At 54.8% G+C, this 57,671-nt stretch carries 55 protein-coding genes and 1 other RNA gene (2 of these 56 only partly in view); 23 read left to right on the top strand and 33 right to left on the bottom strand.

Annotated elements, in window-relative coordinates:
* The 5 genes in view from mfd to IPM31_10790 are tightly spaced (at most 24 nt apart) and all read right to left on the bottom strand, a layout consistent with a single transcriptional unit that may run on beyond the window.
* A protein-coding gene (gene mfd, locus IPM31_10810) for a transcription-repair coupling factor (protein ID MBK9007471.1) crosses the window boundary here: on the bottom strand, window positions 1-1,675 show its 5' portion. It extends 245 nt beyond the left edge of the window; the window shows 1,675 of its 1,920 coding nt (coding positions 1-1,675); its start codon is at window positions 1,673-1,675; its stop codon lies beyond the left edge, outside the window.
* A 20-nt stretch (window positions 1,676-1,695) separates the two neighbouring features.
* Complete coding sequence (locus IPM31_10805) at window positions 1,696-2,175, bottom strand: hypothetical protein (protein ID MBK9007470.1); 480 nt, start codon at window positions 2,173-2,175, stop codon at window positions 1,696-1,698.
* Entirely contained in the window at window positions 2,165-3,313 is a 1,149-nt protein-coding gene (locus tag IPM31_10800) for a hypothetical protein (GenBank protein ID MBK9007469.1), read from the bottom strand. The genes IPM31_10805 and IPM31_10800 overlap by 11 nt, the downstream gene beginning before the upstream one ends.
* Window positions 3,314-3,328: 15 nt before the next feature.
* Entirely contained in the window at window positions 3,329-3,910 is a 582-nt protein-coding gene (locus tag IPM31_10795) for an aminoacyl-tRNA hydrolase (GenBank protein MBK9007468.1), read from the bottom strand.
* 24 nt (window positions 3,911-3,934) lie between these two features.
* Window positions 3,935-4,552: a hypothetical protein gene (locus IPM31_10790; GenBank protein MBK9007467.1), complete on the bottom strand. Its 618-nt coding sequence runs from the start codon at window positions 4,550-4,552 to the stop codon at window positions 3,935-3,937.
* Window positions 4,553-4,725: 173 nt separating this feature from the next.
* Here IPM31_10790 and IPM31_10785 point away from each other — a divergent pair, with 173 nt between their 5' ends.
* Complete coding sequence (locus IPM31_10785; protein MBK9007466.1) at window positions 4,726-5,100, top strand: roadblock/LC7 domain-containing protein; 375 nt, start codon at window positions 4,726-4,728, stop codon at window positions 5,098-5,100.
* A gap of 166 nt (window positions 5,101-5,266) precedes the next feature.
* The gene (locus tag IPM31_10780) at window positions 5,267-6,874 is read left to right on the top strand and encodes a CTP synthase (GenBank protein ID MBK9007465.1); all 1,608 of its coding nucleotides are present in this window, start codon (window positions 5,267-5,269) and stop codon (window positions 6,872-6,874) included.
* Between the two features lie 90 nt (window positions 6,875-6,964).
* On the opposite strand, the gene IPM31_10775 is transcribed toward IPM31_10780, so the two are convergent.
* Window positions 6,965-7,795: a TerC family protein gene (locus IPM31_10775; protein MBK9007464.1), complete on the bottom strand. Its 831-nt coding sequence runs from the start codon at window positions 7,793-7,795 to the stop codon at window positions 6,965-6,967.
* A 324-nt stretch (window positions 7,796-8,119) separates the two neighbouring features.
* Between IPM31_10775 and IPM31_10770 the strand changes: the two genes are divergently transcribed.
* Complete coding sequence (locus IPM31_10770; protein MBK9007463.1) at window positions 8,120-8,644, top strand: zinc ribbon domain-containing protein; 525 nt, start codon at window positions 8,120-8,122, stop codon at window positions 8,642-8,644.
* 252 nt (window positions 8,645-8,896) lie between these two features.
* Here IPM31_10770 and IPM31_10765 read toward each other — a convergent pair whose 3' ends face one another.
* From IPM31_10765 to IPM31_10755, 3 genes are all read right to left on the bottom strand, one after another.
* Window positions 8,897-12,145: a GAF domain-containing protein gene (locus IPM31_10765; GenBank protein ID MBK9007462.1), complete on the bottom strand. Its 3,249-nt coding sequence runs from the start codon at window positions 12,143-12,145 to the stop codon at window positions 8,897-8,899.
* A 3-nt stretch (window positions 12,146-12,148) separates the two neighbouring features.
* Entirely contained in the window at window positions 12,149-12,556 is a 408-nt protein-coding gene (locus tag IPM31_10760) for an ATP-binding protein (GenBank protein ID MBK9007461.1), read from the bottom strand.
* A 93-nt stretch (window positions 12,557-12,649) separates the two neighbouring features.
* Entirely contained in the window at window positions 12,650-12,985 is a 336-nt protein-coding gene (locus IPM31_10755; protein ID MBK9007460.1) for an STAS domain-containing protein, read from the bottom strand.
* A gap of 145 nt (window positions 12,986-13,130) precedes the next feature.
* Between IPM31_10755 and IPM31_10750 the strand changes: the two genes are divergently transcribed.
* From IPM31_10750 to IPM31_10735, 4 genes are all read left to right on the top strand, one after another.
* A complete protein-coding gene (locus IPM31_10750) occupies window positions 13,131-13,589 on the top strand; it encodes a response regulator (protein ID MBK9007459.1) in 459 nt (152 codons plus the stop codon).
* Window positions 13,590-13,696: 107 nt separating this feature from the next.
* Window positions 13,697-13,795: signal recognition particle sRNA small type (ffs, locus tag IPM31_10745), an RNA gene on the top strand.
* Window positions 13,796-13,804: 9 nt separating this feature from the next.
* A complete protein-coding gene (locus IPM31_10740; protein MBK9007458.1) occupies window positions 13,805-14,152 on the top strand; it encodes a hypothetical protein in 348 nt (115 codons plus the stop codon).
* Entirely contained in the window at window positions 14,149-15,012 is an 864-nt protein-coding gene (locus IPM31_10735; protein MBK9007457.1) for a hypothetical protein, read from the top strand. The genes IPM31_10740 and IPM31_10735 overlap by 4 nt, the downstream gene beginning before the upstream one ends.
* A gap of 30 nt (window positions 15,013-15,042) precedes the next feature.
* Here the strand turns inward: IPM31_10735 and IPM31_10730 are convergent, their stop codons facing one another.
* The 7 genes from IPM31_10730 to IPM31_10700 all read right to left on the bottom strand — a co-directional run bounded on the left by IPM31_10730 (window position 15,043) and on the right by IPM31_10700 (window position 23,456).
* A complete protein-coding gene (locus IPM31_10730; protein MBK9007456.1) occupies window positions 15,043-16,467 on the bottom strand; it encodes an LCP family protein in 1,425 nt (474 codons plus the stop codon).
* 23 nt (window positions 16,468-16,490) lie between these two features.
* Entirely contained in the window at window positions 16,491-17,066 is a 576-nt protein-coding gene (locus IPM31_10725) for a HEAT repeat domain-containing protein (protein MBK9007455.1), read from the bottom strand.
* A gap of 1 nt (window position 17,067) precedes the next feature.
* Window positions 17,068-17,286: a Trm112 family protein gene (locus IPM31_10720; GenBank protein ID MBK9007454.1), complete on the bottom strand. Its 219-nt coding sequence runs from the start codon at window positions 17,284-17,286 to the stop codon at window positions 17,068-17,070.
* A 39-nt stretch (window positions 17,287-17,325) separates the two neighbouring features.
* Window positions 17,326-19,212, bottom strand: a complete 1,887-nt coding sequence (locus IPM31_10715) for a VanW family protein (GenBank protein ID MBK9007453.1) — start codon at window positions 19,210-19,212, stop codon at window positions 17,326-17,328.
* A 187-nt stretch (window positions 19,213-19,399) separates the two neighbouring features.
* Window positions 19,400-20,035 carry an isoprenylcysteine carboxylmethyltransferase family protein gene (locus IPM31_10710; protein MBK9007452.1) on the bottom strand — a complete coding sequence of 212 codons (636 nt, stop codon included), beginning with the start codon at window positions 20,033-20,035 and terminating at the stop codon, window positions 19,400-19,402.
* Window positions 20,036-20,050: 15 nt separating this feature from the next.
* On the bottom strand, window positions 20,051-22,582 hold the full coding sequence (locus tag IPM31_10705) for a DUF853 family protein (protein ID MBK9007451.1): 2,532 nt from the start codon (window positions 22,580-22,582) through the stop codon (window positions 20,051-20,053).
* Between the two features lie 226 nt (window positions 22,583-22,808).
* Complete coding sequence (locus IPM31_10700) at window positions 22,809-23,456, bottom strand: FHA domain-containing protein (protein MBK9007450.1); 648 nt, start codon at window positions 23,454-23,456, stop codon at window positions 22,809-22,811.
* Between the two features lie 225 nt (window positions 23,457-23,681).
* Between IPM31_10700 and IPM31_10695 the strand changes: the two genes are divergently transcribed.
* Window positions 23,682-24,680: a serine/threonine protein kinase gene (locus IPM31_10695; GenBank protein MBK9007449.1), complete on the top strand. Its 999-nt coding sequence runs from the start codon at window positions 23,682-23,684 to the stop codon at window positions 24,678-24,680.
* On the opposite strand, the gene IPM31_10690 is transcribed toward IPM31_10695, so the two are convergent.
* From IPM31_10690 to IPM31_10680, 3 genes are all read right to left on the bottom strand, one after another.
* Window positions 24,652-27,402, bottom strand: coding sequence for a hypothetical protein (locus tag IPM31_10690; GenBank protein MBK9007448.1), 2,751 nt, complete (start codon window positions 27,400-27,402; stop codon window positions 24,652-24,654). The two genes, IPM31_10695 and IPM31_10690, sit on opposite strands and share 29 nt — an antisense overlap.
* A 67-nt stretch (window positions 27,403-27,469) precedes the next feature.
* Window positions 27,470-28,219: a glycerophosphodiester phosphodiesterase gene (locus IPM31_10685; protein ID MBK9007447.1), complete on the bottom strand. Its 750-nt coding sequence runs from the start codon at window positions 28,217-28,219 to the stop codon at window positions 27,470-27,472.
* 71 nt (window positions 28,220-28,290) lie between these two features.
* A complete protein-coding gene (locus tag IPM31_10680) occupies window positions 28,291-29,628 on the bottom strand; it encodes an AAA family ATPase (protein ID MBK9007446.1) in 1,338 nt (445 codons plus the stop codon).
* A 143-nt stretch (window positions 29,629-29,771) separates the two neighbouring features.
* On the opposite strand from IPM31_10680, the gene IPM31_10675 reads away from it, so the two are divergent.
* From IPM31_10675 to IPM31_10665, 3 genes are all read left to right on the top strand, one after another.
* Complete coding sequence (locus IPM31_10675; protein MBK9007445.1) at window positions 29,772-30,455, top strand: glycosyltransferase family 2 protein; 684 nt, start codon at window positions 29,772-29,774, stop codon at window positions 30,453-30,455.
* Window positions 30,456-30,550: 95 nt separating this feature from the next.
* Window positions 30,551-30,874, top strand: coding sequence for a hypothetical protein (locus IPM31_10670; GenBank protein MBK9007444.1), 324 nt, complete (start codon window positions 30,551-30,553; stop codon window positions 30,872-30,874).
* 142 nt (window positions 30,875-31,016) lie between these two features.
* On the top strand, window positions 31,017-31,286 hold the full coding sequence (locus IPM31_10665) for a hypothetical protein (GenBank protein ID MBK9007443.1): 270 nt from the start codon (window positions 31,017-31,019) through the stop codon (window positions 31,284-31,286).
* Here the strand turns inward: IPM31_10665 and IPM31_10660 are convergent.
* Window positions 31,283-32,125: a DegV family protein gene (locus IPM31_10660; protein MBK9007442.1), complete on the bottom strand. Its 843-nt coding sequence runs from the start codon at window positions 32,123-32,125 to the stop codon at window positions 31,283-31,285. The two genes, IPM31_10665 and IPM31_10660, sit on opposite strands and share 4 nt — an antisense overlap.
* 3 nt (window positions 32,126-32,128) lie before the next feature.
* Entirely contained in the window at window positions 32,129-32,701 is a 573-nt protein-coding gene (locus tag IPM31_10655) for a sigma-70 family RNA polymerase sigma factor (GenBank protein MBK9007441.1), read from the bottom strand.
* A 198-nt stretch (window positions 32,702-32,899) separates the two neighbouring features.
* Here IPM31_10655 and uvrA point away from each other — a divergent pair, with 198 nt between their 5' ends.
* From uvrA to IPM31_10630, 5 genes are all read left to right on the top strand, one after another.
* On the top strand, window positions 32,900-35,779 hold the full coding sequence (gene uvrA, locus IPM31_10650) for an excinuclease ABC subunit UvrA (protein ID MBK9007440.1): 2,880 nt from the start codon (window positions 32,900-32,902) through the stop codon (window positions 35,777-35,779).
* A gap of 113 nt (window positions 35,780-35,892) precedes the next feature.
* Window positions 35,893-37,122, top strand: a complete 1,230-nt coding sequence (locus IPM31_10645) for a LysM peptidoglycan-binding domain-containing protein (GenBank protein MBK9007439.1) — start codon at window positions 35,893-35,895, stop codon at window positions 37,120-37,122.
* A 224-nt stretch (window positions 37,123-37,346) separates the two neighbouring features.
* Complete coding sequence (rpsT, locus tag IPM31_10640; protein ID MBK9007438.1) at window positions 37,347-37,631, top strand: 30S ribosomal protein S20; 285 nt, start codon at window positions 37,347-37,349, stop codon at window positions 37,629-37,631.
* A gap of 156 nt (window positions 37,632-37,787) precedes the next feature.
* Window positions 37,788-39,635, top strand: a complete 1,848-nt coding sequence (gene argS, locus IPM31_10635; GenBank protein ID MBK9007437.1) for an arginine--tRNA ligase — start codon at window positions 37,788-37,790, stop codon at window positions 39,633-39,635.
* A 100-nt stretch (window positions 39,636-39,735) separates the two neighbouring features.
* Entirely contained in the window at window positions 39,736-40,308 is a 573-nt protein-coding gene (locus tag IPM31_10630; GenBank protein ID MBK9007436.1) for a biotin transporter BioY, read from the top strand.
* 97 nt (window positions 40,309-40,405) lie between these two features.
* On the opposite strand, the gene IPM31_10625 is transcribed toward IPM31_10630, so the two are convergent.
* From IPM31_10625 to IPM31_10610, 4 genes are all read right to left on the bottom strand, one after another.
* On the bottom strand, window positions 40,406-41,914 hold the full coding sequence (locus IPM31_10625; GenBank protein MBK9007435.1) for a radical SAM protein: 1,509 nt from the start codon (window positions 41,912-41,914) through the stop codon (window positions 40,406-40,408).
* 19 nt (window positions 41,915-41,933) lie between these two features.
* On the bottom strand, window positions 41,934-42,365 hold the full coding sequence (locus IPM31_10620; protein MBK9007434.1) for a hypothetical protein: 432 nt from the start codon (window positions 42,363-42,365) through the stop codon (window positions 41,934-41,936).
* 168 nt (window positions 42,366-42,533) lie between these two features.
* Complete coding sequence (locus IPM31_10615) at window positions 42,534-42,869, bottom strand: hypothetical protein (GenBank protein ID MBK9007433.1); 336 nt, start codon at window positions 42,867-42,869, stop codon at window positions 42,534-42,536.
* A 49-nt stretch (window positions 42,870-42,918) separates the two neighbouring features.
* Window positions 42,919-43,689 (bottom strand): prolipoprotein diacylglyceryl transferase, encoded by a 771-nt coding sequence (locus IPM31_10610; GenBank protein MBK9007432.1) that lies wholly within the window; start codon window positions 43,687-43,689, stop codon window positions 42,919-42,921.
* An 89-nt stretch (window positions 43,690-43,778) separates the two neighbouring features.
* Here IPM31_10610 and IPM31_10605 point away from each other — a divergent pair, with 89 nt between their 5' ends.
* Window positions 43,779-44,678 carry a hypothetical protein gene (locus tag IPM31_10605; protein MBK9007431.1) on the top strand — a complete coding sequence of 300 codons (900 nt, stop codon included), beginning with the start codon at window positions 43,779-43,781 and terminating at the stop codon, window positions 44,676-44,678.
* A 95-nt stretch (window positions 44,679-44,773) separates the two neighbouring features.
* Entirely contained in the window at window positions 44,774-46,039 is a 1,266-nt protein-coding gene (gene obgE / locus IPM31_10600; GenBank protein ID MBK9007430.1) for a GTPase ObgE, read from the top strand.
* 279 nt (window positions 46,040-46,318) lie between these two features.
* Here the strand turns inward: obgE and IPM31_10595 are convergent, their stop codons facing one another.
* From IPM31_10595 to IPM31_10560, 8 genes are all read right to left on the bottom strand, one after another.
* On the bottom strand, window positions 46,319-47,455 hold the full coding sequence (locus tag IPM31_10595) for a M48 family metallopeptidase (protein MBK9007429.1): 1,137 nt from the start codon (window positions 47,453-47,455) through the stop codon (window positions 46,319-46,321).
* A gap of 115 nt (window positions 47,456-47,570) precedes the next feature.
* Complete coding sequence (locus IPM31_10590; GenBank protein ID MBK9007428.1) at window positions 47,571-48,134, bottom strand: cysteine hydrolase; 564 nt, start codon at window positions 48,132-48,134, stop codon at window positions 47,571-47,573.
* A 30-nt stretch (window positions 48,135-48,164) separates the two neighbouring features.
* On the bottom strand, window positions 48,165-48,788 hold the full coding sequence (locus IPM31_10585) for a ribonuclease H family protein (protein ID MBK9007427.1): 624 nt from the start codon (window positions 48,786-48,788) through the stop codon (window positions 48,165-48,167).
* 66 nt (window positions 48,789-48,854) lie between these two features.
* Window positions 48,855-49,262: a CBS domain-containing protein gene (locus IPM31_10580; protein ID MBK9007426.1), complete on the bottom strand. Its 408-nt coding sequence runs from the start codon at window positions 49,260-49,262 to the stop codon at window positions 48,855-48,857.
* A gap of 46 nt (window positions 49,263-49,308) precedes the next feature.
* Window positions 49,309-50,223 carry a hypothetical protein gene (locus IPM31_10575; GenBank protein MBK9007425.1) on the bottom strand — a complete coding sequence of 305 codons (915 nt, stop codon included), beginning with the start codon at window positions 50,221-50,223 and terminating at the stop codon, window positions 49,309-49,311.
* The gene (locus tag IPM31_10570; GenBank protein ID MBK9007424.1) at window positions 50,202-51,386 is read right to left on the bottom strand and encodes a hypothetical protein; all 1,185 of its coding nucleotides are present in this window, start codon (window positions 51,384-51,386) and stop codon (window positions 50,202-50,204) included. The genes IPM31_10575 and IPM31_10570 overlap by 22 nt, the downstream gene beginning before the upstream one ends.
* 112 nt (window positions 51,387-51,498) lie before the next feature.
* Complete coding sequence (locus tag IPM31_10565; protein MBK9007423.1) at window positions 51,499-52,707, bottom strand: thiolase family protein; 1,209 nt, start codon at window positions 52,705-52,707, stop codon at window positions 51,499-51,501.
* 132 nt (window positions 52,708-52,839) lie between these two features.
* Window positions 52,840-53,076: a hypothetical protein gene (locus tag IPM31_10560; GenBank protein MBK9007422.1), complete on the bottom strand. Its 237-nt coding sequence runs from the start codon at window positions 53,074-53,076 to the stop codon at window positions 52,840-52,842.
* A 112-nt stretch (window positions 53,077-53,188) separates the two neighbouring features.
* Between IPM31_10560 and sthA the strand changes: the two genes are divergently transcribed.
* The 5 genes from sthA to IPM31_10535 all read left to right on the top strand — a co-directional run.
* Window positions 53,189-54,595, top strand: a complete 1,407-nt coding sequence (gene sthA, locus IPM31_10555; GenBank protein MBK9007421.1) for a Si-specific NAD(P)(+) transhydrogenase — start codon at window positions 53,189-53,191, stop codon at window positions 54,593-54,595.
* Window positions 54,596-54,623: 28 nt separating this feature from the next.
* A complete protein-coding gene (locus tag IPM31_10550; protein ID MBK9007420.1) occupies window positions 54,624-54,902 on the top strand; it encodes a type II toxin-antitoxin system HicB family antitoxin in 279 nt (92 codons plus the stop codon).
* Window positions 54,895-55,116, top strand: a complete 222-nt coding sequence (locus IPM31_10545; protein ID MBK9007419.1) for a type II toxin-antitoxin system HicA family toxin — start codon at window positions 54,895-54,897, stop codon at window positions 55,114-55,116. The genes IPM31_10550 and IPM31_10545 overlap by 8 nt, the downstream gene beginning before the upstream one ends.
* A gap of 90 nt (window positions 55,117-55,206) precedes the next feature.
* On the top strand, window positions 55,207-57,231 hold the full coding sequence (locus tag IPM31_10540; GenBank protein MBK9007418.1) for a cation:proton antiporter: 2,025 nt from the start codon (window positions 55,207-55,209) through the stop codon (window positions 57,229-57,231).
* On the top strand, window positions 57,228-57,671 hold the 5' portion of the coding sequence (locus IPM31_10535; GenBank protein MBK9007417.1) for an aldo/keto reductase. Its footprint extends 372 nt past the window's final position; the window shows 444 of its 816 coding nt (coding positions 1-444); its start codon is at window positions 57,228-57,230; its stop codon lies beyond the right edge, outside the window. Before IPM31_10540 ends, IPM31_10535 begins: the two co-directional genes overlap by 4 nt.

Raw genomic sequence — 57,671 nt, 5'->3', positions numbered from 1 at the left:
GCAATTCGCCGAAGCGATCTTTGAACTCGGATGCCAGCGCGTCGATTTCGGTTTCGTCGCGCAAATCCGCGATGCGACGATACAACCGCAAACGCAAATCCTGATCGGGGATGTACTCGGCAGGGATTCCGACGGCGAGAGGCAGGTCTACGTTAACGGGCATGGACATGGGTTGAAGGTTGAAGGTTTGAAAGTTTGAAGGTTGAGCGGCGGGACTTTCAACTTTCAACATGGAACCTGCAACCCGCAAACGCCTCACCGCATCTGCCAACAGCCTTGTATACAAATGGAATCCCACCGCTTGAATGTGACCCGATTGACGCGTGCCGAGCAGTTCGCCGGCGCCGCGGATTTCAAGGTCGCGCATGGCGATCGAATAGCCCGCGCCGAGTTGCGTGTTTTCGGCGATCACTTCGAGCCGCTGTTGACCGTCCACGGTGGGGGTCAGCTTGTTGTGGCGAAAAAAGTAGGAGTAGGCGCGCGCAGCTCCACGTCCGACACGACCGCGTAGTTGATAGAGTTGAGCCAAGCCGAAGGTGTCGGCGCGGTCCACGATGAGCGTGTTCGCGTTGGGGATGTCCAATCCCGATTCGATGATCGTCGTTGACAACAAAATATCGGTGTCGCCGTTGTTGAAGCGGTGCATCACATCGGAGAGTTGATTCTCTGGCATCTGCCCGTGACCGATATCCACGTTCGCTTCGGGGACGAGTTGATTGAGATGCGCGCGCATCGCGTCGATGGTCTGGACGCGGTTATGCACAAAGAAAATTTGTCCGCCGCGTTCGAGTTCGCGCAGGATCGCCTGCCGCACAAGTTTCGGCGAATACGGACCGACATGCGTGACGATGGGCAGTCGCTCCTCGGGCGGCGTGTTGAGATTCGAAATATCGCGCACGCCCGTGAGCGCCATGTAGAGCGTGCGCGGAATCGGCGTGGCGGTGAGAGTCAACACGTCCACTTCGGTGCGAAGTTTTTTGAGATGCTCCTTGTGCGTGACGCCGAAGCGTTGCTCTTCGTCAATGACGACCAAGCCGAGTTCTTTGAATTGCACATCGCCAGAGATCAAACGATGCGTGCCGATCACGATGTCAATCTCGCCGATGGCGAGCCCATGCAAAATCGTCGTCTGCTCGCGCGGCGTGCGAAAGCGCGAAAGCATTTCCACTTTCAGAGGGAACGCGGCGAGTCGTTGCAAAAATGTTTCGTAATGTTGTTGTGCAAGAACAGTGGTCGGCACAAGAATCGCAACCTGCTTGCCGTCCATCACGGCTTTGAACGCGGCGCGCAACGCCACTTCGGTTTTGCCGTAACCCACGTCGCCGCACAACAGACGATCCATCGGGCGCGACGATTCCATGTCGCGTTTGATGTCGTTCAACGCGCGCAGTTGATCTTCGGTCTCCACATACGGAAACGAATCTTCCAATTCTTTTTGCCACGCGGTATCGGGCTTGAATGAATATCCCAGCGCCACATGACGGCGCGCGTACAAGTCCAACATCTCTTGCGCCACTTCCAACACCGCGGCTTTCACGCGTCCTTTTTTCTCGTGCCACTCCTGCCCGCCCAAACGATCCAACGCGGGCGCCGCGCCCTCCGCGCCCACATAACGCGTCAACCGATCCGCTTGATGCACAGGCACGAACAACTGCCCGCCGCCGTCATATTCCACCGCGAGAAATTCGCGCGTGATTATCCAACTCGCGCTTGCACCAATCCGCCAAAACGCCCGATGCCGTGATCAATGTGCACCACGTAATCGCCGACCTGCAAGTCCGCGTAAATCGATTCTGGAGTCTCGGCGACAGGTCGCTGGCGCGCGCGGGGTTGCGGGCGTTCCCAGCCGAAGATTTCGGAGTCGGTGATTAGGTGGAGTGAGGAAGATTGGGTAATTAGTAGACTTGAGAGTCGAGAATGGAGAATGAGAGATTGGAGATTGAGGACGAATCCTTCTGATAAAGATGACTCAATAAATAGCGGCGGTTCATTCGACGGGTCGGGCTGGTTCGCCTCTCCCCAAAGTTCTTCCAACCTTTTAGCCTGCCGCGACACGACGATGATGGATTCCTTTTTCGACAGCAATCCCGAAACATAGTCAACAAAATTCTTCAGCCTCCCCCCAAACCTCTCGTCGTGACCGAAACATCCACTCAACGACTGTTCACTGCTCACTGATAACTTGCTCTCCCCCCGAATACCCAAACTCCACCAAACCACCCTGCACCCCATCATACAACTCCGACCACGGAACATACGGCAACGGAAAATCAGCGGACAACGTTTCTTCTGCGATACTCTCCTGCCTGAACTTTACCGCCTGCGCCTCCACCTCCTCCGCCATCGATTCGATGATGGACAGATCGTCAATCAACACAATCGCTTTTTGCGGGAGGTAATCAAGCAACGTCGCGGGTTGTGAATGAAGAAGAGGGATGTGAAATTCTGACAACTCAGTTTCATGTTCACCAACCGCAAGATATTCCCGCGCAGGCGTGACGAGGACTGAATCCAATTTTTCAATCGTGCGTTGTGAGGCAGGATCGAATCTGCGAATCGTTTCGATCTCGTCGCCGAAGAAATCCAAACGGACAGGCATCGTCTCCGCAGTCGCCCAGATGTCGAGAATCCCTCCCCTGCTGGAGAATTGTCCAGGCTCAAGCACGGTGTTGACGCGCTGATAGCCGATCTCTGCCCAAGATCGCAACAGCGTATCAGGTTGAATCGTTTGATTGACCGATAATTTTTTGCACGCCTTGAGGAAGTCTCGCCGCGGCATGGTGCGCGTCATCAATGAGCGGACGGAGGTGACGAAAACGGGCGGTGTTTCGGGTTTTGCTGCAAATGGTAAGTGGAAAGTGGAAAGTGCGGTCAGCGCTTGCAAGCGGTCGCGGCGGGTGGTCACACCCCACGCGGCTTGTTCGTAAAACAGCGGATTCGGCTCCGCAAAATGATAGCGCGGCGACTTGACCCAAAATCCCAACTCATCGAATAGTGATAACGCATGGTCGGCGCGGTCGGTGATGAAGAGAATCGGTTGCCTAATATCTTCGAGTAACGCCGCGAGGACAGGCAGACGCGCGGCGCGTGGAAGTCCCAGCCCAGCGATTTGTTTCCCCGCTTTGAGTTGGGAGAGGATGTTCTGATATTGAGAGAGCGAGCGGATGCGAACGGATGGAGTTGAGGAGAGGGCATTTAATGCATAGTCCTTTGGTAGAGGGCAGATGTATTGGTGGTTTCGAAACGCTCGCGACCAAGAGGGACCTTGAGATTTGTAACTGGTGGTCTGATACGCCCGCCAGTCTCTAGTCATCTAGTCTCTAGTCATCTACTCACCACCGTCACCATTAAACTTATTCATCGCGGCAGTCAAACCATTCACCACAAATTCAAGCGCGGCGTCGGCGGCGCGGTCGAGGAGCTCGGAAAGGGATTTTAGATCATCGCGTGAGAAGTTTTGCAGGACGTAATCGGCGGGGTCCATGCGACCAGGCGGGCGACCGATGCCGAGCCTCATACGCGGAATATCTTTCGTGCCGAGTTTTTCCAAAATGGATGATAAGCCGCGCTGTCCGCCAGGTCCGCCCGAGGCGCGGATGCGGATTGTGCCGAAGGGCAGATCAAGATCGTCGGAGAGGATCATCAGGTTTTCGTTGGGAATTTTGTAGAAGTGAGCCAGTCCCTGCACCGATTGACCTGAGAGATTCATATACGTCTGCGGCTTGGCGAGGATGAGTTTGTGGTCTTCATATTTCGAATCCATCACAATGGCTTTCGATTGAACTTTCATGCCGCGCGCGTTGAGTCGCACCGCGAGACGGTCAATTGCCATGAAGCCAAAGTTGTGACGTGTGTTGGCGTATTCACGTCCTGGGTTGCCGAGTCCGATGAGGAGGTAGGGGTCTGTCATGTGTCAAGTTCCAAGTTTCATGTTTCAAGTTTCAAGTATTGCGGAGGCGGAGGAGGATGAGGGAGAGAAAATAAACAAGGCAAGGATTACGATTGCTCCGCGACCCAGGCTGGTGAGGATGGTGGATTGAGTCAATGAGGCGGGGTTGGCGGGGAGAGGTGTTGGCGTGGGGCGCGGGACTTCGGTGGGCGTGGGCGAGGCGGCGAGGAGGAATGGGGTTGGGATTTGTACTCCGATGGAGGATTCGGGCGTGGAGGTCACAACAGGCGTTGGAGTTAGTATTGGCGCGTCGTTTTGGATGGTGATGGGGACTGTCGCTTCTTGGAATGTCCCGTCGGCGAGGGTGACGCGCAAGCGCAGGATGTAGGCGCCGTCGGTGATGGAGGCAGTGTTCCAGAGGTAGAGAGGCGAGTCAAGCGCGGGCTGAGATAACGCGGCTAGGGGGAACCAGCCATCCCCGTCGTCTGAAGCGTATTTGAAGTCCAGTTGAGCGGAGAAGAAGTTCGGAATATCCGTCGAGCCGATGATGGTTATTTCTCCATGCAAAATTTCTCCTGACGCGGGTGAGGTGATCGCTACGGGGGGAGAATCCTGCGCGGCGAGGAGGAGCAAAACGAAGGGGAGAAAGAGGCGAATCTTCATTAGTCGAACGTTCAAGTTTAACACGAAGGGAAATGAGGTCAATTTTCCATGATGCAAGTGACGCTTCGACTTCGGGCGAACATCACGCGCCCGAGTCAAGCGCGGAACCCGTCGCAATGACATGCAAAATGAAGTATGGTAAACTTTGGCAGATTTATTTTAGGAGAATTGTTATGGCAAAATCCCGCGCCGACCAGATCGTGGACCGATTACGAAACATGCAAGCCGCCGCGCCCGATATCGAGGCTTCGGCCGTTGTTTCTGTGGACGGGTTGATCATGGCTTCGGCTTTGCAGCAAGGCGTGGAGGAAGATCGCGTGTCGGCAATGTCGGCGGCGATGCTCTCGCTCGGCGAGCGGATCTCCAACGAGTTGGGACGCGGAGGGTTGGAGCAGGTGTACATCAAAGGCGATGCGGGGTCGATCGTGTTGACGTCTATTGGGCAGGAAGCAGTGTTAACTGCCATGGCGCGGCATGAAGCGAAACTCGGTTTGATCTTTCTCGAGATGCGGCGCGCCGCGGAAGATATTGTGAAACTGGTCGGATGAAATCGAAGAACTGCCAGAACACACAGGAAATGCAATCCCCGACGGGGAGGGCTGAAACGCCCTCCCCGTTTCTTTTAATGGGGTGGAGGCAGGGCGGGGTTGAGGCAGAGGATTGGAGAATTAGAGGATTAGAGGTTAGAGGATTAGAGAATTGGAGAATTATTTTATGACCACAAAATATTTATTTTTCACGGGCGGGGTTGTTTCTTCGGTTGGCAAAGGCGTGACTGCGGCGGCGACAGGACTCTTGCTGAAGGAACGAGGTTTCAATGTGACCGTGCAGAAATTGGATCCGTATATCAACGTGGACCCTGGCACGATGAGTCCGTACCAACATGGAGAGGTGTACGTGCTCGATGACGGCGCGGAAACGGACCTCGATCTGGGTCACTACGAACGATTCATTGACATCCGCCTCAGCCGTTCGTCCAACTTCACCAGCGGACAGGTCTACGCCGAGATCATCGGCAAAGAACGGCGCGGCGATTTTCTTGGCGGGACGATTCAGGTCATTCCGCACATTACGAATGAGATCAAGCGGCGAGTCGCGTCCATTGGCAAAGAGACGAATGCCGATATTGTACTGGTCGAGGTCGGCGGGACGGTTGGCGACATCGAGTCGCAGCCGTTTCTCGAAGTGCTGAGACAACTCCGCAACGAGGTCGGGCGCGAGAACGTGTTCTTCATCCACGTGACGTGGTTGCCGTACATCAAAGCGACGGGCGAGATCAAGACCAAGCCCACGCAACACTCCGTGGCGGCGTTGCGCTCGATCGGTATTTCGCCAAACATGATCATCGCGCGTTCAGATTATCCTGTTGACAAAGATATTTGCGACAAGATCGCGCTGTTCTGCGACGTGGAAAAAGAAGCCGTCGTGCCGATGATCACGAGCGATGTGTTGTATGAAGTCCCGCTTTTGTTGGAGAAGGCGGGCGTCAGCGATTATCTCGTTGAGAAGTTGAACATGAAAGCCACGCGCAGGGTGGACATGAAGCCATGGGAGAAACTTGTGGAGCGCGTGAGAAAACCGAAGCAAACGGTGAAAGTTGCCTTGGTTGGAAAATATGTCGAACTGCAAGACGCGTATATGTCGGTGCGCGAGGCGTTGAAACATGCCGCGCTCGCCAACGACGTGGAAGTGGAGATCGGCTGGGTGCACGCGGCTGACCTCGAAAAAGACAAAGGCTGGGATGTGGTGCAAAACGCGGATGGCATCCTCGTCCCTGGCGGGTTCGGCTCGCGCGGCATCGAAGGGAAAATTTTAGCGGCGCGGTATGCGCGCGAGAAGAAAGTTCCGTATCTCGGTCTGTGTTTGGGGATGCAAGTGATGTGCATTGAATTCGCGCGCGGCGTGTTGAATCACGAAGATGCCAACTCCTCTGAGTTTGATCGCGGCTCGGAATATCCCGTCATTGACTTGATGCTCGACCAACGCGCGATCACCGACATGGGCGGCACGATGCGGCTCGGCTTATATCCCTGCGAATTGCAGGAAGGCTCGAAAGCCGCCAAAGCCTACGGCGAGAAAAAAGTGGAGGAACGTCACCGCCATCGCTTCGAGTTCAACAACAATTACAAAAAAGATTTTGAGAAGGCAGGCATGGTTTTCTCAGGCATGTCTCCCGACGGCAAACTGGTGGAAATCGTCGAGATCGAGGATCATCCATTCATGGTGGCGAGTCAGTTCCACCCTGAGTTTTTGTCGCGCCCGATGAAGCCGCATCCGTTGTTTGTGGGGTTTATGAAAGCGGTGAGGGATGGGAGGAAGTGAAAGCAGTGAGCAGTGAGTAGTGAGCAGTGAGCAGTGAGCAGTGTGCAAAAAGGACTTCCGTATTTCTCGGAAGTCCTTTTTGATTCGACGTTATTTTCGTTTCTTTGTAGATTTCTTTTTTGGGATAGATTTCACCGAACGGGTCTTTGGAGCCGACACCTCCGCCATCGCAGGGACAGGAGCGCTGGCTTGGTATGGACTGCGCAGTTGCACAGGCTCGGAGCGTTGGCGCATCCGCAAGTTCAGCGTTTCCACCATCACAGAGAAGCCCATGGCGAAGTAGATATATCCCTTCGGGATGTGCACGTCAAGACTTTCGACGACCAGCGTAAAGCCAATCAACAGCAAGAAACTGAGCGCAAGCATCTTGATCGTGGGATGTCCCTCGACAAAATTGCTGAGAGGGGCGGCAAGGAAGATCATCACTAATGCGGCGATGATGACCGCCGCGATCATGATCGGCAACTCATCCACCATGCCGACGGCGGTGATGACCGAATCGAGCGAGAAGACGATGTCCAACAACATGATCTGAACGATCACGCTCCAAAACGAGGCATGGACTTTGGCGGAGGCATGTCCTTCGGAGCCTTCCAGTTTCTCATGAATTTCGCGCGTGGCTTTCCAGATCAAGAAAATGCCGCCCGCCAGAAGGACGATGTCGCGCTCGGAAAGGGTATACCCCATCACGGTAAATATGGGATCCTTGAGGTTGATGATCCACGAGAGAGAGAACAACAACAGCAACCGCGTCACCACCGCCAACAAAATGCCTGTGGTACGGGCGCGCGACTGATCTTCAACGGGCAACTTGCCCGCCAGAATCGAAATAAAGATAATATTATCCACGCCGAGGACGAGTTCCAGCACAACGAGCGTGAGGAACGCGATCCAAGTTTGGGGTTGTAAAAGCCACTCCATGTAAGACTCCTATAATTTGAATGAGGCAAAGTATACCCGAACATGGATTCGCCTTGCAGTTGAAATTTCCGGGCGCGGCGAAACAGGCGTCTTCGCCACACACAAAGTTGCACCTCCCAAAGTTTAGGGCAATCGCATTTGGTTTTTTTCCGCTAATCCTCACGAATTCACGCTAATCTTTCTCGGAAAATTTCGCGCAGATTGGCGAAGAGTAGCAGATTCGAAGGCAAAACACCGTGTTTTGAGCCTCGAGATTTTCAAATGCGATTGCCTTATACCCAAAGTTCCCGCGCTTCGCAATATGAGATAAAATATCGACACGTTATGAATCTTGACCCCTCATTTCTCAGCAACATTATCCTGGTCTTGACAGGTTTCGGCGCCGCCTTCATCGCCGCGTTATGGATCGCGCTCGTCATTTGGACGTATCGCGATATCCGCACGCGCGCGCGCGATCCGCTCGCGCAGACCCTGGCAACGCTTCTTGTCGCCGTATTGAGTCTGCCGGGCATCCTCGTGTATTTGATCCTACGCCCGCCGAAGACCCTCGAAGAAGATTACCAAAAGACGTTGGAAGAAGAAGCGCTCCTTCAGGCTCTCGAAGATTTACCCCTCTGCCCCGGTTGCGAACGGCGCGTCAAAGATGACTGGCAGGTATGCCCGAACTGTCACACCAAATTGAAAAAGAACTGCGAGAACTGCAACAAACTGATGGAACTCCCGTGGAACATCTGCCCCTACTGCGGCGCTTCCGCCACCGGCGCGCGCCGCGACGCGACAAGCTTGGACGATGCCCTGCGCGGGTTAAAAGTAGACGAAACCGCCGGGGAAGTCAAAGCAGAAGGATAAAAATCAACTCGCCACCTGACCTTTTCTTGTTTGGACGCTGAGAAACGCAATTCAAAACTCCGCGACTCAGTGTCGCCATGGTTCAAACTGTGGCGGAGAGATTGCTTGGTTTAATTGATAATCTGCCACATGTCGCATGACGAGAGCCGAATCAACCCCGACTGCGTAACATCAGTGAACAGAAAACTCGCTTCAAGAACGAAGCGGGTTTTTTATTTACAAACCGTCCGGTCAACCACAAATACCCGCGCTTCACATCCGTCTCACTGCCAGCATCGTTAAATCATCGGCGGGAGGCATATCTTGAATAAAATCGAGCAGCGCTTTTTCCACCACGTCGATCAAATCTGAAGCCGAGGCGCAGAGATTTGTCAACAAGGCGTCGATGAGTCGCGCTTCTCCAAAAAATTCGCTTTCGTTATTGAACGATTCGGTCAAGCCATCAGTATAGAAAAGGATGTTATCACCGCCCGCCAGTTGGATGGTCTTCTGTTCGACGCCATGATCCGTCGAAACGCCGAGGGCAATGGCAGTTCGGGTAAGTTTTTCGATCGAGCCATCCTGTTTCACCCAGATCGGCGGGTTGTGCCCCGCGTTGACATAGGTTAATTCGTTGCTGGCGGTATCCAGCACCGCATAAATCGCCGTGACGAACATCCCCTGGCGCGTATCGGGAATCAAAAGCTCGTTGACGCGCGCCAACGCCTGGGCAGGCGACTCGGTCTCGAGCACGGCGGCTCGCACCAGCGTCCGCGTGAGCGCCATGAACAACGCCGCCGGCACGCCTTTATCTGCCACATCCGCGATGAACAAACCGATCCTTCCGTTGGGCAGGTCGAACACATCGTAGAAATCGCCGCCCACCTGGCGCGCCGTTTTCCAACGCGCTGAGAAGTCCCAGCCCTCCACTTGCGGGAGCGCGTCGGGGAGGAAGGTCTGCTGAATTTGGCGAGCCAACTGCACTTCCGTTTCGAGGCGCTCGCGCACCACCATCTCCTTTTGCAGAAGGTCGTTTTGAATCGCCAGCGCGGCTTGTTGGGCGATTCCGGTAATGATTTCCAGGCGGCGGGCGCGGAAACGCAATCCTCCCTCCGCCTCTTCGATGAGCATCACGCCGTACAACGTATCCTTGACGGCGATCGGGACGGCGAACAACAAGGCGTTGGGGTTGGCAAGATTCGCTTCCTCCGACGGGCTGGCTGATAACCACGCCTGTAACCCTCCCTGTCCTTCGAGCGGACACGCTAACATCCCCGTGGCGCCGCGGCATAAATCGAGGAAAGTAAATTCACCCGGTGAAAACGACCGCTCCCAGAATTGCCTTTCATCCTCGACGCTCAGCCCATAATTTTGCGTGGGCGCAAATTGCTCATGAGAAGCATCCCATTGATACAAAGCGGCGCGTTGCACACCGGTGAGGATCGGCATGATACGGATGATCGTGCCGAGAATTTCATCGAGATCATTCAGGCTGACGATTGCCTGCGCCACCTGCAACAACGCCGCCGACGCGTACGCCTGTTCCTGCGCCACATCGTACAAGCGCGTGTTTTCAATGGCGACCGCCGCGTAACTGGCGAACGTGGTAGCCACAGCTTGCGCTTCACGCCCATATCTGCCTGCCGCGTTATGCGCGAGGGTGATCACGCCAAAGGGTTGGTCTCCCACGCGCAACGGCACAGCCAGCGCGGAATAGCTCTGGTCGAAACCTGCCGCTATACCGGAAACCCACAGCGGGTCTGTCGGCTTTCGTATCTCGGCATTTTGAGAATGAACGACTTGCATCAACCCGTCGTATGCTTCCACCGAACCATACAACGCTTTTTCAAGCACACCCTCATCGATATTATGACTCGCGGCAAGGTACAACTGGTCGTCTTCCAGCAACCAGATCGCGGAAACATCCACAGGCAGGTTGCGTTCCAATTCGGCGAGGATCACATCCAGCACATCATCCACATCTTCGTCTGCCGAGATCAAGCCGGCGACCTCGCGCAGGCTGTCTGCCACGCGCCGCCGCCATTGCTCCGACCGATAGAGCGCGGCGTTGTGAATAGCAATGGCAATATGATCTGCCACCGCCTCGAACATGAATTTATCCTCCGCGGTAAAGGCGTTGTAGCGGTCCGCTTGAATATCGAGCAAGCCGACCACTTCGCCATCGTATAACAACGGCACGCAGATTTCGGATTTGGTGTTTTCCGGCGGAAAAGGCGAGGGCACATAGCGTTTATCCTTGCGCACATCGTTGGTAATCACCGTCTTCCCTTCGCGCGCCACCCAGGGGATGATGCCCAAGGAGTTATCCATGGAGATCGCAAACCCCTCCGAGCCCGCGTCGCGTTCGCCGCTACCCGCCTGATATTCAATGACGCGGCGGTTGCGATGAACGGTAAATAAATGCACATGCGGAACCTTGAATCGCTCGTGGATCAAGTCCGACACGTTCTTCATGAGCGTGTTCAATTCCAGCGAGGCGCTCGCGCTCCGCCCTACATCGGCGATCAATGCAAGGTGGTCCGAATGGCGGCGCAGATCGCGGTAGAGCCGCGCGCTTTCGATGGCGCGCGCGATCGTGTCTGCCAGCGCATTGAGGATCAACAGATCGTTCGCGTGGAAGGCATTGACCTGATTGCTTTGCACATCCAGCACGCCAAGCACCCGCCCTTCGGTCTTAAGCGGGATGACCACCTCGGAACGCGTTTCAGGCAACGATTCAATGAATCGAAAGCGAGCGTCTTTCTTCACGTTCGGCACGACGATCCGCTCGCCATCCGACGCGGCTTCGCCGATCAACCCCTGCCCGATCTTCACATCCAACGCCACCTTGGCTTTTGATTTCCCCTTGCGCTGCGCCATGGCGCTCGAACGGAAACGAAGGTTGGCGGAAGAATTTTCACGAACGGTGAAAATCGCCACGTAATAAAAATGGAACGTTTCCTGAATAAGTTGGGTGACGCGCTCCGAAAGTTCGTTGACATCGAGCACGTTCGCGATCTGCGCGCTCACCTGGCTCACCAGATTTAACTGGTTCAATCGAAATTGCTCAACCGAGATGCGGTGCGAAGCGGTCAGACTCACAGCCACAACGCCTGCCAACCCTTCGAGCAGATTTATATCGTCTCGCTTGAAAACGGGCCCCTTTGGACGGGTAATCTGAATCGCCCCTAGGGCGGCGCCGCGATCGATGAGAGGAATCGACGCCCACGAAGGATGCGCCGCGCTTTTCGACTTTCCGCCTTTACTCCCTGCCACGATCCTGCCGCCCGCCATGGCGCGTTGCATGCCTTTGGTTGTCGGCTCGGGCGAAAAGATCGAGGCGTGTTCCGTGTTCGGCAATCGAAAAATGGATTCAGAAAGCCACAACTCCGCTTCGCCGCCCAACAGGCGCGCCGCCACATCCACAACGCGGTTACGCTGCTCGGCAAGCGATGCGGCGCTGAGCAGTTGCTCTCCCAGACGGGCAAGATCGCGCCAATCTGACGACGAGGCCTGCTTCATGCCTTATGCCTTTCTTTTGGTCATTGTGAGCGTATTACCGCGCGGGCTTGAAACGTATTCAAAGTCATCCATCAACTTGCGCATGAGAAAAATTCCCAGTCCCCCAATTTTGCGATCACTCAGGTCGGCTTGGATATCAGGCAACGGCACTTCCGAAGGATCGAAGGACTTGCCATGGTCGACCATAACAATGGTCAGGGTCTCGGCTTTCACACCGCAGGAGATCTCGAGCATTCCATCCGCGCTCCCTCTATAGGCATGTTCGATCACATTCGATGCGGCTTCGTCGGCGGCAAGCTGGATGTTGTAAACAGCCTTGTCGTTGAAGCCGTTTTCGCGGGCAATCACTCCCACAAATTCACGGATCTCGTCGAGGAATTCGAACTGTGCCGGGAACTGGACCGTCTGCATCCGATAAAACCGAAGCCGCCTCAACCGGTGGCTGAGAACGGCTCCTCTCTCGTTGCCTTCGTGTCTTTCTCCAACCTGAACAGGCTCCGCTATTTAGAAATGCCCAACCGCGTGCAGGGGGTCGTCAAAGGTTTTGAAAAGTTCTGTAAAGCCGGCCAGTTCAAGCGCTTCGCGAATCCGGTCAGGCACGCCGACGAGCACAACCTCGCCGCGATTATATTTCTTCGCATTGCGTTGCGCGGCAAGCAAGGCGCGGAACCCCGCGCTGGACATGTATTCAAGTTCGCTCATATCCATCACCAACTTGTATTTGCCCTCCTCATTGGCTTTCTCAAGGGCTTGCGCAAGTTGCGGAGCCGTCGCGCTATCCACCCGTCCCTTGACTTTGATCATTTCACAATGTTTGAATTCCTGAGTCGAAATTTCCATGGTACATCCTCCAGGTTGAATGAGCGTTTTATTGCGGTCAAAATTATAACACGACTGTCCTATCGGTTTTGTTGTGATTTTGGGACATTTAGGCGCCGCCAAAAACCGAAAATGAGTTAGAATGTTCCAAAATAAGCTATACATTATGACGAAAATTACCGGGAGACCCTACCTTGTCATGCTCGTAGAAGATAATGCGGACCACGCCGAACTTGTCATCCGCACTCTTGAAGAGCATCGTATCGCGAACGAAGTCCAACACTTTTTCGACGGGCAATCGGCGCTTGATTTTCTGCAACACCGAGGCGAATACTCCAACCCCGAGAATAAATCGCGGCCCCAGATCATCCTGCTCGACCTGCGACTGCCCAAAGTGGACGGGATCGACGTCTTAAAAACCATCAAAGAAGATGAAACCCTGAAAGCGATCCCGGTAATCATCCTCACCACCTCCGAAGCGGAAAAAGACGTTTCGAGAGCCTACTATAACCACGCGAATAGTTATCTGGTGAAACCGGTCGGCTACCCCGAATTCAAGCAACTCATGAACGATCTCCTGCATTACTGGCTTGGGTGGAATACGCAAGCGCGTTTGAATAGTTGAGCAAGTCGAAGAACAGCCAGCGCACAAATCACGCTGGCTGTTCGTTTTTAACAACCTCGCCGCCCTAATTGACACCCCTCCCCACATCGGGTATCCTTCGCCCGTCCGGGCAGGACCGGCGCGGCAGAGCCTTTCGAAACCCGCCAGGGTCGAAAGACAGCAACGGTAAGGAAGCGTTTCTGGGTGCCGCCGATCACCTGCCCGGATATTTATCCATGAAAATTAATCGCTGGCTATTTATCATCCTTGCATTCGTGATCGGCATCGGCGCCGGCCTTGCATATGGGTGGGTCATCGACCCGGTCGATTTCTTCGACCTCACGCCCGATACCCTGCGCGCCGACTTCAAAGCCGATTACGTGTTGATGGTTGCCGAGGCATATCACTCACACCGCGACCCTGGCATCTCAGCGCGGCAACTTGCCATGTTCGGCTCGCAATCTCCCACATCCATCGCCTCTCAAGGGTTGGAGTATGCGCGCTCGAACCGGTTTGCCGAGTCAGATATTGTCTTGATTCAGCAACTCGTCACCGCCCTCCAAGCCTGGAGCGGGATTCCATGAACCGCATCTTTTGGAGCGCCTTCCTCGCGCTTCTTCTCGGACTTGGAGCCGGGCTCGCCTACTCGTGGGTGATATCGCCCCTGCAAATCGTCGACGCGGTTCCCAGCGCCTTGCGCGACGACTTCAAAGACCAATACCGTTCCGCCATCGCCGCCGCGTATGTCAACACAGCGAATTTAGAACGCGCCAAAGCCCGCCTTACCCTACTGAACGATGCCGATCCCCTCGAAGCGTTGAACGCGCAAGCGCAACGCCTGCTTGCCAACGGAGACTTCCAAAACGCCGACCAACTCGCGCTCCTGTCTGCGGCTTTACAAAGCAACGGCATCAGTGTTGCGCCGCCGCCACCCTCAACTATTCCGGTTGAAATTATCCAACCCACCCAGTCACCAAACACGCCCTCCCCAATTCCCACCTCGCCTACGCAAGATATTGCGACCGCGACGCTGGGCATTACCCCAACCCAGCCCCTGCCGATCGCATCCACGCCTCGCCCGACCCAAACCCCAATTCCAACGATTGGCGTTCCGTTCAAGTTGATCGCGCAAGAAGCCTTGTGCGATTCGAATCTGCCAGACGGTTTATTACAAGTGCTTGTGCTCAATTCAAACCGCAGACAACTGCCGGGCATGGAAATCCAAATCACATGGGAAGCGAACGAGGATCGCTTTTTCACCGGCTTGAAACCCGAGTTGGGCAACGGCTACGCAGACTTCCTGATGACGCCGAACATCGCTTATGCTGTGCAACTTGCGCAAGGGAGCGATGTCGCTTCAGGGTTAATGGCTCCCGCCTGCCAGACCTCCTCGGGCGAAAATTATTTCGGCGGTTTCAAACTCACCTTCCAACAACCAAAATAAAACCTCCCTCTCTTTCAAGAGGGAGGTTCGTTATGGCATTGGGTTGTTATTCGCCCAGTCGTTGCCGATGCGGATCTCCACATCGACGGTTTGCGTCGGATCGGGCTTGATCTGAATCAGCGCGTTCTCGGTAATGCCGAACACCATTTGCAAGTATTTGAGCGTATACAGTTTTGGCGCGTACAACACGATCACCGTGCGGTCATAGGCGCGATCGGCGGGAGCGACTTCCTTGACCTGCATCCCCTGCGCCAGAAAATAATTACCGGTATTGGTTTCAAGCCCGGGGGTAAAAGAGCCATTCAACACGCGGACGCGGGCAAGGTCGAGGCGCATCAACGCGGTCAGGTCATTCTGCGGCGCCAGCGGACTCAACGCCCCAGCCGATGTGAAAATCTCATCGCGCAAAATGCGGATCTTGTCCGGCAACGGCTTCATGATGCTCGCATCCTGCCCGCCCAAAATCACGTTATCGAACGCCACCATCGTCGTATCGATCGCGCCTTGCTTGATGCTATCCGGTGGAATATCCTTGGCAAGCACTGCCAATTGGATCGCCACATCAAGCGGCATGTTCGTGCGGATGCCGGACGAAAACTCGTTGTAGAAATCGTCCGCCTGAGTGATGAGCGTGGGGAAGTTCGCCGGGTCGAGCACCTTGTCGCGGATGGCGAGGATCAACTTTTGCTGGCGCTGGGCGCGGGAAAAATCGCCCTCGCCAGATTTGCGGTGACGGGCATACGCAAGCGCCGTCGTTCCAACCAAGTGGCGAGGACCGCAACAGGTAAGCCGAATCTTGTCCTTGCCGCCGCCCACAGGATCGAGGCGCAAATCTTCGTCATTGTAAATATCGACGCCGCCGATCCGGTCGATGAATTGGACGAACGTGTTGAAATCGACCTGCGCGTAATACTGCACGGGCACGCCGATAAATTGCTCCACTGTTTTTCGCGCCAGTTCAGGTCCGCCGCCCGGTAATTTATTGCCTTCGCCGGAGGAGTACGCCGTGTTGATGCGGCTGTACCCAAAGCCCGGGATGTTCACCCACATATCGCGCGGGACGGACAACATGCCCGCCGTTTTCGTCAACGGATCGATCGTGAGGAGGATCATCGTATCGGAACGCGGGGCGCTGGTATCGGTATCGCGCGCATCCAACCCGATGATCAATACGGTAATACGGCTTGCGCCATCCCAGGCGGGCGGAAGATCGCTGGCAGGGATGATCACCGGGTCGGGCAAGTTCTCCGGCCCCGGCACAGGCGTGCCTTCGCTATTCGTGAGGGAGGGACCGTCTATCCCTGACTGCACGGTTTTACAATCTGAGGGAGCCCAGCCGGGGAGCGGAGTTAAGACCCAACAGGTGGTCAGGTTTTTGACAGCCGCGAAGGCGCCGATCGCCAGACCAGCCATGGCAACCCAGAATATCATTGTGCCCATTGAGGGGCGTTTCATGTTTTTTAGAAAATTCATTTTCATTACACCGGTTTCAAATACACCATATCCAATCCAAGTCGTTCCAAGCCTTCTTTCGCCCAATGTTGCAAGAGCGCCGAATCTTCCTCCATCACCTTCATCAACGTGGGGATGGCGCGAGGGTCGCGGATCTCCGCCAGCGCGCGGATGGCGTGAATTCTCACCGCTTGCGATTTGTGATTCACCGCTTCGATCAGCGACGGGACAGCGGGTTTGCCGATTTTGACCAACGCACGCGCCGCGAGGCTACAGACCATCGCGTCGGCATCGCTCAACGCGCGGACGAGTGGCTGGGTCGCGCTTTCGTCGGGTTTCTCTGCCAGCCCCAGTGCCGCGCATTGGCGAACTTCAGGGGCGGTATCGCTGAGAAACGGGAGCAATTGTCCCGTCGAAACATGAGGCGCTTGTGACAGCGCGCGAACCGCCCACCAACGAGTATCCACTTCAGCAGAGGCGCTCAACTTCAAAAGCGAGGGAATCGCATCTTTACCGAAATCAACGAGCGCCGAAATGGATTTTTCTGCCCGCGCTTCGTCTTTGCTGGCGAGGTCGTTCAGGAGATCTTGCAGCGCGTTCACGTTATTTCGAGGGAGGCGGGATCGGCAAGGCGCTTTCCGCTGTGCCAACCCACTTATCCCCTTCTTCGATCAACATGATCGGGATATCGTCCACGATGGGGTATTTGCGGCCACAGTCTTTGCAAATAAACCATGCGTCATTGCGCAAGTTAAGCTCGCCGCCAGTGGAGCGGACACAATTTGGGCATCGTAGAATTTCTTTTAGATTTGCGTCAATCATGGAACCTCATTTCTCGATCGCGGGCAATTCTACCACCGCCTAGGTGGATGGATTGCGGCACAATTTTTTCTCTGCCGCAAGTTTTTCGGGGTTTCTCGAATCGGGCCCAAATTGACAGATCGCCTGCCAGGGTTCGTAGTGGGTGACGAATTGATCTTGAAACAAGACTGCGCCATCTTGAGACACCGTGCGCGTGACGGTGACATCCGCGCCGTTCGCGGCGTAATCTATCTGTTTCATTTCGTTCTTGCTCAGGTCGGGGTTCTCTTCAAACAGGGGCGATGGCGCAGGGACAACGTTGACGGGTCCCGTTGTATCCCACGAAACGGTGCGCCCGGAGGAGGTGGAATACATTTTCCAGGTCAACGAACGACCGCTTTCGTTCACGTAGGTTTCCATCAGAATCCAATAGGGCGTGTCGTTTTTGAATTTAAAATCCACGAGGGGAAAATATACGGTGGCGTCCAACCCCGCCAGATCGGGGTCAACCGCGCCGCTGGCGGTCATCTCATAATATGAGACTCGATACGCGTGTGAATACCGCTCCACCACCGGGAAGCCGGCGTTGAACACAGTGCGGAACAACGTGGTGCTGACCTGGCACACCCCTCCGCCCACACCCTTGATGGTGCGGCCGCCAAAAATGATGAGCGCTTCGGCAAATCCGTTTTCGAGGCTCACATCGCCCATGGCCGCGCCCATCGAGAAGATTTCACCCGGCGCGATCATCACGCCGTGAAAGCGTTCGGCGGCGGCTTTGATATTTTGAATACGCTCCTGGCTGGAACCGTAAAAATACGATGTTTCAGAGGCGATCAGTTCGGTGATGCCCAATTCCTGCCCTGTGGCTGTGCCGGGGATTTGCGGCTGAGCCTCGTTGATCACCAACGACACCGTGTGTTCGCCGCGAAATAACGCGTCGTTGATGGTTGAGATGCTGGCGTTCACATCCATTGCGCGACCCGTTTTCGAGTCTTCCATCTTGTCCAATTGTTTCGTTTCGTCGTTGAAAATGAATTTGGCGTTGGAGGGCGCGCGATCCACTTCCGCTTTGATCGGGTTGAGCAGGTTTCGCAACCCCTCCGAATTCAACACAACATGCACTTCGGTCTGCGCTCCGTTTTGCACGCGCTGCACGCCGAGCAAACTTGCCAGCACCCGCGCATCATACACATATGGGCCGGGGTCGCTTTCCGTCGAGTTTTGAATCGTCAGCGTAAGCGGCTGGCTCAGCACCTGCCGCGCCGCTTCGGCTTGCGCGCTCACATCCAGGATCTGAGGTTGGATCTCCTGCACCACCAGAGTCACTTCGCCGTCGGTAAAGGTTTGCAATTGCGCGCCGAGGTATACCATCGTTGCCTCGAGCTTCAACTCGCGTCCCACTTGCCCCGCTTTGGCGACCACGTTCGTCCCTTCGAGTTCCAGGCTCGCCTCCGCCATCGGTTGATTGATCTGCGCGCTGATCTGACTCAGATAGTGAGCCGCCACGCGCTGGTCGAACAGGATGACTGCGGGCACATCCGCGCCCGAACTGCGCGCTTGAATTTGACCGGTTAATGAACCGAATAACCCGCCGCTTCTTCCCAACTGGAAGGCGGCTCCGGCTGTGGAGGAGGGATCGAACACCATGCCTAATTCGGCTGGGGACGCCACCCAAACTTTTTCGCCATCCCGGAACAATATCTTTCCGGTGATCGGATACGATAACGTTTGGTTCAACTTCAACGCGGCTTCATCACGCGTAAGTCCGGAAAGGTCCACGCCGGCAACTGAAACGCCGGGGAAGATTCGCCCGGCATACATCAGTTGATATCCCAACGTCGAGGCGATGAGGATGCCAAGAAACAACGTCACGCCGCTGACAAACGCGGCAAGGATCTGCGGTAATGCGGGGAGGGTTCGATACGGGTTGGAAATGGAAGCCATACGTGAAAAATTATACCTTCACCGGTCAGACAAACTTAAGTCTCAACTAAGAAAACGAGTTCACGAATATTTCGTAAAGGCGCCGAAAAAGAGCCTCACCGCTGATCTGAAAGAAAAATCTGCGTTATTCAGCGCGCATCGCGGTCAGCGTCCCGATTTTGAAAGTGTAAGGTAATCAATCTCTTTCTTATACCTTATCCGTCGATTGCGGTTCTAAAACGAGAGGAGAACGCGATTTGTTCCTGCCAAATTTCAAGCCGGGAATGAGCATAGGCGTACTCGCCCGGTATTTCGCGTACTCTTCGCCGAACTCGCGGAGCAATTTTCGCTCCTCGAAATAAATGCCGACGCGAATATACGCGGTCAGCGAGAGGTAGGCGATCAACAAGTTCATCGTCATCACCGGCGTCAGCCAGAGGAAAAAGAGGAAGTACGCGTAAAAGGGATGCCGCACGATCGCATACGAGCCGCTTCCAACCAGTTTACGCTCGCTGGGGAGTTCAACCAATTGTCGCAAGCCGATGAAATACAAGATACCGTAATGATACAGAGCGGTGAATAAACAAGCGGCGAAGAACACCTGCCCGGCGATCATCAGCTGCATGAACGGAGCCGGGACGCGATACAGCAATCGGCTGGGGAGTGTAAACAACAGGATGGGAATCGGCAAAAAGGTCAGCGCCGCAAAGACGTTGAAAGCGAGGCGGTAGAACTTCATGAAGCCATCGCCCAACGCGCGGCGGATCCATTCCTTGACCGCAAAAGTTGAATTGACCGAATGAAAGAAGCCCCAAAACGCAACCGCTACGATGATCCAGAACATAAGACAGCGCGGCTGTTACTCAGCCCCAAATGCGGGGAGTTCGAGCAAGCCGCCGCCGGAGTTCACGAGATAGTAGGGCATCCAGCCTACGCCGAATAGATTCACATACACATCGGTCTTTTTGGGGTTGACGGTCACTTCAGTCGATTCGCTGGCGGCTCTTCCCCAGCGTTCAGTGATCTCCGCTTCGATCTGTTCACGCTGTCTTTGAAGATCGTCGATATCGTTTTTAAATTGTTGAATGGCTTCCTCCGACTCGCGCACATCTTCCTTTGCGTTCTTCGCCATTCGGAACTTTGAGACCGGCGTGGAAAGACTCTTTTTACGTCCCAACCCGAACAAGCCTGCCACAGCTTCCACTCCGTTTAGCCCGGCTTCGATGTTGCGGTTTCTCGCATCTTCTTGATCCTGGCGGAGTTCGCGTTCTTCCCGGTAAATTTTGTCTTCGAGAGTTTTTATCTTTTTATCGATCGCGGAGGTTTTCTTCTCGAGTTCGGCGTCGCGCAACGCGCGCGCCGCGTCGGAGCAGGCGGTCATGAATTCGGCTTGAGTCACATCGGGACCGGCGAATACTTTCAACGCTTGGTTCGCGCGGGCAGTGACGGATGAATTGCGGAAGACCCAATCGGTGAAATCTTTTTGCAAGGCGGTCATCAATTTGGCGTCGTTCAGCGGCGCATCCACTGTGCCGAATTTTGTGGAGGGCGCGGGAGATGTGTCCACGTTATCCATCGGTTTGCCGGTAGCCGCGTAATCCTCCCAGCGGACAGTGCCGCGCTTTTCGGGCGAGGCGACAACCGCCGTGCGCGCGATCTCGCTGTTCACGCCGAGTTTGCGGTCGAGGATGCGGATCTGGGCGGACGCCAGCAACGCCGGCTTGTACACGATGCTTTCGATCATCGCTTCGGAGGGCGCGGGTTGATTCGCGGCTTTGAACGCTTCGGGCAGGCTGAGGTTTTGCGGGAGGAAATACTCTCGGATCGTTGGAGGGATGGAGGGCTTGGTGGAGGAGAATTGGGAATTGGAGGTTGGAGACTGGAGATTGGAGACTGGAGATTGTCTTTGCGGGGCAGACGCCATGAAAGATGGTTGAGGCGTAGAAACAGTTGAGGAGGGCGAGGCAGGCTGACCCTGAGTCGGAAGCGAAGCATCCGCATTGGCGAGTTGATTCAATGCGGGAATTTGAGTCCGCGTGATGGGACCGGCGAGAAAGTTCATCACCCAGCGTGTTTGCAATAACTCCGGCGCTTTGGAGTGGACGTTATGCAAGACGAACACGCGCTTGCCGAGCGATGAAATTAATTTATCGAAGATACCGCGCGAGACGCCGCCCGCCGCGCTTTCAAGCCCGTCGAGCAGTCTGTTTTTATCTTGATCGGTTTGCAGTTTGCCGATGAACCACGTGCCGGCGTTGGACAAGCCTTTGTAGTCCACATCCACCGGGTTTTGCGTGGCAAGCAATAAGCCAAGCCCGAACGCGCGCGCTTGTTTTAACATGCGAAGCAACGGCTGTTTGGAAGGCGGGTTGCCGAGCGGAGGCAGATAGCCGAAAATTTCATCCATGTAGAGGAGCGCGCGGAGGGAGGTTGCGCCGCTTTGGGTGCGCATCCATGTTTCGACGGCAGAGAAAAGCAGTGTGACGAAGAACATGCGCTCGGCGTCGGAGAGATGCGCGAGATAAAAAATGCTGTGACGCGGCTTGCCCTCTTTGGTATAGAGCAACGCGTTGACATCCAGCGATTGACCTTCGCGCCAAGCCTCGAATGCGGGCGCGGCGAGGATGTTGTTCAAGATCATCGCCAAGTCCATGCGGTCTTTGGCGGGGAAGAAAGTGTCCACTGGGAACGCGCCGAGTTTATCGAACGGCGGGGTTTGCGTTTGCAAAATTAATTCGGTGAGTTCAACGTCTTTGCCTTGACTCCACGCGTTCTCGAAGATGTTGGAAAGCAAAATGTGTTCGCGCGAACGAATGGGATCAATGTCATTGATGCCAACGAGTCCGAGCAGGGCTGTCACTGTGCTTGCGATTCGCTCGCGCAGGGTTTCGCGGTTATCCTGCCATGAGATTTCAGGCGCGGCAAGCGATGACAACACGCTGACAGGGATTCCCGAATCGGAGCCCGGTGTAAAAACGGAAAATTGCACAGAATTTTTCAAGGCGAGCACGCGCTCCGGAGTCATCCCCCACTCTTTCAAGCCATTGCGCCACGAAGTGGACGCGTCCGTTGCGACCTGTTCGAGAGTCTTGCCGGAACGACGCGCCAAATCTGCATCGATCCACGGTTGAAAATCTTGCGGAGCAAGTTCGGGGAAGTGCAAAATTAAATTGGTGAGATCGCCCTTCGGGTCGATGATAATAGCGGGGATGCCCTGCAACGCGGCTTCTTCGAGCAGGGCAACGCATAAACCGGTCTTGCCGGAGCCGGTCATGCCGGTCACGACCGCATGCGTGGTGAGATCGGCGGGATCGTAATTGATATTCTTCGCGGTTACTTTTTGCGTTTTCGGGTCGTACTCGCGTCCAAGATAAAAATTTGAGTCTGTCATTCAATGTCTCCTAATTTTATGTCATGCTGAGCGGAGCGAAGCATCTCTCCTCTCGCCAGAAATCTTCTTGGAGCAACATAGATTCTTCGTCGCTCCGCTCCTCAGAATGACATGATTCTGATAGTTAATGTACTCTATTTTATAACGAATGACAAGGAAGCCTAATTAAAAAATCCTGTGACTAAAATTCACCACAGGTTTTTTTGATTGGTATGAATCGAATAGGTCATGTTGACGGATTATCCAATCGGATTCCGTGACCGCGCACCGTGTCTATGTATTGGTGACCCGGGTCGAGCGCGGCGAGGCGTTCGCGCAGGCGGCGCACCAAGGCATCCAACGCCTGATCAGACACGCCCGCAGATTGATCGTCGCTCCACACCGCCGTCACCAGATCGGGACGGCTGATCACTTGTCCCTGCGTATCGTACAACAACCACAGCAAGCGGAATTGTTGAGCGGAAAGCGGAGGCTCGAGTTCCTGCTGGCGCACCCACACGCGGCGCGATTTTTGATCGATCATCAATCTGCCCGGCTTGCCGCCATCCAGCAGGGGCATGGTGGCGTCGGAGGTGAGGTAGGTGAATTGCTGGGCAATTCCCACCGCCAGACGGTCGCCATCCTGCAACATCACAGGAGCCGAAAGCATGATGCCGTTGTGATACGTTCCGTTCTTACTCCCCAGATCCTCGAGCATCACCCCTTCGTTGGTCGGCGTCATGCGCGCGTGGAAGCGCGAAATCTGCCGGTCGGCAACAACCACATCGCACGTAGATTCGCGCCCCAGCACAACGGTCTGACTTAACTGCCAGCGTTTGCCTTTGAGCGGCCCATCCTCGGCGATCAATAACGGATAATCTTCTGTTTTTTTCATGAAACTTTTATCGACTTTGGATGTCAGGTAGATAAATCGAGTTTATAATACGCGCCAACCTGGTTCGAATCGACGGACTAGCGTCGTCTGGAATATAGCATAAACAAGCGTTTCTGTGCAGAACCAACGCCGAATTGACTCTGCGAGAGACGTCTCTTCCACAGTACCTGTTCGCTCCGTAGTTGCAGTACGGGGTCGACACACGAATAACTTTAAGGAGAAAGTTTGCTCCCACCCCTGAAGAGCGGGGAGGTCTTGCGCAGTCGCTACAAAATCCGAGAACGCATCGGACAAGGCGGCATGGGCTCGATCTATCTCGCCGACGATACACGCCTAAAAGGGCGCGAGTGCGCGTTGAAAGAGGTTGAATACGACCGCGCGCTCCCGGAAAAAATACGCGAAGAAGCCCGCGAACAATTTTTGCGCGAGGCAACCATATTGGCGCGTCTCGATCATCCCAACCTGCCGAAAGTATCGGACTTCTTCTCGAACGGGCCCCGTGATTATCTGGTGATGGACTATGTGCCAGGCAACGACTTGCGCCACATGATGATCGAAGCGCGTCGCAAACATCACTTCCTGCCCGAAAAAGAAGTGCTTGCCTGGGCGGAGCAGATCGCCAGCGCGCTCACCTACCTGCACGGGCAAGAACCGCCCATCGTCCACCGCGACATCAAACCCAGCAACCTCAAACTCATGCCCTACGGCTTGATCAAACTTGTGGATTTCGGCTTGGTGAAAATTCTCGCCCCCGAAGAAGTGACCATCACCATCATTCAAGGACAGGGCACGGCCTTGTACACTCCGCTCGAACAATACGGCGGAAGCGATGTGCATACGGACATCCGCTCGGATATTTACGCGTTCGGCGCCACGCTGTATCACTTGTTGACAAACGAATCGCCTGCCGACGCGCGCAAACGCTTCCTCTCCCCTGAAAGCCTGGTTCCCATTCGGGAGATCAATCCCCACGTGTCGCAGAAAACCGAGAAAGCCATCCAATGGGCAATGTCTCTTCACCCCGACGAACGACCGCCGTCGGTTGACGAGTTCCGCAAAGCCCTGCTTGGGTTCAGCGAATCGCCGAGCAATCCCCTCCTGCCCTTGCGCCGTCCGCGTCCTGAAACCGTGTCAGATTATCTTGGCAACCCAACGGAAACGACGCTCGCATGGAGCGCGGGGGTGCTTTTGCTCGTTAGCTTGCTCGCGACCCTTGCCCGTTGAACCAACGCATCCAAACCCAAGCCGTCAATACCCCCGCAACTTCTCCGCCAAAGATCAAAATCAACACGCCAAACGTGCCGCCGCTGGAGGCGATCCAATCCGCCGCGCCAGGGAAACCGAGCGCGAGATAGTTATACGATAACAAGCCGCCGATCACCGCGCACAACGTGAAGCGTAACGCCCAACGAGTGGCAATCAAATTATTCGCCGCCCAGAATACCAGCGCGGCGCCGCCCACCAGCGCCAGCAAGCCCAACATCCACCCGCCGAGGCGAGGATACCCCTCCGGCGTAACAAGGTCGTTTTCCGCCGCCGGCGTAGGCGAGGGAAGAGTCGCAGTCGGCGTCGCAACTGTAGTGGGAGCGATAACCGTCACCGCTACCCCCGCATCCGACGCGTCGAATTGAAGCGCCTCAGACACCAGCGCCGGCTCGCTCATCACGCGGATTTCCACAAAGCCCGGCTTGTCGATCACGAACAAGGCGCGCGCAATCCCATCCACAGTGGGAGCGTCCACCTGCTGTAAAACTCCGCCTCCCGAATCACGCGTAGACATGGTGAAGCGGGCGATCGTCCCGTCGGGCGTCAGCCGCCCATTGGAATCCAGAATGGGTCCGGCGCGAACCGCGATCGAATCGCCGATCTTGAAAAGGGGCAAGGGAGTCGCCGGTAGCGCGAGAACATCAGGCGTGGCAGTCAACTCCGGCGCCGAAATATCCAACGCGAGAGGAATCACTTGCGAAGGATTCGGCGACAACGCGGCGATCAAATCGTATCCTACGGCAGGGATGGAGACCGGCGACGCCCCCGGCGCGATCTGTTGAAACAACAAACGGGCGGCGACATCGACGAAGGCGGGTTGTTTGCTATATAGCGAGTAATACGCCGTCAACTTGGAAATATCGGTGGCGTCGAGATAATATGGCGCAGTGAACGAAAACAAGATGATGTTCTTGTTGCGGATCAGGTTTGGGCGTTCGGAAAAAAAGCGCCGCAACAGCGCCAATTGGTTGTTGCTCACATCTGCCAGCGAAACGACCACCCAGGTTGCCCGCTCCAACGCGCTTTCGATATTGGTTTCGCTTTCGCCATTGAGGAGCAACTCCATCTCGCGGAATGAAAACGAATTCATGCGGCTGTTGAATACCTGCGCGCTCCCACCCTGACCGTATAACCGATCCACCGCTTTTTGAAGAGCATCCACCGCCAGCGCGTCTTTCGGAGCGCACGCGCTGCACTGTTGATAGGTGGAGGCGTCTGTGAGAAACACAATGCGGTCGCTTGGGTTCGGCGGAGCCGGCAAGAGCGCGCCTAATTCCTGCGGGTCGGGGCTGATCAGCGTGGCGGCATTGCTCGCCACCTCGAATTTCACCGGTTGCAATTCACCGGTAAAGCCAAGACCCAGGATGGAGGGAATCACATTCGAAACCGAAAAATTGCCGCCGTACAACCCCAATTTTTTCGCGAGGATGCGCGCCACAGCCGCATCCACGCGCTGGGCAAAAGCGGGGTCGTTGACATATTCCTGCGTGAAGAAATCGAGAATTTCCACCGTCGTTTCATGCGTGACATCCGTCCCCAAGTCCGACTTGATGTTCCCAAGATACATCAAGTCATTGCCCGCCTGAAAGGCATCTCGCGCCACCGAGCGCAGTGAAAAATTCTCGCCGCCTTGCGAATAAAAAGCGCGCACCGCGTTGCTCCCCAGGGCATCGCTGACCACCAAACCTCCAGCCTGCCTCCAACCTTGAAACTCCGGCAAGGCAAGGATGGCAGGCAGGGCAGACGAATCCAAACTGACGGGACGCGTTGTCGCCCGGATGTTTCCTTGAAATCCCTGATATCGTATGTGAGAAACCAAAAATCCATCAGCGTGGAGAGCCGGATCAGCCGCATTTGCCACGGCAAAAAATGGAAACAACTCAACCTGTTTCAACGCCTCCAGCGACTTCCGAACCGTTGCTACCTCTTCCCCAAGTTGTCGATCCGAATCGCCGCGCCCTGGGAAGTGCTTTGCGATCACTACCATGCGGTTCTCACTACCATCATGGAGACCTTTAATGAACGCGCCGCCCATCTTCCCCACCCAAAACGGATCGCCGCCAAACACGCTTGCGCCGAGGTCGCTCAACGCCGAGGGGTTGGGCGTTTCCACCACATCAAGAGACGGTCCAAAAATCAAATTGAAACCGATGGCAGATAACTCGGATCCTAGCACAGCCCCTACCTGCTCCGCCTGAGTCGCATTCCATGTCGCGCCGACAGCCATCAACGAAGGTGTGGGCGTTAGCCCGCTCAAGATCTGGTCGCGTCGCGCGCCATCGCCATCCTGCGAAATCCCAACGAACAACGGAACGTACTCATTTGACGCATCGGCGGGCGAGAGCGAGTTGGTCGCCTCCCATTCGAGGTTTTGCAGATCGCTCGCCAATTGATAGGCGCCGGGGACCGTCTCCGGCGCATCGACAAAATTATCGTTCTCCGCCAACAGCACAACGCCCCCGATATGACGATTGACGATCAGGTCGTAGATTTTCGAATCGGGCGCGATACTTGTCCCTCGAAAAGTGACAAGAAACAATTGCCCCACGCGCTCCTGCGGCGTCATCGAATTCAAGATAGCCTGCGCCTGCGACTGGGCGCCCACTGCCGGCACACGCCAGAGCATGGATGAGGCGACAAACGCCGCCAGGAGGCAATGAATGAGTTTCCTCAACTTCATGACGAACGCCCGCCTCTTCTCCCCAAGTGAAGTTGGTTCACACCCTGACGCGTTTTCTTCACGTCTCTCACAGCTCCCCTCGAACTTTGAGCGCCAGTAACGGATCGTCCGTGAAAATTCCATCCACGCCCCAGCGGAACAAGCGACGCATCTCCTCTTCCGCATTCACCGTCCACACGTGGACTCTGCGCTTCATGCGATGGACGCGTTGCACCTGCTGGGGCGAGGTATTCTCCAAATATGGATGTAACGCGTGATAATCCCCAAACGCGAACATAAACGAACGTTGCCAAATCCCTCGATAATCGTTGACCGCCAGCAAGCCGCGAGGCGCGCCCGGCATCAAGCCGCGCGCTTTCGCCAGGTTCTTCGCATGAAAAGAAGAAAAAAGGATCCGTTGCTGAAGGTTGAATTTCTTGACGAGCATGCACACGGTTTCAACAAGATGATCTTTTTTATTGTCGTAATTGGTCAATTCCACGTTGATGAACGAACGCCTGCCAACCGCTTCGAAGACTTCCTCCAACAACGGAATTTTCTCTCCGCGATATTTCTCAGAGAATGACGCGCCCGCGTCTAGTGAGCGAAGTTCAGCCAGCGTTAACTCTTTTACCCGCCCAACGCCATCCGTTGTGCGGTCTACCGTATCGTCGTGGATGACAACGGCATGCCCATCGGAGGACAGCTTTACATCCAATTCAATGGCGTCTGCCCCTTGCGCGACGGCAAGCTCCAATGCCGCAAGGGTGTTTTCCGGCGCGTACGCCGACGCGCCGCGATGGGCAAAAATGACAGGTTGGGGAAGCGATTCGATCATCATAAAAAATATACGGATTACGCAAATGATACTACGAAGCGTAATCCGTAAAAGTTGACGAACAGTTTGGGTTAAATATCCACAAAGTAAGCGCTTGCCGCGCGGTCGAGCATATCCCGCGACATGGCTGGCGGCGCGCCCAGGTAACTTGAAATGTCGAGGATCTGGTCGCATAGGTCGCGCGGATGCGAGGCGCGTAGTTTGCGATTCCGTTTGATGTACCATTCCTGCAACAGGTACGCGAGTCCCTGGTCGTTATATTCCACGCGCTTATCCGAGGCGACGCGCTTGAAGATTTCGCGATACTCTTCGTAACTCGGGTCGCCGATCTCAATCTTGTGCCGCAGGCGGCGCAGGAAGGCTTCGTCCACGAGGTCTTTGGGAGGCAGATTCGTCGAGAAGACGATCGTCACGTCGAAGGGCACCTCAACCTTGCGTCCGTTGTGAAGCGTGAGGAAATCGACGCGGTTTTCGAGCGGCACGATCCAGCGGTTGAGCAGGTCGCGCGGGCGCACCTGTTGCCGCCCAAAGTCGTCGATCAAGAGGATGCCGCCGTTGGCTTTCACCTGAAACGGCGCTTCATAATATTTGTGCACATCGTCGTACACCAAGTCCAAGCCTTCGAGCGTCAACTCGCCGCCAACCACCACAAAGGGTCTGCGAATCTTCACCCAACGCGGATCCCGTCGCTGGCTGGTGCGTAAATTGCCCGTGCTTCCCGTTCCCGAGGAGGAGCCACCCTCCCCTTCCGGCACGAGGCGGTGGCTGACTTGGTCGTAAACTTTGATCACCTGCCCATCGAGGTAGAGCGCGTATGGCACATACAAGACCTGGCTCAATGCAAGATTGCCAAACGCGCGCGCCACACTCGTCTTCCCATTCCCGGGAGGTCCATATAGGAAAATCGACGAACCGGAGTTGAGCGCGGGCCCTAATTTTTGAAAGGTTTTTTCAGAGATGATGAGTTGTGAAAGGATCTGGCGCATCGTCCGCGTGGTCACCGTGAGCCGTCCGGCGCGTTGCCGGCGGATCGCTTCGTTATATACTTCGAAAGGCACCGGCGCGGGACCCGAATATTGACTGCGCTCCAATGCTTCGCGCGCGCGCGCCACTCCCGCCTGGGTGATGCCGTAGGTGTACGAACCTTCGCCCAAGCCTCCCTGCGACGATTTGACTTCGATCAATTTCTCGCGTTTCAGCGATTCTAAAATACTGTCGGTGACCCCTGCAAACGGTAACGCAATGGATTCGGCGATTTTGAACCCGCTCAAAAAACCTTGCGAATAGAGAATCTTGAGGGTCAGGTCCTGCAACCAAAGCGCGGAGAGACCCGTATCTTCCACCGAGTTGATCGGGGGCGGAGAAAACAGCCCGGTGCCCATGTTGGTTTTTCCTAGCGGATTCGTCATACTGCCTCCCACATTGTGATGTGGTCAAAGTTTTTCTGGAGCGCGGCTGAATTATACTGCCGAATGATGGGCGCCATGGACATCAATATTGCATCTGCATTGAAGGCGCAACCCGGCGCCCACGCGAAGTTATAATGCCCTGTATGAATCTCTCTGTTGTTATCCCAGTTTACAATGAAGAACACAATATCCGCGAGATCTTGCGGCGGGTGCAAGCGACCAAACTGGCGAAGGAGATCGTGGTTGTGGATGACGGCTCGCAGGATGGAACCAGGGCAATCCTGAAAAAACTGGACGGCAAGGGGAAAATCCGCGTTATCTTGCATGAGCGCAACAAAGGCAAGGGCGCGGCGGTTGTCACCGGGTTGAATGCGGCGAAGGGTGATGTGTTATTGATTCAGGATGCCGACCTGGAATATGACCCGCGCGACTATCCTGTTTTGCTTCAACCCATCCGCGAGGGCGTAGCCGATGTGGTCTATGGTTCGCGGTTCCTCGGCGGTCCGCACCGGGTAACGATGTTCTGGCATCTTGTCGCCAACAAGTTACTCACCCTGATGACCAATATCTTGTACAACACCATCCTGACCGATATGGAGACCGGCTATAAAGTCTTCCGCCGCAAGGTGATCGAGGCTATGAACCTCCGCGCAAAACGGTTCGATTTTGAACCGGAGTTCACCGCGAAAGTGCTTAAGCGGAATTATCGGATCTACGAAGTGCCGATCTCATTCAATCCGCGCGACTACTCGCAGGGGAAGAAGATCAAGTTGAGGGACGCATTCGAAGCGGTGTGGACGTTGTTGAAGTACCGGTTCGTAGATTAGCCGCCGATCTCGCGCGGCAACACGAAGCGGCAAGGCATCTTAAGTTTGGGTTGCCGTGTTCATGTTGCGATACCAGGAAAGGTATAATCCCTATCGTGAACTTCAGCGTTGAGATCGATAAAGAAATTACCAGGGCTCAGCAAGCCCGCCAGCGTGGTAACGAGGGACAGGCGCGGGTCTGCGCGCGACGGGCGGCGGGAATTGCCGTGCGCGAACACTTGAAGCGCAAAGGCGCTCCATCGTCCAGCCCCAGCGCCATAGATTTATTAAACTTGATCAAAGACGACCCGCTTCTTTCTCCCGAACTCAAACTGATCGCCAGTCACTTGACCCTGCGCGTGAATGAGGAATTCAAACTTCCCGTGAAAGTAGACCTGGTCGCTGAGGCGAAAGTATTCTGTGAAGAACTATTGAAATAACGCCCCTTATCATCAACAAGAGCCCACCACCACGGGCCCCCCCCCCGCGCCGCCGCCCGCCCACGCGCCCCCCCCGTGCCCCCCGCCACGCCCCCCCCCCCCACCCTCGGGGGGCCCCGCCTCGTATGTGTTTGCGCGCGAGGTGAAAAAACGCGCGGGCAACCGTGATCAGCACCAACAAGCCAGACATCACCCCTCCAAAGACGAGAAACAGTTTGCGCCAGTCCTGAAAACGCAACACGATCGCTTCGCGCGCGGGGAAGCGAAGGCGCTCACGCAGGCGCTGAATCAGGTCTCGCGGTGGAGAGACCGGTTTCAAAGTCCCGGCGAGGTGCTCTTCAAGGTCGATAAAATCATCCTGCAAATTCATCGTCATAGTGTGCGTGCCTGTCTCATCGCAAGCCTTATTTAGGCGGCGGGAATGATAATCAAACCGACGGTGCCCGGCCCGAGGTTGGCGGCAATTGAAATACCCAACTCACCCATCAGCGCTTCGGTGTAGTTGAAATGCTTCTTCGCTTCTTCCAGCAACCCTTCGCCCGATTTGGGGTCGCGCGCGTGCACAACGGCGAGAATGACCGATTGATTGCCATATTCGTTTTTCGCCATTTCAACCACACGATCGAGAGCGGCTTTGCGGGTGCGCACGCGTTCTTCCATTTTCAGGTCGCCATCGCGCAACACCGCAATTGGTTTGACGTTCAATACAGACGCCAACGCCGCCTGCAATGTCTTCACGCGTCCCGACATTTTGGCGTATTCCAGCGTGTCGAGGGTGAGGATGACACGCGAGCGTTTCTTCACATCCTCAACGTATTTCACGATCTCTTCGATACTTTTGCCTGCGCGTTCCATCTTCCGCGCTTCGCGGCAGAGGATGCCGATGCCCAGCGATCCAAGCGCCGAGTCGATGGGGATCACCTTGAACTCGTCCTTCACTTCTTCGGCGGCGGCGATACAGGAAGCGTATGTGCCTGAAAGTTTTGCCGTGATGTGGATCGAAAGGATCGTATCGCCTTTTTGCGCGATGCGCCGATAGAACTCAACAAATTGATGCGGGGAAGGTTGGGAGGTTTTTGGAATTCTTCGGCTCTCCTCAACTAATTTATAAAAACCTTCGTTATCCAACTCCACCCCTTGAAGATAGGATTTTTCACCGAACAAAATATTTACCGGGATTACTTCGATGCCATACTCTTTTCCCCAGGAGGGGATGATATCACCCGCGCCGTCGGTCACGATCCGCAACATGGTTTACTCTCCTTCCAAATTGATATTTTGGTCTCCCAACTGATCGCGGAGCGACAGCAGGGTGCGATGATATAAACTTTTGACCGCGCCTTCGCTTCGTCCCATGATCTCACCGATCTCCGCATTCGACATGTTCTCAACAAACTTGAGGATGAGGAGGGTCTGACGCTCGGGCGGCAGGCGTCGGATGAGACGAAGAAGCGCGCCTTGCTCCTGCGAGCGGACGAGGTTACGTTCCGGGTGGTCGCCTTTTGTGGGCAGGATGGGCAGTTCATCCAGTGGAATTTCCTGCCGCCGGCTGCGGTCACGATGCCAGTTCGCAACCAGATTATGGGCGATCCGATATAACCATGCCGAAAAAGGGACGCCGCGATCCGTGTAATTTTTGATGTGATTCATTGCCCGCTGAAACACACGGGCTGTCAGATCCTCCGCGTCGTGGAGATTACCGGTCCGGTAATATACATAATTGAAGATGCGATCCACGTATTGCTCATACAGGCGACCAAATGCGTCACGGTCGCCGGTTGAGGCGCGGGTCAGGGTATCATCTTCGTTGAAGTCAAGCTCCGCCAAGAAAAATTCCTACCGGCGGAGTTAAATTAAGTAACACCACCGGGTTTTAGAAGTTGCAGGGAGTATAACATGCAACATTTCAAAACCATTGAAAGCCCGATCGATGCCGGTTGGTATAATGAAATGTTGCGCCGGTGTCCGAATTGGTTTGAGTCAATGGAACACTTGTGCTAAAATCAAAATCCTTTGAGGAGGAGTATGTCGTCCAATACCATCCGCGTGGTTGGGGCGCGCGTTCACAACCTAAAAAATATCACTGTTGAAATCCCGCGCGATAAATTCGTCGTGATCACCGGGTTGTCGGGGTCGGGGAAATCGTCCCTGGCATTCGATACGATCTTCGCCGAGGGGCAACGCCGCTATGTTGAATCGCTTTCGGCGTACGCGCGGCAGTTTATCGGGCAGATGGATAAGCCCGATGTGGACTACATCGAGGGACTCTCCCCCGCTGTTTCGATCGACCAGAAATCCACCAGCCACAACCCGCGTTCGACCGTTGGGACCGTCACTGAAATTTACGATTACATGCGTTTGTTGTTCGCGCGCGCCGGCATACCGCATTGTCCATTTTGCGGGCGGGTTGTCGTCAAACAATCGGCGCAGGAAATTGTAGACCGCATCCAACAACTCGACGATGGGATGCGCATTTTAATCCTCTCGCCGCTGGTACGCGCCCGCAAAGGAACGTATCAAGCCGTGTTTGAGGAGATTCGCAAGGCGGGTTTTACGCGCGCCCGCGTGGATGGAACGGTGCATTCCTTGGACGATGAGATCGAACTGGACCGCTACAAACAACACACGATCGAAGCGGTTGTTGACCGCCTCGTCATTTCACGAGGGGAATCAAAGGAAGATAAAAAAGCCGCGCTCACCCGCCTGACCGACTCGGTGGAAACCGCGCTGAAATTCGGCGAGGGCTATCTCACGGTCAATCTCGTGGACAAAAAAGAGGATATTCAATTCTCAGAGCATCTGGCTTGCCCAGAGCATGGCACGGTGATCCAGGAAGTGGAACCGCGCACATTTTCGTTCAACACGCCTCAAGGCGCGTGCCCAGATTGCCAGGGGCTTGGCTCCAAATTGGAAATCGCCCCAGACCGCATCATCCCAGACCGCGACCTGTCGCTCAACGACGGAGCCATCGCCAGCATGGAATGGAGCGGACCGAAGGTGGAAGGCGGTTTCTATTGGCAAAGCCTGATCAACGCGGCGAAGGCATATAAAATTGATTTGGATACGCCGGTAAAAGAATTATCAAAGGAACAACTCAAAATCGTTCTGTACGGCACCGGCGAAAAACAAATCTCCATGACGTATCAAAGCGCCAACGGGAATGAGTTCAAATTCTCGCGCGCATTTGAAGGCGTAATCACAAATCTGGAACGCCGCTACAGAGAGACCAACTCTGAATACATCCGCGAGAAGATCTCCGAGTTCATGTCGGACCGCCCATGCCCGACCTGCAAGGGAAAGCGGCTCAACACCGGCGCGCTGGCAGTGACGGTGGACAACGTGAACATCATCGAAGCCACCTCCTGGGCGGTGTCGCAAACGTTGGAATGGGTGAAAAAATTAATGGGCAAGAACTCGTCACTCACCTCAAAACAAAAAGCGATCGCCGAACGCGTTCTCAAGGAGATCCATGAGCGCTTGAACTTTCTTGTCAACGTGGGGCTGGATTACCTGACCCTGAACCGTTCCGCGGTCACTCTTTCCGGCGGCGAGGCGCAACGGATCAGGCTGGCAACGCAAGTCGGGTCGAGACTCGTTGGCGTTTTATATGTGTTGGACGAGCCTTCGATCGGGTTGCATCCGCGCGACAATTCACGGTTACTTGAAACGCTCAAAGGCTTGCGCGATTTAGGCAACACTGTGCTGGTTGTGGAACACGATGACGAAACGATCCGCGAGGCAGATTGGATCATCGATCTCGGTCCTGCCGCGGGAGAGCATGGCGGGGAAGTCATTGCCAAGGGAACGCCGAAGCAGATCCTGGCGCACCCCAAGTCGCTGACGGGGCAATATCTCTCAGGGCGGAAGCAGATCGAGGTCCCGAAAAAGAGACGCGAGGGGAACGGTAAAATCCTGAAGATCATTAACGCGTCCGCGAACAACTTGAAAAAGATCGACGTTGCGATTCCGCTCGGGAAGTTGGTTTGTATCACCGGCGTAAGCGGGTCGGGCAAATCCACGTTGATGACAGAGATCCTCTACAACGCGCTGGCGTCGAAATTGATGGGAGCGCGCACTCAAGCGGGCGAGCACGACAAAATCGAAGGCGTGGAACACCTCGACAAGATCATCAACATCGACCAATCGCCGATCGGGCGCACGCCACGCTCGAACCCCGGCACGTATACCGGCTTGTTCGACGAGATCCGCAAGTTGTTTGCCGAGTTGCCCGAAAGCAAAGTGCGCGGATATAAACCCGGTCGTTTTTCATTCAACGTGCACGGCGGACGATGCGAAGCCTGTCAGGGACAGGGCGAACTGCGTATCGAAATGCAATTTTTGCCCGATGTATATGTGCCATGCGATGTGTGTCATGGCAAGCGCTTCAACCGCGAAACATTGCAAGTCTTGTTCCGCGAGCAGTATTCGATCTCGGATGTGTTGGACATGACGGTGGATCACGCGCTCGAGGAATTCAAGAACTATCCGCCGATGTTGAGCAAATTGAAACTGCTTCAAGAGGTTGGCTTGGGGTACGTGCGCGTTGGGCAACCCGCCACAACGCTTTCGGGCGGCGAGGCGCAACGTGTGAAGTTATCGAAAGAATTATCGCGTCGCGCAACGGGGCGCACGCTCTACGTGCTGGACGAACCCTCCGTTGGTTTGCACGCCGCAGATGTGCACAAATTGATCGAGGTGTTGCAGAGGCTGGTCGACTCTGGCAATTCGGTGCTCATCATCGAACACAATCTCGATATCATCAAAGTGGCAGACTGGTTGATCGACTTGGGACCCGAGGGCGGCGACCGCGGCGGCGAACTCATCGCCGAGGGCGCGCCGGATCAAGTCATGAAAACCAAAGGGTCGTATACCGGCAAATATTTGCGGGAACACATGGGGAAGTAGACACATTATCCACCCTCTATTTCCCTGCGCACGTGTTTTCCTTTTTTCAGGTAGAATTATTGCACCGCATCAGGTGGGACTTCTCACTTGCGCGGCGTTATAAAGGAACCCCTATGCTCAACCGACCTTCCTCTGGCAACACTTCGGACGTGCTCAACTCCTTTCGCAAGAAGCGCCAACAACGCGATCTATTGATACGATACGGATCCATCGGATTGGTGGCGCTGGGATTGATCGTGCTCATCATTTGGCTGACAAGCGGATCGAACGCCCCGCTCAGCGGGTTGTTCGCAACGGATACTCCAACCCCTACGTTGACCTTCACCCCGACCAATACATCCACCCCGACGATCACCGCCACCGTCACCGAAACTGCAACAATCACATTCACGCCTACGCCTTCTGAACCTTTTCCGTACACGGTCGTAGAAGGCGACTCGCTGGCTGTCATCGTGGATAAATTTGGGCTGGGCGAAACCGGCATCAAGTTGATCCTCTATTTGAACCCGTTCAACCCTGAAACCGGCTTGGGCGTAGACCCCACGACTCACATCGTATATCCCGGACTTGTGTTGCGATTGCCTTATCCCGGTATGCCTCTGCCTACCACTACTCCGATTCCAGCGGATCTCAAGCCCGGGACCGAGATCAGTTACGTGGTCGAATTAGGAGATACGCTTGCCGGCATTGCCGCAAAGTTTAATAGCACAGAAGAAGAGATCATCGAAACAAACAAGATCGAAAACGCCAACTCCCTTTTCGCGGGACAGTTGCTTGTGGTTCCGATCAACCTGATCACTGCCACACCGACATTACCTTCAACAAGCACCCCCATTACCCCAACTGTTCCCGGTCAGCCGACAGCGACCGTAACACGACCCGCTGGCGTTTCGGTCACCGGCACGCCAATCGTGCAGGGACAGTGCTCGTTTACCGAAAGCGCTTCGTTCGTGAGTGAAGTGGGAAACCTCGTCAACACCGAACGCACCGCCAACGGGCTACCTGCCCTGAGTGTGAATCAGAAATTGGCTGCCGCCGCGAAAGCCCACGCTGTGGATATGATCTGCAATGAGTATTTCAGCCACAGCGGTTTGAACGGCTCCACGCCGGAGATGCGCGTCAAAGCGCAGGGATATACCGCCACGTTCGTTTTCGAACATCTATTTGCCCTCGCCCCCGCCAACGGAGGCACCCCGCTTGCCGCGTTCAATTGGTGGATCAACGATCCTGAACAGCGCGCGCAACTCCTAAGCACAAATGTCACCGAACTAGGTGTTGCATACGTGTCTTCTCCAGATAGCCTGCTCGGCGGGTACTTCGTGCTAGTCACCGCCAAGCCATAGGGATATATCCTTTCCGACGCCCAAAGCCACAGAGATCACCGAGATTTTGAGAAATATCTCAGAGAACTCTGCGCGCCCTGTGGCTAAGAGGTTTCCGCAAATCGATCTCTGCTATCTCAAACTGTAAAATTTCTGGACATTTCTGCAAGCATCATGTAAAATACCGCTCCTGTGCCAGATTTTACGGCGCAAATTAATCAATCAAGAAACGAAAGAGGAAGACCTTGGCTAACATTCAATCTCAGATCAAACGGAATCGCCAGAACGAGAAGCGCCGTTTGCGTAACCGTAACGTCCGCGGCTCGGCTCGCACAGCCGTGAATCAGGCTCGCGCCTCATTCGCAAAGAACGCACCCGAAACCAAAGAAACTGTCCTGCAAGCCATCCGCGAGTTGGACAAATCCGCGGGCAAGGGCGTTATCCACGCGAACAAAGCCGCGCGTCTCAAGAGCCGTTTGATGAAACGTCTCAACGCATTGGGCGGAACAACGGAAAAGGCTTCGAAGTAATCGAGGTCTTGTCTATCCAGTAAACACCGTCAGCGGGAGTCGTCAGGCTCCCGCTTTTGTTACCCCCTCCCTGCCTCTCATAAACTCGACGAACTGCTGTCGAATTTGGGGGAGGGAGTTGATATAATCCCAAACCATCTACAGGATCTCTCCACTATGTTTGAAAAAGAACAAGGACTCATCGAAGAAAAAATCAAAGCGTATTGCGACGCGCATGGGATCGCGCTTGCGCCGTTGAAGTGGACGGCGATTCCGTTCGCGGGCGAATGGGGAATCGCCACGTCATTTTTTCAGACGGCGGCAGATGAAGCGCGTTCTTCCGTTCGTCCCGCAGTTCAACTGCGGGACGAACAAAGAAAACCCGTCCCGGCGAGAGCGCAGGAGATGGCGGAACAGGTCAAAACGTCGATCGGAAGCGTGGAGGGAGTCAGTCGCGTGGATGCGGTGAAGGGCTATCTCAACGTCTATTACAAAACATCCGAATACGCTCATCGTGTGGTGGATGAAGTTCTCGCTTCTCGCGCGGACTTTGGGCGGGGCGCGCCAAAGGGCGAGCGAGTCATGGTGGAGTATGCCCAGCCGAACACACTCCATTCTTTTCATATCGGTCATGCGCGCAATACGGTTTTAGGTGAAACGCTCGCAAGGCTGACAGAGTTCGCTGGCTTTGAAACGATTCGCGCTTCATATCCCGGCGACTTGGGACTCGGCGTGATCACCGTGATGTGGATGTACGAAAAGTTTTACAAGGGACAGGAACCGCAGGGCGTGCATGAACGCGGTCAATGGATGTTGAAGCTGTACGTGGAAGCGAATGCGCTGTTGGAAAAGAAAGAAAATGAAACGCCTGAAAAGACCGCGCAACGCGAGGCATACGAAGCCGAACGCCGCGAGATGTATCGCGCATACGATGCGGGCGATCCATCTGTGCGCGAACTGTGGCGCGTGACGCGCGAATGGGCGCTGGAAGAATTGCGCGACGTTCTGCGAATCCTCGATGTAAAGATGGACGTTTGGTTCTATGAATCGGAAGTGGATGAGCCGTCGAAGGCAATCGTCGAAGAGTTGATCCAAAAAGGCATCGCGGATGATGAACGTCCGGAAGGCGGCGCGGTGATCGTGAAGATTGACGAGAAACTCGGGCTGACGAAAGAAAAGTATCGCACGAACGTAATCCTTCGGCGCGACGGCACAACGTTGTATTTGACAAAAGACCTCGCGCTGGCGAAGGTCAAGTTCGAGACGTATCACGTTGACCGCTCGATCTATGTGGTGGACGTGAGACAATCGCTTCACTTACAACAAGCGTTTGCGATTCTCAAGTTGTGGGGCTTCCCGCAAGCGGACAAGTGCTATCACCTCGGCTACGGGTTTGTGAGTCTGCCCGAAGGCGCCATGTCTTCGCGGCGCGGACGGGTGGTGCTGTTCAAAGAAGTATACGATGAAGCCATCAAGCGCGTGCTGGCAGTGGAATCGGAACGAAGCGGAAATATCCCCGAGGGCGAACGCGTGAAGATTGCCGAACAGATCGGTCTCGGCGCGTTGGTCTATTCGATGCTGGCAGTGGACAACAACAAAGACATCGTGTTCGACATCAACGAGGCGCTCTCGTTCGACGGGCGGACGGGTCCATACATTCAGAACGCGCATGTGAGGGCGAACAGCATTCTCAGGAAGTCGCAAGTCGAAGGTCAAAAGTCAGGCGACCTTGGACCTTTGACCTTCGACTATGAATTGACAAAGCATGAGATCGAGTTGATCGAGCAGATTTCGCAATTCCCCGCCAAGGTGCAACAAGCCGCAAATGAATATCGTCCGCTGGTGATGGCGCAGTACGCGTACGATCTGGCAAATGCGTTCCATTCGTTCTATCATGCGGTGCCAGTGTTGCAAACGGAAGATGAAAATATGAGGAATGCCCGGCTGGGGCTCGTCGCCGCGGCGAAACAAACAATCGCGAACGCGCTGAGACTGCTCGACATCCAAGCGCCCGATGTGATGTAAAAATAAAACCTTTGCCACGGATTTCACCGATTCGCACAGATTTAAAAACGAATTCGTGAAAATCCGTGAAATCTGTGGCTAAATATTCAGGAGATACTCCATGACCACCCTCGCCCCCACACTTTCCACTCGCTACTTTCCAAACATCTCTTCTCGCCTGCGCGATATGTTTCTGATCGTCGCAGGCAGTCTGCTGATCGCCGCGCTGGCGCAAATTGAGATTCTGCTTCCATTCACGCCCGTCCCGATCACCGGGCAGACGTTCGGCGTTCTGCTCATCGGCGCGGCGTTGGGATCGAAGCGCGGCGCGGCGGCGTTGATCCTGTACTTCATCGAAGGCGGGATAGGTCTGCCATTCTTCGCAGGCGGTGCGCGCGGTCTTGGCATCCTCACCGGCGCGACGGCGGGCTACCTCGCTGGCTTCGTTATTGCCGCGTATATCGTGGGTCTGCTGGCAGAACGAGGCTTGGAAAGAAGCGTGCGCACGTCCATCATTCCGTTCATTGTTGGCACAGTCATCATTTATCTTTTCGGCGTCGCGTGGCTGGGAATCTTTTTGAAAAGTTTTGCTCAAGCCATTGAGTTTGGACTGCTCCCCTTTTTGGTTGGCGATGTGATCAAATTGATCCTCGCCTCGCTTGCCCTGCCTGCGGCGTGGAGGTTTGTGAAATAACTCAAAAGAAAAACACTGAGACACGAAGTCACTGAGAAAATCATATAAATCTCCGTGTCTCCGTGACTCAGTGGTTCAAGCGGGTTGATTCAACGCATCAATCTGTCGCAACCGCTGGTTTCAAACTTGCCGCTACCTGTTCGCGGTAGCCCGCCGTGTTATACGTGCAAAACGGAATCATCCGCCCGTCGGGGATCAGAAACTCCACACAACATTTCATCGCGTTCTTCACATTGAAGGTGTACGGGTCCATAAAATCGCGCGTGTTGATCATGAACACATGGCGACCGAGGTCGCGCGGCGCATGTTCGCTCAGCGGCAAATGCGCGTGACAGGATTCACAGCGCTGGCCCGCGCGAGTCTCTTCGATGGTGTGATGTTCGCTCCCGCCGTTCGACTTCCCTTTGAGCATGTTCGTGATGTCTTGCGCGGCTTCATCCGAGCCGACCTTCGCCGAACTGCTCCACAACCGTTCAAGCGTTTTGAGCAGATCATCGTTCACAGCGGGGAGCGTGCGATTCTTGATGTAGTTGAGATAATATGAAATATCGAGAATGCGCGTGATCGGCGTGACCGTGTCGCCTTCGATCATCGCATATGTGACAAAGTTGCACGTCGGCATACAGCATGGGACGGGGACAAAGTCATCCAGTTTGATCAAGCCGTTCGTCTGCGTTTCCAAATTTTTCAACACATCGGGGATGGTCATGCGAGTCAACGGGTCAGCAGGGATGTGTCTTTGCGCGCGGAACGCTGGCTGAAAGTTCACGCCGAACACCGCGGGATGACTCAAGCCGAACTCGACGATGCGCCCAATCTCATGTTCGTTGATCCCCCGCTCGACTGCCGCGACCAGCACCACGCGCATATCGTGTTTCGCCAGCCGATCCAACGCCTTCAATTTGATGTCCAGCAAGTCCGCTTTGCCGCGGATTAATTCGTTCGTGCGCGCGTCGAAGCCGTCAAACTGCAAATAGACATGCGCCTTCGTCTTCGCCAGCGCTTCTAAAAATTTATCGTCGCGCGCGATGCGGATGCCGTTCGTGTTCAGCATCACGTATTTGATCCCCTTACGGTTCGCCAACTCGATGAACTCGATGATTCTCGGATGCAGACTCGGTTCGCCGCCTGAGAACTGCAACACCTCGGGGTTGCCCTCCGCCGCGATGAAACTATCAATCATGAACTCCACTTGCTCGAAGGTCAACTCAAACCCACCCTGCGCGAGATGCGTCCCTGAATTGGCGAAGCACAGCGGACAATCCAGGTTGCACGCTTGATTGACCTCGATCAATCCCAAGCACGCATGCTGCTGATGATCGGGACATAATCCGCAATCGAGCGGACATCCCTCGTGGACTTCAGTTGCGAATTGCAGGGGAATCGTGCCCGGCTTGTTGTACGGAGCGATCTTCACGTAGAGATCGGCGTCACCGAAGAACAACGCTTCAGCCTGACCGTGATCCGGGCACCATTTGCGAATGTACACTTTGCCGTCGCGCAGGAGAATCCGCGCGTCTATCACTTTGCGGCATTCGGGGCAGATGGATTTTGTGAGTTCCCAAAAGATTTCCTTGCGGTCTTCCTTTACGATAGACGGGTTCAATGTATTCTCCAACGCGCGATTAATAACTACCTAAACTGAGCGTGGCAAAGCACCATATTGTAAAAAGCACCCCGAGACAAATGACGATCGCAAGCGCGATGCCAAATCCCGCCACCATGCCGAGGGCGATCTGACTGCGCGTATGGGCGAAGTAGATTATCAAGCCGATGTTGATCACCCATGGCGCCAAGGCGAATACAAGATAGAGAATGGTTGCCAATGTAGAAGAAACGGAATCTGAGTTAGAAAAATCGGGAAAGACGGAACCCACACCAAAGCCCAAACCCCACTGGCAGAGCGTCAATACAATATTCAACACAAAAAAGATCGCAACGCCGATCCAGAAATCGCGCTTCTTGTCGGCAGGATCGGTATATTCCTTGCGGGTCAACCATTTCGGTTTGCCCTCGTTATCGTTCGAGCCGATGGGAGTATTGTTTTCTGTGTTCATCATGCCTCACTACACTTTCCGTTGTTGAGATCATCCAAATCGCGATTGGGATGAAGCAACAAACGATAGATTGATTCATCCTTCACCGGTATAGTTACCCTGAGCTAAACATCCAGGCGAGCAAAAATGCAAGACATAGGACAAGAACGAACACGGTACCGAAGGCGGTCAGCATACCAACGCAATCCGACTGCGTGTGAAAGCAAAATAAACCACAACAACGATGTTGACTATCACGGGCAAAAGCGTCAGGACCAAGGAAACAAATCTATACAGCGAGGAAGCGGTGTCGGCGATTGCGTCATCTGCCGAACTAACAATCACGCCATTCTGCACCGTCGAAAAACACAATCTGAGCAAGAGGTTCAACGCGAAGAAGATACCGACGCCGAGCCAGAAATCTTTTTTCCTTTCGGCGTTATTTTCATAGACCTTGCGAGTCAACCATTTCGGTTTGTCATTGCTATTGCCCGAGTCTAAAGAAGGGTTGTTTTCTGAGTTCATAATTCCACGCGTATGTAGTGACTCGAAATATTTACACATTCAGGGGATGTTAAGTAGTCTGCGGTGACGCGAATAACTTCTCCCGATTCTTCGCAAAATAGACAACCACCGCCGCGAACAACAACGCGCTCACGAACTGCTGACCGGTGAGTCCCAGCGCCATGACTTGATTGTTACGCGCGAATTCCACGAAGAAGCGGAAGAAGGCATAACCCGCGATGCCGAACTTCAACAGGTTGCCGTTCTGCATCCACTTGTGATCGCGCAGGGCGAGCAAAATTCCAAACCAGACCAGATTGAACGCCATGTCGTACAACGGCGCGGGATGCACGAGATAATCCGCGCCGGGAAGCGGCACGCCCCACGGCAAACTTGTCGGTTTGCCAAGCCCATCTTCAAAGGAAAGGAAACATCCCACGCGCCCAATGGCGGTCGCCAACGCCATGGCAGGCGCGAACGCGTCGCAGGAGCACGACTCTTTGCCGATCGCTTTACTGGCGATGTAGCCGCCGATGTACGCGCCAGCCACCCCGCCGAGGATCGAACCGGGTCCGATGCGCGGGTCGAACAGCGCGTACATGTTCAACACGAGCGGGGCATATTCAAATCCGTTGAAAAATAAAATGGAGACGCGCGCGCCGATCATCCCCCCAACGAACGCCGCCAGCGTGATCGGAATCACTTCCTCGCGCGACCACCTGCGGCGACGCGCTTCGATCAACAGCCAGCCGAGACCAGCCAGCAAGGCAAACAACAGAAAAAATCCGTGTGAATAAATGGGAACGCCGCCAACTGTGAACAACACCGGCATCGGGGACATGCTCGCCTCCTATGGCTGATCGAACGTTGACCTCATGGTACGTTGGAATTGCTCAAAAGTCAACCGGCAATTTCACTTATAATCCGCGCATGACGCGCTTACAAACAATTCTGTTATTGACAATAATCCTGCTTGTGGGACTGATCCCCATAACGATTTATCTCATGGAAGGTAACTCGCTTACAGGCGACATCGCATCTCTCCCGACACGCGAAACGCCCCGCCATGAACAAGCCGCCCAAGCCCTCGCCGGGCTGGTCGTCAAACCGACCTATATGATGCTGTGTCTCGCTGTGATTATCGCGCTCATCGGTCAAACGCGCCCGGCGCTTGTCGCTCTCATGTGGGGACAGATCGCTTTCCTCGCCGGGGAAACCTTTTGCGCGATCAATTTCTACGTGTACCGGCACGAATCGTTGATCTCGGAGTATTTGCACAGTTTCGGCATGGCGCTGGCGTTCGGGCTCACGCTGTTAGCCCTGATCGAATGGGTCGAGTTGCTGACCAACGCGCGGCGCAAACCGTTGTTCCTGAAAGAGATCCGAGCGTTCACGCTTTTCGCCCTGCCGATCTTCGCCATGCTCACATTCATCCCTTTGCTCGCCCCGCTTCAAACGGACGCGTACACAACGTCCATTTTCAACGTCGCCTATTCGTACACGCGCTTTGAAGCGTACGAGATCTACGAGCGTCGCGTCCTCCCAGCGCTTTCGATGATCATTTTCATCGTCACATTTTTTTATCTTCTGAACGGGCCGCCGCTCATGCCCTTCCGCGCGAAAGCCATGCTCTGCGCGGGGCTGGGGGCGCTCGGCTTTGCCTACTTCCGCCTCGCGCTCAACGCCATCTTCGTGGACAGCCTCGTCTGGTTCGAGTTTTGGGAAGAAGCGACCGAGTTGATGTTCGTCGGCGCGGTCGCATTCGCGCTCTGGAGATTCAAAGCGTTTCTCGAAAAGACTCCATTGCTTGCATTGCTCCGATCGCGGTAATCGGGTTGAGGGAGCGGTGAAACCTGTGTGTAAGAGTTCTCTTCGCCGCAGGGTTCTACGACTCCGCATGAAAAAACTAACGATATAATCAACCCATGTTCACAGACCAGGTAGAAATCCACATCCGCTCGGGCAAGGGCGGCGACGGGATGGTGCATTTCCATCGCGAAAAATTCATCCCGCGCGGCGGACCCGACGGCGGCGACGGCGGCAGGGGCGGCGACGTGGTCTTCGAAGTCAAGTCCACGCTCAACACGCTTTCGGCGTTCCGCCAGAACCAAAAATTCAAAGCGGAAGACGGTATCAAAGGCGGACCTTCGCAAATGTCGGGGCGCATGGGCAAAGACCTCGTCATTCACGTCCCGCCCGGCACGATCCTTTTCGACGCTGAAACGAACGAGATCATCGGCGACCTGACTCAACCCGACCAGCGACTCATCGTCTGCAAAGGCGGGCGCGGCGGGCGCGGGAATCAACACTTTGCGACGTCGCGCAATCAAGCGCCTCGCACCGCCGAGAAAGGCGCGCCCCACGAAGAAAAACGCCTCCGACTCGAATTGAAGTTGATCGCCGACCTCGGCTTGATCGGCGTCCCCAACGCGGGCAAATCCACGTTGCTCTCGGTGTTGACGAATGCCCGACCGAAGATCGCGCCATATCCATTCACCACACTTGAACCGAATCTCGGCGTCGCTGAAATTGACGTGAACGCGTCGGTTGTGCTGGCAGACATCCCCGGTCTGATCGAGGGCGCGAGTCATGGAGCAGGATTGGGACACGACTTCCTGCGCCACATCCAACGGACGCGCGTGTTGATCCATCTGCTCGACGGGTTGTCCGATGACCCATTCGCCGATTACAGCCAGATCAATTCGGAGTTATCTTTGTTCGACCCGAACCTTGCGAAGAAGCCGCAGATCGTGGCGCTCAATAAAATTGACCAGCCCGAGGTGCAAGAAAAACTTCCCGCGCTTCAAAAGCAATTCAAAAAACTCAACGTGGAGTTGACGACCATCTCGGCGTTAGCCCGCACGAACACGCGCGAACTGCTGGTGAAGGCGTATCAAATTTTGCAAGAGACTCCCGAACTCGAATCGTTCGAAGCGCCGTTGCCCGTCTACAAAGCGAAAGACGATCCGCGCGATTTCAAAGTGACGCGCGAGGGCGCGCAAGAATGGCGCGTCTCAGGCACAGCAATTGAACGCGCCGCCGCGATGACTCAATGGGAGCACGACGGCTCCGTGCGGCGTTTCCAAAAAATTATGGAAACCCTCGGCGTGGATGAAGAGTTGCGCAAGGCAGGCGTGCAAGAAGGCGATACGGTTGCGGTGGGTGAATTTGAATTGGAATGGCAGGAGTGAGGGTAAGTGGTTTATGGTAAGTGGTTTATGGTAATTGGTAATTTTGCGTGAGATGAGAATTAAAGGATTAGAGAATTGGAGGATTCGAAGCTCGACTTAAGTGCGCATCAATCCCGAAGGGATGGCAGGGTTATAGACGTTGGCGAGTTTGGTTTCAAATCCCGAAGGGATGGCAGGGTTATAGATAGTTGCGAGTTTGGTTTCAAATCCCGAAGGGATGATATAGATTTATTAAACAAAAAGACATCGGAGATTTCAAAAATCTCCGATGTCTTGCTTTTATCGAGCTTTCCAATTCCGCGCCTTCGCGATCCTCTCCCCCAACGGCGGATGCGAGTAGAACATGAACACCACCCATTGTTCGGGATCCACTTCGCCGAGATTTTGATTCGCCAAGCGCGTGAACCCAGACGCGAACGCTTCATTCTTCCCAGTGGAACTGAGCGCGTAATCGTCAGCCATGTTCTCCCTCCAGCGTGAGACTGCGTTGTTGAGCGGCATGGTCAGCAGATCATACGCGCCGATGATGAGCGCGAGCGCGGGCAGCGCGGCAACATCCGCGGGTGATGTGAAGCCGAACGTGTCAATTGCCCAATTCAAACCGAGCGACGCAAGATACAGACTCAGCGTTGTGCTCAAAATTCCAAACGTGACCAACACGGGAATATCGCGGTTGACGTGATGTCCCAACTCGTGGGCAAGGACAGTCTCCACCTCGTCGGCGGAAAATTCGTTGATGAGCGTATCGCCCAAGATGATTCGGCGCGTGTTGCCGATGCCCGTCAGTGCGGCGTTGGCGGATTTGGTCCGCTTCGACATATCGAACTTGAACACCCCGCGGACTTTCGTATTTGCGCGCTCGGCAAGTTTCAACAGGCGATCTGCCAAATCCTTGTGTTCCTCGCCGAGCGGAACATATTTATTGAACAACGGCATGATGAGGATCGGCGCGAGGTTGATGAGCAAAACATTGAAGACGAGCAATCCGCCCGCCGTCCACAACCACCACAGATCGCCAGTGACTCGCAGGGCGAGATACAGCAGTTCGATCAGGATCAAGCCGAGGGGAAGCCCGACCACCAGCCCTTTGAGTTGATCCGTGACCCAGCCTTTGAACGTCTGGTTCGATTGACCGAAGCGATGCGGCAGGACAAATCCGCTGTAGTAGCCGAGCGGCAGATTCAAGAGGAAAAGGATTCCGCCGAAGATAGCGACAAACGCGGGGACGAGTAACCAAGGATTGGTGAACAGTGACCAGTGAGCAGTGAGCCACTCGCGCAGTGAGATCGCCCAGCCGAAATAAATCCACGCGAGGAAATATAGCGCGCTGAAAATCGTATCCACCAGCCACAATCGTCGGCGGATGCGAGCGTATTGTTTGGCTTGCTTTTGTTTTTCAGGGTCGAGGAGAGTCATTTACGATTTACGATTTACGATTGGGCATTAGAGATTGGAGATTAGAGACTGGAGACTGATCACTTATCACTGATTACTTTTCACTTTCCACTTTCCACTTTCCACTGATCACTGATCACTGACTCATCTCACTCGCCAGCAACGCGATCACCTCATCCGTCTTCATCACCTTGCCATACCATGTGAGCGCGGCGAGAAAGGATTTGTGAACTAAGTCGGCGGGAACGGTCGTGCCGCCATGTTGCAAATCGCGTGTGGCGCAGGCGTCCTCTGCCACGATCACATCGAAACCGAAATCCACAGCCGCGCGCGAGGCGGCGTCTACGCACATGTGAGTCATCATGCCCGTGACGACCACGCGCTCGACCTCCCAACTCTTCAGCAGGTCGAGCAAGTTCGTGTTTTGAAACGCGTTGACTTCATGTTTGTACACGATTGGCTCGCCCTCAAAATGCGCCACTGAATCGTGGATATCCGATCCGCGCTCGCCTTTCACGAAGAACGCCGCATCGGGCTCGAGCGATATGTGCTGAATATGCACGTGACGTCCGCCATGCTCGCGGAAACATTGGAGCAATTCATACGCCTTCTTCGCTGCGCCCAGCGGATTCACCAACGGGAATTTTCCGCCCTCAAAATAATCGTTTTGAATATCAATCACCAACAATGCAGTTTTCATCCTTCATCCTTCATCCTTCATCATTCAGAATTATTTTCTTCCATAATCCGCCGGGTTCTCGCCCCACTCGCGCGTGTCCCATTTCAACACCGCGTCGTCGTCCAATTCATTTTCGGCGAGCCAATTCTCGGCGCTGCGGATCATCGCAAAGACCAGCGCGTTCTTGCCGGTGTGCTTGAGATTCGTTTTGCAAACGCCGATCTCGACCCACGCGATCGCATTTTCCGAATCCGAATAGATCGGAATTTTCTTTTTATGCTTAACCAGCCATGTGAGCGCGCGGACAATGGCGAGAAACTCTCCCACGTTATTCGTCCCATCGGGATACGGACCCGCGCGAAAAATTTCCTTGCCCGATTCCGTTTCCACGCCGCGATACTCCATTTTGCCCGGCGAGCCTTTACACGCCGCGTCCACGCAGATGGACGGCAGGATGGGCGGCTCTTCGGATTCTCTCCACTTCCCCGAGGTGGACGCCTTCCCTTTGAACGCTTCATACTTCGACTGGAGGGCTGACTCGGCCTCTTTGAGCGACTCGAACGCCTTGAACTCCGCGCCGACGAATCCCTTCACCTGTTTTTCACATTCCGCCCATGAGGTGAAGACCCCGGTCTTGCGTCCCTTCCAAACGACGTAGAATTTCTGCTTCGGCATGGTTTATATCGTAACGCGACATTTATGTCGCCCTTAACTGCGACTTGAAAGTCGCGCTACAACATCTTACGATGGTTCCTCCCAGCCCGCCTCCTCCACCGCCATAAAAATATCCGTCGCTGAAATCATGCCGGACAACGTGCCATGTTCGTCGGTGATGGGTAGGTGATGGAATTTCTTTTCCTGCATCACGCGCGAACATTCCGCCAGCGTCCATTCGGCTTTGCCGGTGACAACGGGACCCGACATAATGTCGCGCACATGCGTCTCGGCGGCATTGCGATTCACGGCGACGATCTTATCGCGGATGTCGGTGGTCGTGACAATGCCATATTCCTTGTTCTTCTCATTCAGTTCCACGATCACGCTGTGGATGTTCCGCCGCCGCATCAGCGTCATGGCGTACGAAACGGTGGTATCGGGGTCAACGACAACAACGGGACTGCTCATCCAATCTCGAACAAGGTGCGGCATGGGTTCCTCCAGTAGGTTCGCGCACAAAATAAATTTTGCGCTACGTCTATTTTACAACCAATTCAACTGAATCCATCGCAAGCAATGAACCGTCTTTCGCGCTGATGTCTTGAATCTCGATGCGGACAACCGAACCCGACAACAACCCGCCGATGTTGACCATGGTTTCGAATGTGCCGGGCGCGCCGAGGTCTGTCGGCGTTACGGTGAACGAGCCTGCGGAAAGTTCCACGCCGCCCACATCGTAGATTCGATAGGCAAACGTGTTTTCAAACGGAGCAATCGCAAAACTACCTTTCACCTGAACCGAGCTGAATGCATCCGCTCCATTCAACGGCGAGTCAATGGTGATCGTCCGCGGTCTCCCATCGGGCGTAAAAGTGACGTAATCGCTGATTTGCAATTGATCGTCGATCAGTTGATAATGCCGTTCGTTTTGCAACGTGGGGCAACAAAACGGATCTTCTGAAGCGTGCGTGACGGCGCGCAGAAAAATTTCCCCGTTTTCAATGGACAGCGCATTAATGGCGGGTCTGTCATCCACAAGCGTGGAGGTTAGAAACATAGGTTCGCCGTTCGCAATGGAATAGACCGCGATGAAGACGAAGTTGCCTGTGCCGCCGTAATTTTCAACCACCGTGACCGCAATTTCATCCACGCCATCACCGGTCAAGTCGCCGCGCGCGGAATGATCCATCAAAGTCGCGGAAGCATACTCCGGACCGCCGGGCGGGCTTGACTCGTATTTTCCATTGGTGAATTGCACAATTCGCAACGAGTCGGGCAAGCCGAGTTGATAGTTGGCGTTGCGAATCTGCGCGGCGTAATCGGGCGCGGAGGTGGGCGTCGAAGTGGGAGGAACCGCCGACGCGGTCGGGGCAGGCGTCCCTGCGGGAGAGACGGGAGTACATCCAATTAAAAAGAGGAGAAGGAATGCGATCAGGGAATGACGGGAAACCATGTGGCGCCTCCATCGTCGGTGCGATATAGCGAAGTATGATTGGTATCTGAGTTTGATGAAATGACGTAGCCGATGTTCGTTGTGACAAAATCCATGCCCGAAAACGAATCGCCGAATTTGATGTCGGGCGGGATGATGCTCCATGTTCTTGCCGCGTCATGCGTGACGTAAAACTGTTCGCGGTTATACACGATCATTTCTCCATCCGACAAAAAATCCGCATCGCCGCCGCCAGGGATCAACGTTGGCGTGAGCGACCACGTGTCGCCGCCATCATTTGAAACGTAGATAACGAGGTTGCTTGAATCGGATAACGCTCGCATTTTTAGAAACACAACATTCGCTGAGACCACCGACATTTGCTCGATTCCCACCTCGGCATTCTCCGCGCCTGTTGGCAACGGCAGGGTGACGTTCGACCACGTTGCGCCGCCATCGTCGGTGCGGAAAATATATGGCGTGCCGGGCGCGTAGATTACGCCATAGATCCATGCGGTTTGCATGTCGAGCGGAACGAGTCCGCCTTTGAGTCCGCCAAGCGGAAGGGATTCGCTTGCGTCCGCTTGATTCGGGTCGTTGATGAATTTCTGCGTCCACGTCGCGCCGCCGTCGGTGGTTTGATAGACGGCGACCGCGTTCGAGCCTGCGCCAACGCCGAGGTCTGCCAATGCCCAGCCGTTATTGGGATCGAGGAATGAAATGTGAGCGCCGCTATATGGCGTATCGATTTCGCTCCAAGTGACTCCGCCATCGGTCGTGCGATATTGAAACCCTGCGAATGGATAATTCGCATTATCGGCTAGTTGCAGCCACACATGGTCGTTGTCCATGATGAACCAGTCCACACTGTAGCCAGCCTCGCTCATTTCGGGCGGCGTGACGTCGTACCATGTGATGCCGCCATCGTTCGTGCGGACGATCTGAGTCTTGGTCACGCCCCAACCGTCGCGCGGATTGAGAAATTCGATCTTGATCAACTCCGGCGATTGTACGAGCGGAGCATTGATCTCCGCAGGCGCGGGAGTGGCGGGAATTGCAGTGGCAATTTCGGGCAGTGACGTAGCAGGCTCTGCCAATGCTTCAGGAGTGGACACAGGCGCGTTGCAAGCCGCCAAGAGGAAAAGAAGAGAGAGGAGAGGGATTAGGGAAATTGTTCGTTTCATGGTTATTTATCTGATCTCAAATTATACGGAATGCGGACTTCAGAATAAATGCGGAGCGCGGACTTGAGTCCGCCTTATGCCAAAAGCGGACTGAAGTCCGCGCTCCGATAATCTATAAAGCCTCGATGATCGTCGCTTCGCCTTGACCAACACCGACGCAAAGCGTAGCGAGTCCGTATTTGACATTGCCGCGCAATTTCATTTCATGCGCGAGAGTTGCGATGAGCCGCGCGCCGGAACACCCAAGCGGATGCCCAATTGCAATTGCGCCGCCGTTGACGTTGACGATCTCAGGGTCGAGTTCCAAGTCTTCCATCACGGCGAGCGATTGAACGGCGAAGGCTTCGTTGAGTTCGACAAGCCCGATGTCTTTCATTTGCAAGCCTGCGCGTCCCAAAACTTTTCTTGTCGCAGGGATCGGTCCATATCCCATCACACGCGGTGGGACTCCAGCCACAGCCGAAGCGACGATTCGCGCAAGCGGTTTGAGATTCAATGCGTTGGCTTTTTCTTCACTCATCATCAAGATTGCCGCCGCGCCGTCATTGAGTCCAGACGAATTTCCCGCGGTGACAGTTCCACCCTCTTTGGCGAACGCGGGTTTGAGTCTCGCCAATGATTCCATCGTCGTGTCGCGGCGCGGGCGTTCATCAACCGAGATGAGTTTGGCGTCTCCTTTTTTTTGAGGGACAAGAATTGGGAGAATTTCTTTTTCGAATCTTCCCGAATCAATCGCCGCGACAGCGCGTTGATGACTCAACAATGAAAACGCATCCTGCTTTTCGCGCGTGATGTGCGGACGTTCCTGCGCGATGTTCTCGGCGGTCTCGCCCATCGAGTGCGTGCCGTGCGCTTCTTTCATTTTTGGATTCGGATATCGCCAGCCAAGCGCGGTGTCCCAGGCGGTGAGATTGCCGAACGAGAATCCCGCTTCCGCTTTTGGAACTGAATACGGCGCGCGACTCATCGATTCGACTCCGCCCGCGATGAAGACCTCACCCTCCCCAGCCTTGATCGCCCGCGCCGCTTGGTTCACCGCGTTCAACCCCGACGCGCACAAGCGGTTCACCGTCACGCCTGCCACGTCCACGGGAAGACCCGCCAGCAAAGCGGACATCCGCGCGATGTTGCGGTTATCTTCGCCCGCTTGATTCGCGCACCCGAGGATCACTTCTTCCACCAGCGCGGGGTCGAGGCTGGAGCGTTGAATCACTTCACGGATAACAGAAGCCGCCATATCGTCGGGGCGAAGCGGGGAGAGAATCCCGCCCAAGGCTCCGATCGGCGTGCGGATCGCGTCTATGATGACGGCAGAAGTCATGTAATTCTCCAAAATCTTTCGTCACTCTATCTTGCAAAAGAACTTGTAGGGCGGGTTTGTAACCCGCCATGCATAAAATCCAAGCGAGCGTCAGGCTAAAAGCCTGACCTACAACCGACTCATGCAAGCGGTCTAATCAAATAGTTCCGAAATCGGAATCCTCAGCCCATCCATCCACGCGTATATCACGATGCCCAGAACTGCGACGTAAAAAAGAATGAACAGCCAGTAGATGATCGGCGCTCGCTTGCGCGTGATGGAGCCGAAAAAGCGCAAGGGGATTTCTCCTGAACGCAACTGGTAGACGATAAACCCGCCAAGGATGAACGCAACGATCCACATCGTATCTATTGAAAGTAAAAAGTCCATTAGCCTGTCTCCGACATGAATTATACACGCACATCATAACGCGGCATTCGTCTTTAAATTCGCGCTCAACGCGACTATAATTCACGCAATCAAGTTCTACACAGAGGTCAGCATGGCAGACTATGATTATGATTTGCTCGTGATCGGTTCGGGACCTGCGGGTCAACGCGCGGCGATCCAGGCGGCGAAGTTGAATAAGCGCGTCGTGGTCGTCGAACGCAAAACGATATTGGGCGGGGTCTGTATCAACACGGGGACGATTCCCAGCAAAACATTGCGCGAGGCAGTCCTGCATCTTTCGGGGTATCGCGAACATAGTTTGTACGGCGCGTCGTATGCGGTGAAGCAAAACATTACGATGGCGGATCTGTTGTATCGCACTGATCACGTGATCCAGCATGAACTGGATATTGTGCGGCATCAACTGCAACGCAACCGCGTCGAATTGATCGCCGCCGAAGCCTCATTTTTGGACGAGCATACGATTCGACTCAAGTCGGTGGACCAACACGGCTGGCGCGATGTGACCGCCGCCAACACGATCATCGCGACGGGGACGACTGCCACACGTAGCGAACACATCCCCTTCGACGGGAAGCGCATCTTCATCAGCGACGACTTGCTCCAGTTGGATCATCTGCCGCGCACGCTGGCAGTAGTCGGCGCGGGCGTGATCGGACTCGAATACGCGTGCATCTTCGCCGCGCTCGGCGTGCGCGTCACGGTGATTGACAAGCGCCGCCGCTTGCTCCCTTTTGTGGATGCGGAGATCATGGAGTCGTTGACGTATCACCTCAACCAACAGCGCGCGATCTTCAGACTGGGCGAAGAGGTCAATGATATTCAACCCATCAACGACGAACAAGGCGAACGGGTGAAGATCACGCTCGCCAGCGGAAAACAGATCGTCACCGAGATGGCTCTTTACAGCATCGGGCGGACAGGCGCGACAAAGTCGCTCGGCGCGGATACGCTGGGAATCGAAATGGACGAACGCGGCTTGATCAAAGTGAACGAGAAGTATCAGACGAAAGCGCCGAACATTTTCGCCGTCGGCGACGTGATCGGGTTCCCCTCGCTCGCGTCCACTTCGATGGAACAGGGACGACTCGCCGCATGTCATGCGTTTGGCATCTCGACCCAAAGCGCGCCCGATCTTTTCCCGTATGGCATTTACACCATCCCTGAAATTTCAACCGTCGGCAAGAACGAAGAAGAGCTGACCGAAGCGGGCATCCCCTACGAAGTTGGCAAGGCGCAATACCGCGAGATCGCCCGCGGACAGATCATCGGCGACCAGACCGGTTTGCTCAAGTTGATCTTCCACCTCGAAACGCACGAACTGCTCGGTGTGCACATCATCGGCGAAGGCGCAAGCGAACTCGTGCACATCGGTCAGGCTGTCATGGCGTTCAAAGGCAAAGTGGAATACTTCATCAACACCGTGTTCAACTATCCCACACTGGCAGAATGTTATAAGACCGCCGCGTTCGATGGGATCAATCGGCTGGGGGCGTGAGGGTGTATAATTTTCACAGGAGCGACCTATGGAAATGTTTGTATTTACTGGCTTAATTTGGAAAGAAGACGATGCCTTCTCTGCGCTTTGCCCTGAACTAGACGTCGCATCTCAAGGAAAAACGCAACAGGAAGCGCGAAACACCTTGCTCGAAGCCGCATCACTTCACCTTGAAGGTTCATTTGAAGACGGACTTCCATATTTACGTCCCGTGCCTGCGGCGGATGATCCGCGCAACTCGTTACCTGCCGACGATCTGGAGGTTTTCAAATTCAAAGTCGATGTAGCCATTAAGGCGTATGCCTAAACTTCCTGTTCTAAAGCCTCGCCAGGTTCTTTCTGCGCTTGAAAAAGCGGGCTTTCGTCAAGTACGACAAAAAGGAAGTCACATTCAATTCAAGCGGGGAAATTTACTCGTAACTGTACCAAATCACCCCGGGGATATAAACCCGCAAGTACTTCGCTCCATTATGAGACAGAGTCAACTAACTGCAGAAGAGTTTATTGAGCTGTTGAAGTAACTTCATCCCGCCTCGTCAGGCGGGATTTTTATTAGGTACAATTGGAAAGATGTCTAAACGAGAGCTAACTTAATAGAATTTGGAGGAACGATGCACGAAGTACCCTTGCTCATCAACATCGTCGTTGCATTGGTGGTCGCATTCATCGGCGGGATCATCGCGCGGCGCGTGGGTCTGCCCACCATTGTGGGGTATTTACTCGCGGGCATTGTCATCGGTCCGTTCACACCGGGATTTGTGGGAGATACAGCGACCATCAGCCAACTGGCAGAGTTAGGCGTCATCTTCCTGATGTTCGGGGTGGGATTGCACTTTTCTTTCAGCGATCTGTGGAAGGTACGTTCGGTTGCAGTCCCGGGGGCAATAGGAAGAATGATCGTCGTCACCTTGCTGGGATTCGGGTTCAGTCAACTCAACGGGTGGACTGTCACATCAGGGATCGTAGTCGGCTTGGCAATTTCAATCGCCAGCACGGTCATCCTCTTACGAAGTCTCACGGACAACGGACTCTTGAACACGCCTCATGGTCAAGCCGCCATCGGCTGGGTTATCGTGGAAGACTTGGCAACCGTTTTGATCCTCGTGCTGATGCCAACATTAGCCAACACGTCAGGCAGGTTTGATTGGATGCAAGTGGGTCTCACCCTACTAAAGGCGGCGGGGTTTGTGATTCTGGTCATGTTCGCAGGGACGAGACTCATCCCTTGGATACTACTGCGAGTCGCGCATACGCGTTCGCGCGAATTATTCATTCTGGCTGTTCTGGCGATCGCGCTCGGCATCGCGCTCGGAGCGGCGGAATTGTTCGGGGTCTCGCTGGCATTGGGCGCATTCGTCGCAGGCGTGGTCGTTAACGAATCGCCTCTCAGCCATCAAGTCGGCGCGGACGTTCTTCCATTTCAGGAAGCCTTTGCCGTTCTATTTTTTGTTTCCATCGGGATGCTGGTAAACCCCGATTACATTTTCAATCACCTTGGCATCATTCTGTTATTCAGCGCATTGATCGTCCTTGGTAAGGCGTTGGTAACGCTGATCATGGGCTTTGTCCTTCCATGGCCTGGCCGCACGACGTTGGTGTTAGCCGCCGCATTAAGCCAGATCGGCGAGTTCTCGTTCATTCTGGGGCAGGAAGGCATGTCGCTTGGGTTGATCGACCGCGACCAATACTCGTTGATCCTCGCAGGCTCGCTTGTTTCCATCACGATCAATCCGCTTATATATCGTTTGATTCAACCCGCAGAGACGTGGTTCAAAAAGATTCCAATGTTGTGGCGCATCTTAGATCGTCATGCGCCCATCCCCGCCGCGCCAGACGAAACGATCAAGGATCATGTTGTCATCGTCGGATATGGACGAGTCGGGAGTCACATCGTACACCTGCTCGTGAAAATGTCTGTGCCGCATCTCGTGATCGACTCCGACCCCGACCACATCGAGCAACTCAACCAAAAAAGGATTTTGAATCTGTACGGCGACGCCTCCAATTCGGAAGTCCTCACCCACGCGCATTTGGAAAACGCGCGCGCGCTGGTCGTCGCCAGCCACGATGAATCCGCGAACGAATTGGTCGTTGCGGCGGCGCGCGATCTATCGAGTAATCTGCCCATCATCGCGCGCGCCACCACGGAGGCGGGCATCAATCAACTGGCGCAACTCGGCGCGCAAGATGTGATTCACCCCGAACTCGAAGGCGGATTGGAAATTGTTCGGCACACCCTTCTCAAATTAGATTTTCCCGTCACAGAGATCATCCGCTACATGGATGCCGTCCGCCGCGATCATTATGATACGCAAATCAACACGCAAGACGAACATCGCCTCTTGCATGACCTCATCAACGCCAGCGGCAATATCGAAGTGACGTGGTTCAGTCTCAATGTGGAAAATCCGCTCGTGGGCAGAACCCTGCAGGATGCAAACCTGCGCGCGCTCACTGGCGCGTCGGTCGTTGCGATCATGCGCAAGGGACAGCTGATCGCCAATCCCAAATCGTTTACCACCTTCGAGGCAGATGACCGCGTCGGCTTCATCGGCGACAGCGAACAGATCGAAGCCACCGAACGCTTGCTCGCCAAATCCGATTCAGAGAATGACGGGGTAGAATGGGAAACATGAAATACGAATCTCTGCACGGACTCTCGATTCCCAAAATTGGATTCGGCGCATGGAGCATCGGCGGAGATTCAACGCCGAATCGCTCGCTCGACTCAAAATCGTTGACCGCGCTTCGCTCCGCCCTTGAGGTTGGCTACACCCACTTCGACACCGCCGAAATGTACGCGGGCGGGCACAGCGAAGAATTGATCGGCGAAGCAGTTCGCAGGTCGGGGAAGAAACGCGAAGAGATATTCATCACATCTAAAGTAACGGAGAGTCATCTTCAATACGATGATGTATTATCCGCCTGTGAAAATTCCCTGCGCCGACTCAACATGGATTACATTGACCTGTATCTCATCCACTGGCCTGGGACTGGCACACAATACGAAGAGACGTTCCGCGCCTTGAACAAACTCGCGCGCGATGGAAAAGTAAAACATCTCGGCGTGAGCAAC

Source organism: Candidatus Defluviilinea gracilis (assembly GCA_016716235.1).
Classification (GTDB): Bacteria; Chloroflexota; Anaerolineae; order Anaerolineales; family Villigracilaceae; genus Defluviilinea; species Defluviilinea gracilis.
Note: the sequence above shows the minus strand (reverse complement) of the source record. Positions and strands in the feature narration are given on the sequence as shown.

Bases quoted from the DNA above. Each gene is read 5' to 3' on its own strand.
- IPM31_10795 (MBK9007468.1), bottom strand. From the start codon at position 3,910: ATGACAGACCCCTACCTCCTCATCGGACTCGGCAACCCAGGACGTGAA.
- IPM31_10775 (MBK9007464.1), bottom strand. From the start codon at position 7,795: ATGGAGTGGCTTTTACAACCCCAAACTTGGATCGCGTTCCTCACGCTC.
- IPM31_10720 (MBK9007454.1), bottom strand. From the start codon at position 17,286: ATGATTGACGCAAATCTAAAAGAAATTCTACGATGCCCAAATTGTGTC.
- IPM31_10700 (MBK9007450.1), bottom strand. From the start codon at position 23,456: ATGAAAAAAACAGAAGATTATCCGTTATTGATCGCCGAGGATGGGCCG.
- IPM31_10675 (MBK9007445.1), top strand. From the start codon at position 29,772: ATGAATCTCTCTGTTGTTATCCCAGTTTACAATGAAGAACACAATATC.
- IPM31_10610 (MBK9007432.1), bottom strand. From the start codon at position 43,689: ATGTCCCCGATGCCGGTGTTGTTCACAGTTGGCGGCGTTCCCATTTAT.
- IPM31_10765 (MBK9007462.1), bottom strand. From the start codon at position 12,145: ATGAAGCAGGCCTCGTCGTCAGATTGGCGCGATCTTGCCCGTCTGGGA.
- IPM31_10710 (MBK9007452.1), bottom strand. From the start codon at position 20,035: ATGTTCTGGATCATCGTAGCGGTTGCGTTTTGGGGCTTCTTTCATTCG.
- obgE (MBK9007430.1), top strand. From the start codon at position 44,774: ATGTTCACAGACCAGGTAGAAATCCACATCCGCTCGGGCAAGGGCGGC.
- IPM31_10595 (MBK9007429.1), bottom strand. From the start codon at position 47,455: ATGACTCTCCTCGACCCTGAAAAACAAAAGCAAGCCAAACAATACGCT.
- IPM31_10585 (MBK9007427.1), bottom strand. From the start codon at position 48,788: ATGCCGAAGCAGAAATTCTACGTCGTTTGGAAGGGACGCAAGACCGGG.
- IPM31_10755 (MBK9007460.1), bottom strand. From the start codon at position 12,985: ATGGAAATTTCGACTCAGGAATTCAAACATTGTGAAATGATCAAAGTC.
- IPM31_10730 (MBK9007456.1), bottom strand. From the start codon at position 16,467: ATGAAACGCCCCTCAATGGGCACAATGATATTCTGGGTTGCCATGGCT.
- IPM31_10690 (MBK9007448.1), bottom strand. From the start codon at position 27,402: ATGAAGTTGAGGAAACTCATTCATTGCCTCCTGGCGGCGTTTGTCGCC.
- IPM31_10560 (MBK9007422.1), bottom strand. From the start codon at position 53,076: ATGGACTTTTTACTTTCAATAGATACGATGTGGATCGTTGCGTTCATC.
- IPM31_10680 (MBK9007446.1), bottom strand. From the start codon at position 29,628: ATGACGAATCCGCTAGGAAAAACCAACATGGGCACCGGGCTGTTTTCT.
- IPM31_10615 (MBK9007433.1), bottom strand. From the start codon at position 42,869: ATGAACTCAGAAAACAACCCTTCTTTAGACTCGGGCAATAGCAATGAC.
- IPM31_10570 (MBK9007424.1), bottom strand. From the start codon at position 51,386: ATGAAACGAACAATTTCCCTAATCCCTCTCCTCTCTCTTCTTTTCCTC.
- argS (MBK9007437.1), top strand. From the start codon at position 37,788: ATGTTTGAAAAAGAACAAGGACTCATCGAAGAAAAAATCAAAGCGTAT.
- IPM31_10660 (MBK9007442.1), bottom strand. From the start codon at position 32,125: ATGTTGCGGATCGTGACCGACGGCGCGGGTGATATCATCCCCTCCTGG.
- IPM31_10780 (MBK9007465.1), top strand. From the start codon at position 5,267: ATGACCACAAAATATTTATTTTTCACGGGCGGGGTTGTTTCTTCGGTT.
- IPM31_10760 (MBK9007461.1), bottom strand. From the start codon at position 12,556: ATGCAGACGGTCCAGTTCCCGGCACAGTTCGAATTCCTCGACGAGATC.
- sthA (MBK9007421.1), top strand. From the start codon at position 53,189: ATGGCAGACTATGATTATGATTTGCTCGTGATCGGTTCGGGACCTGCG.
- IPM31_10565 (MBK9007423.1), bottom strand. From the start codon at position 52,707: ATGACTTCTGCCGTCATCATAGACGCGATCCGCACGCCGATCGGAGCC.
- IPM31_10735 (MBK9007457.1), top strand. From the start codon at position 14,149: ATGAACCGCATCTTTTGGAGCGCCTTCCTCGCGCTTCTTCTCGGACTT.
- IPM31_10685 (MBK9007447.1), bottom strand. From the start codon at position 28,219: ATGATCGAATCGCTTCCCCAACCTGTCATTTTTGCCCATCGCGGCGCG.
- IPM31_10605 (MBK9007431.1), top strand. From the start codon at position 43,779: ATGACGCGCTTACAAACAATTCTGTTATTGACAATAATCCTGCTTGTG.
- IPM31_10750 (MBK9007459.1), top strand. From the start codon at position 13,131: ATGACGAAAATTACCGGGAGACCCTACCTTGTCATGCTCGTAGAAGAT.
- IPM31_10790 (MBK9007467.1), bottom strand. From the start codon at position 4,552: ATGAAGATTCGCCTCTTTCTCCCCTTCGTTTTGCTCCTCCTCGCCGCG.
- IPM31_10590 (MBK9007428.1), bottom strand. From the start codon at position 48,134: ATGAAAACTGCATTGTTGGTGATTGATATTCAAAACGATTATTTTGAG.
- IPM31_10715 (MBK9007453.1), bottom strand. From the start codon at position 19,212: ATGGCTTCCATTTCCAACCCGTATCGAACCCTCCCCGCATTACCGCAG.
- IPM31_10540 (MBK9007418.1), top strand. From the start codon at position 55,207: ATGCACGAAGTACCCTTGCTCATCAACATCGTCGTTGCATTGGTGGTC.
- IPM31_10705 (MBK9007451.1), bottom strand. From the start codon at position 22,582: ATGACAGACTCAAATTTTTATCTTGGACGCGAGTACGACCCGAAAACG.
- IPM31_10575 (MBK9007425.1), bottom strand. From the start codon at position 50,223: ATGGTTTCCCGTCATTCCCTGATCGCATTCCTTCTCCTCTTTTTAATT.
- IPM31_10545 (MBK9007419.1), top strand. From the start codon at position 54,895: ATGCCTAAACTTCCTGTTCTAAAGCCTCGCCAGGTTCTTTCTGCGCTT.
- IPM31_10800 (MBK9007469.1), bottom strand. From the start codon at position 3,313: ATGACTAGAGACTGGCGGGCGTATCAGACCACCAGTTACAAATCTCAA.
- IPM31_10630 (MBK9007436.1), top strand. From the start codon at position 39,736: ATGACCACCCTCGCCCCCACACTTTCCACTCGCTACTTTCCAAACATC.
- IPM31_10770 (MBK9007463.1), top strand. From the start codon at position 8,120: ATGAATCTTGACCCCTCATTTCTCAGCAACATTATCCTGGTCTTGACA.
- uvrA (MBK9007440.1), top strand. From the start codon at position 32,900: ATGTCGTCCAATACCATCCGCGTGGTTGGGGCGCGCGTTCACAACCTA.
- IPM31_10550 (MBK9007420.1), top strand. From the start codon at position 54,624: ATGGAAATGTTTGTATTTACTGGCTTAATTTGGAAAGAAGACGATGCC.
- IPM31_10740 (MBK9007458.1), top strand. From the start codon at position 13,805: ATGAAAATTAATCGCTGGCTATTTATCATCCTTGCATTCGTGATCGGC.
- IPM31_10645 (MBK9007439.1), top strand. From the start codon at position 35,893: ATGCTCAACCGACCTTCCTCTGGCAACACTTCGGACGTGCTCAACTCC.
- IPM31_10785 (MBK9007466.1), top strand. From the start codon at position 4,726: ATGGCAAAATCCCGCGCCGACCAGATCGTGGACCGATTACGAAACATG.
- IPM31_10580 (MBK9007426.1), bottom strand. From the start codon at position 49,262: ATGCCGCACCTTGTTCGAGATTGGATGAGCAGTCCCGTTGTTGTCGTT.
- IPM31_10620 (MBK9007434.1), bottom strand. From the start codon at position 42,365: ATGAACACAGAAAACAATACTCCCATCGGCTCGAACGATAACGAGGGC.